Source organism: Sulfurimonas sp., assembly GCF_014859695.1.
GTDB lineage: Bacteria > Campylobacterota > Campylobacteria > Campylobacterales > Sulfurimonadaceae > Sulfurimonas.
The window spans coordinates 1-52,402 of sequence record NZ_JACUTS010000006.1; the positions used below are offsets into that span (position 1 = coordinate 1).

Annotated in this window: 52 protein-coding genes; 34 read left to right on the forward strand and 18 right to left on the reverse strand. The window is 38.9% G+C overall.

Annotated elements, in window-relative coordinates; genetic code table 11:
- Positions 1 to 103: 103 nt before the first annotated feature.
- On the reverse strand, positions 104 to 985 hold the full coding sequence (gene ftsY, locus IBX42_RS02430) for a signal recognition particle-docking protein FtsY (RefSeq protein ID WP_294928269.1): 882 nt from the start codon (positions 983 to 985) through the stop codon (positions 104 to 106).
- Positions 986 to 1,546 carry a TlpA disulfide reductase family protein gene (locus IBX42_RS02435; protein WP_294928272.1) on the reverse strand — a complete coding sequence of 187 codons (561 nt, stop codon included), beginning with the start codon at positions 1,544 to 1,546 and terminating at the stop codon, positions 986 to 988.
- Between the two features lie 54 nt (positions 1,547 to 1,600).
- Between IBX42_RS02435 and IBX42_RS02440 the strand changes: the two genes are divergently transcribed.
- The gene (locus IBX42_RS02440; protein ID WP_294928276.1) at positions 1,601 to 2,218 is read left to right on the forward strand and encodes a 5-formyltetrahydrofolate cyclo-ligase; all 618 of its coding nucleotides are present in this window, start codon (positions 1,601 to 1,603) and stop codon (positions 2,216 to 2,218) included.
- Entirely contained in the window at positions 2,175 to 3,743 is a 1,569-nt protein-coding gene (rny, locus tag IBX42_RS02445; RefSeq protein WP_294928278.1) for a ribonuclease Y, read from the forward strand. Before IBX42_RS02440 ends, rny begins: the two co-directional genes overlap by 44 nt.
- 20 nt (positions 3,744 to 3,763) lie before the next feature.
- Here rny and IBX42_RS02450 read toward each other — a convergent pair whose 3' ends face one another.
- Entirely contained in the window at positions 3,764 to 4,657 is an 894-nt protein-coding gene (locus tag IBX42_RS02450; RefSeq protein WP_294928280.1) for a cation diffusion facilitator family transporter, read from the reverse strand.
- Positions 4,658 to 4,720: 63 nt separating this feature from the next.
- Between IBX42_RS02450 and cmoB the strand changes: the two genes are divergently transcribed.
- Both cmoB and IBX42_RS02460 read left to right on the forward strand, forming a co-directional pair.
- Positions 4,721 to 5,617 (forward strand): tRNA 5-methoxyuridine(34)/uridine 5-oxyacetic acid(34) synthase CmoB, encoded by an 897-nt coding sequence (cmoB, locus tag IBX42_RS02455; RefSeq protein ID WP_294928282.1) that lies wholly within the window; start codon positions 4,721 to 4,723, stop codon positions 5,615 to 5,617.
- Positions 5,614 to 6,114: a hotdog domain-containing protein gene (locus IBX42_RS02460; protein WP_294928285.1), complete on the forward strand. Its 501-nt coding sequence runs from the start codon at positions 5,614 to 5,616 to the stop codon at positions 6,112 to 6,114. The genes cmoB and IBX42_RS02460 overlap by 4 nt, the downstream gene beginning before the upstream one ends.
- 8 nt (positions 6,115 to 6,122) lie before the next feature.
- Here IBX42_RS02460 and IBX42_RS02465 read toward each other — a convergent pair whose 3' ends face one another.
- Entirely contained in the window at positions 6,123 to 6,716 is a 594-nt protein-coding gene (locus IBX42_RS02465) for an MBL fold metallo-hydrolase (RefSeq protein ID WP_294928288.1), read from the reverse strand.
- A gap of 179 nt (positions 6,717 to 6,895) precedes the next feature.
- Between IBX42_RS02465 and IBX42_RS02470 the strand changes: the two genes are divergently transcribed.
- From IBX42_RS02470 to argB, 4 genes are read left to right on the forward strand one after another with little or no spacing between them, the layout of a single operon-like run.
- Positions 6,896 to 7,702 (forward strand): NAD+ synthase, encoded by an 807-nt coding sequence (locus IBX42_RS02470; RefSeq protein WP_294928416.1) that lies wholly within the window; start codon positions 6,896 to 6,898, stop codon positions 7,700 to 7,702.
- 11 nt (positions 7,703 to 7,713) lie between these two features.
- Positions 7,714 to 8,835 (forward strand): DegT/DnrJ/EryC1/StrS family aminotransferase, encoded by a 1,122-nt coding sequence (locus IBX42_RS02475; protein ID WP_294928291.1) that lies wholly within the window; start codon positions 7,714 to 7,716, stop codon positions 8,833 to 8,835.
- Between the two features lie 11 nt (positions 8,836 to 8,846).
- Positions 8,847 to 9,770 carry a tetraacyldisaccharide 4'-kinase gene (locus tag IBX42_RS02480; protein WP_294928294.1) on the forward strand — a complete coding sequence of 308 codons (924 nt, stop codon included), beginning with the start codon at positions 8,847 to 8,849 and terminating at the stop codon, positions 9,768 to 9,770.
- Positions 9,754 to 10,605 carry an acetylglutamate kinase gene (gene argB / locus IBX42_RS02485; protein WP_294928297.1) on the forward strand — a complete coding sequence of 284 codons (852 nt, stop codon included), beginning with the start codon at positions 9,754 to 9,756 and terminating at the stop codon, positions 10,603 to 10,605. Before IBX42_RS02480 ends, argB begins: the two co-directional genes overlap by 17 nt.
- 1 nt (position 10,606) lies before the next feature.
- On the opposite strand, the gene IBX42_RS02490 is transcribed toward argB, so the two are convergent.
- The gene (locus tag IBX42_RS02490; RefSeq protein ID WP_294928299.1) at positions 10,607 to 11,749 is read right to left on the reverse strand and encodes an FAD-dependent oxidoreductase; all 1,143 of its coding nucleotides are present in this window, start codon (positions 11,747 to 11,749) and stop codon (positions 10,607 to 10,609) included.
- Between the two features lie 99 nt (positions 11,750 to 11,848).
- Between IBX42_RS02490 and IBX42_RS02495 the strand changes: the two genes are divergently transcribed.
- The 12 genes from IBX42_RS02495 (at position 11,849) to IBX42_RS02550 (ending at position 22,422) form a co-directional block, all read left to right on the forward strand.
- Positions 11,849 to 12,151, forward strand: a complete 303-nt coding sequence (locus tag IBX42_RS02495) for a DUF2018 family protein (protein WP_294928302.1) — start codon at positions 11,849 to 11,851, stop codon at positions 12,149 to 12,151.
- Between the two features lie 84 nt (positions 12,152 to 12,235).
- Entirely contained in the window at positions 12,236 to 12,577 is a 342-nt protein-coding gene (locus tag IBX42_RS02500) for a hypothetical protein (protein ID WP_294928304.1), read from the forward strand.
- Complete coding sequence (locus IBX42_RS02505) at positions 12,577 to 13,464, forward strand: polyprenyl synthetase family protein (RefSeq protein WP_294928307.1); 888 nt, start codon at positions 12,577 to 12,579, stop codon at positions 13,462 to 13,464. The genes IBX42_RS02500 and IBX42_RS02505 overlap by 1 nt, the downstream gene beginning before the upstream one ends.
- The gene (gene hemA / locus IBX42_RS02510; RefSeq protein WP_294928309.1) at positions 13,464 to 14,762 is read left to right on the forward strand and encodes a glutamyl-tRNA reductase; all 1,299 of its coding nucleotides are present in this window, start codon (positions 13,464 to 13,466) and stop codon (positions 14,760 to 14,762) included. The genes IBX42_RS02505 and hemA overlap by 1 nt, the downstream gene beginning before the upstream one ends.
- On the forward strand, positions 14,763 to 16,070 hold the full coding sequence (proS, locus tag IBX42_RS02515) for a proline--tRNA ligase (RefSeq protein WP_294928312.1): 1,308 nt from the start codon (positions 14,763 to 14,765) through the stop codon (positions 16,068 to 16,070). It begins immediately after the preceding gene.
- Positions 16,070 to 16,498: an FxsA family protein gene (locus IBX42_RS02520; protein WP_294928315.1), complete on the forward strand. Its 429-nt coding sequence runs from the start codon at positions 16,070 to 16,072 to the stop codon at positions 16,496 to 16,498. Before proS ends, IBX42_RS02520 begins: the two co-directional genes overlap by 1 nt.
- Positions 16,461 to 17,282 carry a thioredoxin domain-containing protein gene (locus IBX42_RS02525; RefSeq protein WP_294928318.1) on the forward strand — a complete coding sequence of 274 codons (822 nt, stop codon included), beginning with the start codon at positions 16,461 to 16,463 and terminating at the stop codon, positions 17,280 to 17,282. Before IBX42_RS02520 ends, IBX42_RS02525 begins: the two co-directional genes overlap by 38 nt.
- Positions 17,282 to 18,223 carry a hydroxymethylbilane synthase gene (hemC, locus tag IBX42_RS02530; protein ID WP_294928321.1) on the forward strand — a complete coding sequence of 314 codons (942 nt, stop codon included), beginning with the start codon at positions 17,282 to 17,284 and terminating at the stop codon, positions 18,221 to 18,223. Before IBX42_RS02525 ends, hemC begins: the two co-directional genes overlap by 1 nt.
- 1 nt (position 18,224) lies before the next feature.
- Complete coding sequence (locus tag IBX42_RS02535) at positions 18,225 to 20,039, forward strand: menaquinone biosynthesis decarboxylase (RefSeq protein WP_294928324.1); 1,815 nt, start codon at positions 18,225 to 18,227, stop codon at positions 20,037 to 20,039.
- Positions 20,040 to 20,123: 84 nt separating this feature from the next.
- On the forward strand, positions 20,124 to 20,459 hold the full coding sequence (locus IBX42_RS02540; RefSeq protein ID WP_294928327.1) for a cytochrome C: 336 nt from the start codon (positions 20,124 to 20,126) through the stop codon (positions 20,457 to 20,459).
- Positions 20,460 to 20,575: 116 nt separating this feature from the next.
- Positions 20,576 to 21,955, forward strand: coding sequence for an argininosuccinate lyase (argH, locus tag IBX42_RS02545; RefSeq protein ID WP_294928330.1), 1,380 nt, complete (start codon positions 20,576 to 20,578; stop codon positions 21,953 to 21,955).
- A gap of 2 nt (positions 21,956 to 21,957) precedes the next feature.
- On the forward strand, positions 21,958 to 22,422 hold the full coding sequence (locus IBX42_RS02550; RefSeq protein ID WP_294928333.1) for an OsmC family protein: 465 nt from the start codon (positions 21,958 to 21,960) through the stop codon (positions 22,420 to 22,422).
- Between the two features lie 79 nt (positions 22,423 to 22,501).
- Here IBX42_RS02550 and IBX42_RS02555 read toward each other — a convergent pair whose 3' ends face one another.
- Together IBX42_RS02555 and IBX42_RS02560 are read right to left on the reverse strand one after the other, a co-directional pair.
- Positions 22,502 to 23,686, reverse strand: coding sequence for a murein transglycosylase domain-containing protein (locus IBX42_RS02555; RefSeq protein WP_294928336.1), 1,185 nt, complete (start codon positions 23,684 to 23,686; stop codon positions 22,502 to 22,504).
- Between the two features lie 6 nt (positions 23,687 to 23,692).
- Entirely contained in the window at positions 23,693 to 24,049 is a 357-nt protein-coding gene (locus IBX42_RS02560) for a histidine triad nucleotide-binding protein (RefSeq protein ID WP_294928339.1), read from the reverse strand.
- Positions 24,050 to 24,173: 124 nt separating this feature from the next.
- Between IBX42_RS02560 and pheS the strand changes: the two genes are divergently transcribed.
- The 7 genes from pheS (at position 24,174) to serA (ending at position 33,486) form a co-directional block, all read left to right on the forward strand.
- Entirely contained in the window at positions 24,174 to 25,166 is a 993-nt protein-coding gene (gene pheS / locus IBX42_RS02565; RefSeq protein WP_294928342.1) for a phenylalanine--tRNA ligase subunit alpha, read from the forward strand.
- Positions 25,163 to 27,502, forward strand: a complete 2,340-nt coding sequence (pheT, locus tag IBX42_RS02570) for a phenylalanine--tRNA ligase subunit beta (protein WP_294928345.1) — start codon at positions 25,163 to 25,165, stop codon at positions 27,500 to 27,502. Before pheS ends, pheT begins: the two co-directional genes overlap by 4 nt.
- On the forward strand, positions 27,499 to 28,779 hold the full coding sequence (gene aroA / locus IBX42_RS02575) for a 3-phosphoshikimate 1-carboxyvinyltransferase (RefSeq protein WP_294928348.1): 1,281 nt from the start codon (positions 27,499 to 27,501) through the stop codon (positions 28,777 to 28,779). Before pheT ends, aroA begins: the two co-directional genes overlap by 4 nt.
- The gene (locus tag IBX42_RS02580; RefSeq protein WP_294928351.1) at positions 28,780 to 29,616 is read left to right on the forward strand and encodes a 4-hydroxy-3-methylbut-2-enyl diphosphate reductase; all 837 of its coding nucleotides are present in this window, start codon (positions 28,780 to 28,782) and stop codon (positions 29,614 to 29,616) included.
- Between the two features lie 140 nt (positions 29,617 to 29,756).
- Positions 29,757 to 31,412, forward strand: coding sequence for a 30S ribosomal protein S1 (locus IBX42_RS02585; protein WP_294928354.1), 1,656 nt, complete (start codon positions 29,757 to 29,759; stop codon positions 31,410 to 31,412).
- 5 nt (positions 31,413 to 31,417) lie between these two features.
- Positions 31,418 to 31,897, forward strand: a complete 480-nt coding sequence (locus IBX42_RS02590) for a hypothetical protein (protein WP_294928357.1) — start codon at positions 31,418 to 31,420, stop codon at positions 31,895 to 31,897.
- Positions 31,897 to 33,486, forward strand: a complete 1,590-nt coding sequence (gene serA, locus IBX42_RS02595; protein WP_294928360.1) for a phosphoglycerate dehydrogenase — start codon at positions 31,897 to 31,899, stop codon at positions 33,484 to 33,486. Before IBX42_RS02590 ends, serA begins: the two co-directional genes overlap by 1 nt.
- A 71-nt stretch (positions 33,487 to 33,557) precedes the next feature.
- Here serA and IBX42_RS02600 read toward each other — a convergent pair whose 3' ends face one another.
- The 5 genes from IBX42_RS02600 to IBX42_RS02620 form a co-directional block, all read right to left on the reverse strand.
- Entirely contained in the window at positions 33,558 to 35,249 is a 1,692-nt protein-coding gene (locus IBX42_RS02600; protein ID WP_294928363.1) for an efflux RND transporter permease subunit, read from the reverse strand.
- Positions 35,242 to 36,831 carry an efflux RND transporter permease subunit gene (locus IBX42_RS02605; protein ID WP_294928366.1) on the reverse strand — a complete coding sequence of 530 codons (1,590 nt, stop codon included), beginning with the start codon at positions 36,829 to 36,831 and terminating at the stop codon, positions 35,242 to 35,244. The genes IBX42_RS02600 and IBX42_RS02605 overlap by 8 nt, the downstream gene beginning before the upstream one ends.
- Before the next feature lie 9 nt (positions 36,832 to 36,840).
- Positions 36,841 to 37,629, reverse strand: a complete 789-nt coding sequence (locus IBX42_RS02610) for an efflux RND transporter periplasmic adaptor subunit (RefSeq protein WP_294928369.1) — start codon at positions 37,627 to 37,629, stop codon at positions 36,841 to 36,843.
- Complete coding sequence (locus IBX42_RS02615) at positions 37,626 to 38,990, reverse strand: TolC family protein (RefSeq protein WP_294928372.1); 1,365 nt, start codon at positions 38,988 to 38,990, stop codon at positions 37,626 to 37,628. The genes IBX42_RS02610 and IBX42_RS02615 overlap by 4 nt, the downstream gene beginning before the upstream one ends.
- A gap of 95 nt (positions 38,991 to 39,085) precedes the next feature.
- On the reverse strand, positions 39,086 to 39,802 hold the full coding sequence (locus tag IBX42_RS02620) for an HD domain-containing phosphohydrolase (RefSeq protein ID WP_294928375.1): 717 nt from the start codon (positions 39,800 to 39,802) through the stop codon (positions 39,086 to 39,088).
- 332 nt (positions 39,803 to 40,134) lie between these two features.
- On the opposite strand from IBX42_RS02620, the gene IBX42_RS02625 reads away from it, so the two are divergent.
- From IBX42_RS02625 to IBX42_RS02640, 4 genes are read left to right on the forward strand one after another with little or no spacing between them, the layout of a single operon-like run.
- The gene (locus IBX42_RS02625) at positions 40,135 to 40,455 is read left to right on the forward strand and encodes a hypothetical protein (protein WP_294928378.1); all 321 of its coding nucleotides are present in this window, start codon (positions 40,135 to 40,137) and stop codon (positions 40,453 to 40,455) included.
- Complete coding sequence (locus IBX42_RS02630) at positions 40,455 to 41,072, forward strand: type III pantothenate kinase (RefSeq protein WP_294928381.1); 618 nt, start codon at positions 40,455 to 40,457, stop codon at positions 41,070 to 41,072. The genes IBX42_RS02625 and IBX42_RS02630 overlap by 1 nt, the downstream gene beginning before the upstream one ends.
- The gene (gene hisG, locus IBX42_RS02635; protein WP_294928384.1) at positions 41,066 to 41,695 is read left to right on the forward strand and encodes an ATP phosphoribosyltransferase; all 630 of its coding nucleotides are present in this window, start codon (positions 41,066 to 41,068) and stop codon (positions 41,693 to 41,695) included. The genes IBX42_RS02630 and hisG overlap by 7 nt, the downstream gene beginning before the upstream one ends.
- Positions 41,692 to 42,375, forward strand: coding sequence for a class I SAM-dependent methyltransferase (locus tag IBX42_RS02640; protein WP_294928387.1), 684 nt, complete (start codon positions 41,692 to 41,694; stop codon positions 42,373 to 42,375). The genes hisG and IBX42_RS02640 overlap by 4 nt, the downstream gene beginning before the upstream one ends.
- A 6-nt stretch (positions 42,376 to 42,381) precedes the next feature.
- Here IBX42_RS02640 and IBX42_RS02645 read toward each other — a convergent pair whose 3' ends face one another.
- Complete coding sequence (locus tag IBX42_RS02645) at positions 42,382 to 43,500, reverse strand: hybrid sensor histidine kinase/response regulator (protein ID WP_294928390.1); 1,119 nt, start codon at positions 43,498 to 43,500, stop codon at positions 42,382 to 42,384.
- Between the two features lie 54 nt (positions 43,501 to 43,554).
- Positions 43,555 to 44,682: a metallophosphoesterase gene (locus IBX42_RS02650; RefSeq protein WP_294928393.1), complete on the reverse strand. Its 1,128-nt coding sequence runs from the start codon at positions 44,680 to 44,682 to the stop codon at positions 43,555 to 43,557.
- A 43-nt stretch (positions 44,683 to 44,725) separates the two neighbouring features.
- Between IBX42_RS02650 and IBX42_RS02655 the strand changes: the two genes are divergently transcribed.
- Together IBX42_RS02655 and IBX42_RS02660 are read left to right on the forward strand one after the other, a co-directional pair.
- A complete protein-coding gene (locus tag IBX42_RS02655; RefSeq protein ID WP_294928396.1) occupies positions 44,726 to 45,376 on the forward strand; it encodes a class I SAM-dependent methyltransferase in 651 nt (216 codons plus the stop codon).
- A gap of 47 nt (positions 45,377 to 45,423) precedes the next feature.
- Positions 45,424 to 46,056 carry a YceI family protein gene (locus IBX42_RS02660; protein WP_294928399.1) on the forward strand — a complete coding sequence of 211 codons (633 nt, stop codon included), beginning with the start codon at positions 45,424 to 45,426 and terminating at the stop codon, positions 46,054 to 46,056.
- A 64-nt stretch (positions 46,057 to 46,120) separates the two neighbouring features.
- Here IBX42_RS02660 and pdxA read toward each other — a convergent pair whose 3' ends face one another.
- The 4 genes from pdxA to IBX42_RS02680 all read right to left on the reverse strand — a co-directional run bounded on the left by pdxA (position 46,121) and on the right by IBX42_RS02680 (position 51,213).
- A complete protein-coding gene (gene pdxA, locus IBX42_RS02665) occupies positions 46,121 to 47,092 on the reverse strand; it encodes a 4-hydroxythreonine-4-phosphate dehydrogenase (RefSeq protein WP_294928402.1) in 972 nt (323 codons plus the stop codon).
- A complete protein-coding gene (locus IBX42_RS02670; protein WP_294928404.1) occupies positions 47,089 to 47,871 on the reverse strand; it encodes a pyridoxine 5'-phosphate synthase in 783 nt (260 codons plus the stop codon). Before IBX42_RS02670 ends, pdxA begins: the two co-directional genes overlap by 4 nt.
- Positions 47,872 to 47,999: 128 nt before the next feature.
- Entirely contained in the window at positions 48,000 to 49,934 is a 1,935-nt protein-coding gene (locus IBX42_RS02675; protein ID WP_294928407.1) for a thioredoxin domain-containing protein, read from the reverse strand.
- Between the two features lie 79 nt (positions 49,935 to 50,013).
- Positions 50,014 to 51,213 carry a cation:proton antiporter gene (locus IBX42_RS02680; protein WP_294928410.1) on the reverse strand — a complete coding sequence of 400 codons (1,200 nt, stop codon included), beginning with the start codon at positions 51,211 to 51,213 and terminating at the stop codon, positions 50,014 to 50,016.
- Positions 51,214 to 51,373: 160 nt separating this feature from the next.
- On the opposite strand from IBX42_RS02680, the gene IBX42_RS02685 reads away from it, so the two are divergent.
- Positions 51,374 to 52,402 (forward strand): cache domain-containing protein (locus tag IBX42_RS02685; protein ID WP_294928413.1); only part of this gene is annotated, 1,029 nt, incomplete at its 3' end.

Sequence of the window (52,402 nt, forward strand, 5' to 3'; positions counted from 1 at the left end):
CTAAAAACGCAAGAAATGTTGAAGAGATTGCGGCTGCCGCAGAGCATCTAAATGCTATGACTGATGAGCTACATGCGAAGTTGGAGACGTTTAGAACGTAAGACTAACTCTCATCTTCGATAAAAATGGCATCAAGCAATCCATCGACAAACTCATACTTGTCAAATGGTGTTAAGTTTTCGGGTTGCTCGCCTGTTCCAACGTAAAGAATAGGAAGTTCAAGTGCGTAAGCAATGCTGAAGATGCTTCCCCCTTTTGCCGTTCCATCAAGCTTTGTGATGATAATGCCGTCAATCCCTACCATCTCGTTAAAGGCTTTTGCCTGAGCGATTGCGGAGTTGCCCTGCGTGCCGTCAATGACAAGAACAGTTCTGTGCGGTGCGCCGCTATGCGCCTTATCGCAAATTTTAGCTATTTTTTTGAGCTCGTTTGCAAGATTTGTCTGCGTATGAAGTCTTCCTGCAGTGTCTATAATGACGTTGTCAAATCCTCTTGATTTTGCAGAGTCTATGGTGTCATAAGCAACTGCAGAGCTGTCGTGCCCCTGCTTGGAAGCGATGATGGGGATGTCGAGTTTTTTTGCCCAAAGGGTTAGCTGCTCTATGGCTGCTGCTCTAAAAGTATCTCCCGCTCCAAGAATGACTTTTTTGCCCTCACTCTTGTAGCGAGCTGCCAGTTTAGAGATTGTAGTTGTTTTTCCTGCACCGTTTACTCCGACAATCAACTCAACAAATGGAGAAGTGAACTTTGGTTCTTCGTATGATGTGTAGGCGAGGGTGGAAAGCAGCTTTGAGCGTAAAATATCACGCGTTACTTTCTCTTGGTATATTTCGCGAAGTATTATCTCTACAAGAGCGTACTCGACGTCGGCTTCGAGTAAAATATCTTCAATCTCATCTTTTGTAAATGATACTTTCTTTTTTGGAACTACCGATTTTAATGCTTCTGCAGTTTTTGAGAGAGATTTTTTTATAAAACCAAACATCTATTTACCCAAAGCATTTCTGAGGTCGCTGTCAATAAACTCCTCCTCTGTAGCGCCGACATAGTAGTTTATAAGCTTTGCATCTTTGTACATTGCCATAGTTGGAATAGGAAATCTCTCTCCAAGCTCTAGCTCTAGTACTAGTTCGTTTACAAGGCGGCGATTCTGGTCTGAGTTGACAAGAAGATATTTTGCGCCGTAAGTAGTTGCAAAATCTAGAAGTTTTGCATCCTCAATCTTATCCTCAACAGTTATGCCTATAATGACTAAACTATCTTTGTATTTCTCTTGAAGTGAGCTTAGATGAGAAGCGGCTGAGCGACATGGAGGGCACCATGTGGCAAATATATCAAAAATAACTATTTTGCCATCTGCACCCTCTAGCTTAAATCCTTTGCCCTCTTTTTTAACGATATACTGTTTTTTATCAAGCCCTGTTAAGACATACTCTTTTGCGGCAATCATCTCATTTGCACTGCTTTTTTTATCTTCGTTGCTTGAACAGCCTTGAAAAAGTATTGCCGATATAACCGAAAGAACTAAAATATTTTTTTTAAACATTTGCTTACCTTGTTTTTAGTAAAATGAGCGAAATTATAGCCATAAAGATTTTATATGCCTCTTACAAAAGCAATTTTTAGACGAAATTGTCTACAAAAAATTAAAAGCAGTCCGCTGCATAATCAATTTTACAAAAATGCCAAAATAGATGCTAAGCTCCTTAGGGAACTTAAAAGATTTAAAAACAAAAGAATACTTTTTTATACTTCACTCCCTTTTGAGGCAAATACTTTTAAATCAATTCAAAAGTTGAGAAAAAAATGTGATATTTTTGTTCCATTTATGGAAGGCGAAAGTTTTAAGATGGTACCATTTAGGTTACCGCTGAAAAAGAAAAAATTTGGTATTTATGAAGCGGGAAAAAGTTTAAGAGATATTAAAAAAGTTGATGTAGCTATAGTGCCCATTGTTGGCGTAGACGGAAATTTACAAAGAGTTGGTTTTGGAAAAGGGATGTATGATCGTTTCTTTGAAAAGTTAAAAAAGAGACCGTACACGATTTTTATACAATCAGAATTTTGTTACACAAAAGAGTTCATTTGTGATGCATACGACATTACATGTGATGTAATTATTACGCCAAATATTAATGTGCAAAATAAAAATATAGCTATAAAGAGGAATCAAAATGCTAAACGAGATACTAATTGGAGGCTCAATCGCTTCTGTTAGTGGACTTTTAGGTTTTTTCATTTCTAAAAAAATAACGAGTGCTAATTTTGATATATATGTCGAAAAAGCAAAAGCTCAAGCAAGTGCGATAGAAAATGAAGCGCAGTTGCTTCTTTATAAAGCAAATATAAAATCTCAAGAGATAGAGCTAGAGGCTACAAAGTTGTATGAAAATGCAAAAGAGAGAGCCAAAGCTGATCTTGCACAAAGAGAAGATGAGATTGTTAGAAAAGAGCAGAGTTTTAAACGCTATAAACAAAATGAAGAGAGAAGACTTCAAGATGAAGTATCTCTCTTAAAAGCAAGACAAGTTGATTTAAAAAGAAATGAAAAATCCCTAGGCTCACTAAAAAAGAGATACGAACAGAAGATAGACGAGGCGCTAAATGCTATAGAACACTGTGCAGGAATGACAAAAGATGAGGCAAAAGCCGTTTTGCTTGAAAAAGTTGAAGAGAAGTCGCGAGCAGATATAGCGCATATTGTAAGACGTTATGAAAATGAGGCAAAAACCGAGGCTAAAAAGAGAGCAAACTACATTTTGGCTCAGGCTACAAGTAGATATGCGGGCGAATTTGCCGCAGAGAGGCTTACAAATATTGTCCATCTCTCCGACGATGAGCTAAAAGGGCGCATCATAGGCAAAGAGGGCAGAAATATTAAAACCCTAGAAACTCTTTTGGGAGTTGATATTATTATCGATGATACCCCAAATGCGATTATGCTCAGCAGTTTTAATCTATATAGACGTGCTATTGCTACAAAAACTATAGAGCTTCTCATAGAGGATGGGCGTATTCAGCCTGCTCGTATTGAAGAGATTTACGCCAAAGTGTGCGATGAATTTGAGTCTGAGGTTTTAAGCGAGGGCGAGGAGATATTGGCTGATTTGGATATCGGCGTAATGCATCCTGAGCTTATAAAACTTATCGGAAAGCTTCGTTATCGTGCAAGTTACGGACAAAATGCACTTGCGCATACGCTTGAAGTTGCACATCTTGCAGGAATAATGACGGCTGAGATGGGCGGAGACGTGAAGCTTGCAAAAAGAGCAGGGCTTCTGCATGACATAGGCAAAGCTCTTACACACGAGAACAACGGAAACCATGTCGACTTGGGTGCGGCTATTTGCAATCGCTATAACGAGCATAGCGTAGTTATAAATGCTATTTATGCGCACCACGGGCAAGAAGAGATAAACTCTATAGAGTGTGGCGCAGTTTGTGCGGCAGATGCGCTCTCGGCTGCAAGACCTGGTGCCAGACGCGAGGTGCTTGAGAGCTTCTTAAAAAGAGTTACCGAGATAGAGGAGATAGCCTCAGAGCATACGGGTGTAAAACAGGCTTATGCAATCAATGCAGGACGAGAGGTGAGAGTAATTGTTAATGCCTCTTTAGTCAATGACGACGAATCTGTTTTAATGGCAAAAGAGATAGCCAAGGAGATAGAGCAGAAGGTTCAATATCCGGGCGAGATAAAAGTAAATGTCATCAGAGAGAACAGAGCTGTAGAGTTTGCAAAATAAGATATAAAGAGGAGGTCTATCTAATAGACATCCTCGGTAACATTCATCTCTGAATCATCGTATGGGTCCATGTGGATAAGTACATGCACATGTTTATCTTCAAAAAGTGCGCGAAATTTTGCTTCAAGTCTATCTGATATAAGATGCGCATCATAGAGCGATATGCTAACATTAAAGACCACATGAACAGAGATAAACATGTGAGAACCTGACTCTCTGGTTTTGAGGTCATGGTAGCCGTTAATATCGTTTTGGGTATCTAAAACCATTTCAATTTTTGTTAAATCTTCGGGTGAGAGAGCAGCATCCAGGAGCATAAACATCCCCTCTTTTATAATCGGAACCGCAGAGTAGATCATATAAAAGGCAATACCTATACCTAAAACAGGGTCTATAAGATGCTCTCCCGTAATTGAGATAAGTCCAAGCGCAAGCAAGATGGCACCGTTTGAGAAGAGGTCTGTTTTGTAGTGAAGTGCATCTGCTCTTATGACCATATTTTTTGTTTTTTTAGCGACATGGTTTAAAAAAGCGACTAAAAATGCAGTGATTACAAAAGAGGCAACCATAACGGCAATACTTGTTCCTATATACTCCATTGGCTTGTAGTTTACAATTTTTGATATCGCTTCATAGAGAATGAAAAGTGCAGAAAAAGAGATTATAAACCCCTCTATGACAGCGGCAAGAGGTTCGATTTTGCTGCGTCCGAAATGAAATTTATCATCGGGGTCTTTCTCTGAACTATTGAGAGCAAAATAGTTAAAAAGAGATACCGTTAAGTCAAGAAGCGAATCAATCGCCGAGGCTAAAACAGCAATAGAACCACTAAATATACCAACAGTCATCTTCATAAGTACAAGCACCGCCGCCACACTTGTTGAGACAACCGTAGCTTTCTTTTCCAATCTCATCAAACTCCTTATAGCTATCTTTTGATACAATTATAATTAAATTTTTTTAAGATAAAGTATAAGATGAATATAGATGCACTAAGAGAAGAGCGACAAAAGTGGATGAAGTGGAAAAATATAGCGCCGCTTCGTGAAGCTCTAGATGGTTTAGAGGATGGTTCATGGGAGGTAACTCTCGGCGATGCGGTAAAAATAAGCGGCAATTACCCAGACCTACCTGAGATACAGAGAGTGGCACGCATGATGATGCCTTGGAGAAAGGGACCGTTTGAAATATTTGACACATATATTGATTCCGAGTGGAGAAGCAACATCAAGTATAACTTACTGCGCAAACATTTTAATTTAAAAGATAGAAGAGTTGCCGATATAGGGTGCAATAATGGATACTATCTTTTTAGGATGCAGGAGGATGCACCGAAACTTCTTGTAGGCTTTGATCCTTCGCCGCTCTATAAGACGCAGTTTGATTTTATAAATCACTTTGTTAAGGGTAGCATTGTTTATGAGCTTTTGGGCGTAGAGCATTTAGAGTTTTATGAAGAGAAATTTGATACTATCTTTTGTTTAGGGGTTCTTTATCACAGGAGTGATCCGGTTGCTATGTTAAAATCTCTCTACAGAGGGCTTGATAAACAAGGCGAAGTGATACTTGACACTTTTTATATTGAGGGAGATGATGAGATGTGTCTGTGTCCCGAGTCCTCATACTCTAAGATACCAAATATCTATTTTGTACCGACTGTAAAAGCTCTAAAAAACTGGTGCACAAGAGCTGGATTTAGCGGATTTGAAGTCTTGGAAAAAACCGTAACAAACAGCGATGAACAGAGAAAGACCTCATGGATAGAGGGGCAGTCGCTGGAAGATTTTTTAGATAAAGATGAGAGCACAAAGACTGTAGAGGGGTATCCTGCTCCTGCAAGGGTATATGTAAAACTAACTAAGGACAGCAAATGAGCGAGAGAGAAGATAGAGATTTTGACGATAATGAAGAGCTCGAAGTAGAAGATTATAGAGCTAAAGATGATGTACTGCTAAAAACACATGAAGAGGTCAATCATGATCTCTGCGGAGAGATAGAGAAGATGGACATCGGGTATGTTGAATTAAAACTTGTAACCACCCATGATATGATTGCCGACTCAAAGGGCTTAATCCATGGAGGGTTTGTTTTTGGCGCGGCAGATTATGCCGCTATGGCTGCCGTTAATGAAAGAAATGTTGTTTTAGTCGCAAGCAACTGTCAGTTTTTGTCTCCTGTAAAATTTGGCGATATAATAAATTTTACGGCTAAAGTGCGTCATAAGGAGGGTAGAAAAAGAAACGTGCATGTTATCGGCAATGTTTTGGATATTAAAGTTTTTGACGGTGAATTTAAGACCGTTGTGACGGATAGACACGTACTAAAGCTAAAACTGACGGAAGAGGAGGGTGACAACGACGACCACGAATAACAAATCTATTAAAGATTTGCTATCCAGTAGTCGCTGTATTGCTGCTCTTGCTTGATTGTTGTCGTGTTTCCATGTCCCGGGTATATCGTTTTGTCGTAGGAGATTTTTTTAAACTCTTCTAGAGACTCCCTCATCTGTTGCGGCGAGGAGTATGGAAAATCTGTTCGTCCTATGGAGCGTTCAAATATAAAATCACCGCTAAACATCGCATCATTTATCTCTATTGTGGAGCACCCCGGTGTATGTCCTGGAAAATGGCGAAACTTTACTTTTACCCCGTTAAAATCAAACTCCTGATTTGGTTCTACTTCTACGTCAGGTTTTGAAGGCGGCAGATCAGGACTCCATGAACTTCCCAAAAGAAGCATTACATCCTCTTTTGGGGTGTAGAGTGGAACTTTTAATCTCTCTTGCAGCTCTGCATTGCTCCAGACATGGTCGAAATGTCCATGCGTGTTTAAGATGGCAACAGGGTTTGTAACATTTTGCATAACCCACTCGGTAGCGCCAATACCCGGATCAATTATAAAATCCATCTCCTCAACGGTTACTATATAGCAATTCGTTTGGTACTCTCCCATAGCTTTTACTTTTATTTTCATATGTATACTCCTACTAATTAATCTCATATAATTTGAACTCGTCCAAATTATATTCAGGCACTAAAGCTTTGCCCATAAGGGCAAGAGGAGTCATTTTGACTCCTTTTTTTATGAAAGTATAACATTGGTAACTAAAATTCGATATAATATTTTTTGTTAAACTGCTTTAAAGGCTGATGATGGGAAAGTATGAGCTTATAACAGAGTATCTACAATATTTTTTGGATGATGAAGTTCGTAAAACAGGCATTCAAAACGTCGTTTTAGGACTCAGCGGAGGCATTGATTCAGCTGTTGTTGCCGTGCTTGCCCAAAAGGTATTTAAAGAGAACCTCTTATGTGTAAAAATGCCTTCTCACTACTCGTCGCAAAGCTCTTTAGATGATGCGGATGAACTTTGTCGTGATTTTAAATTAAATGCCGTAACCGCATCTATTGAGCCGATGCTGAGAGCCTATGAAGAGCTGAACCCCGATATGGATAATCTGCGACGCGGAAACCTCTCGGCAAGACTTAGGATGAGCACTCTTTTTGATATTTCTGCAAAGCAAAAAGCTTTGGTTTTGGGAACTAGCAATAAGAGTGAGTTAATGCTTGGCTACGGAACTATTTACGGTGATTTGGCCAGCGCGCTAAATCCTATAGGCGATCTTTACAAGAGTGAGATATATGAGCTTGCGGAGTATTTGGGTGTAAGTAAAAGCATTATACAAAAAGCACCATCTGCAGATTTGTGGGCTGGGCAGAGCGATGAGGCTGATTTGGGCTATAGCTACGCCGACCTTGATGAAGCGCTAAAATATTATGTTGAAGATAGACTGAGCAAAGAAGAGATTGTGCAAAAGGGTTGTAACGAGAGTATGCTAGATATGATTGTAGAGCGTATTTTTCGTAACCAGTTTAAGAGGAAAATGCCTCTTATTGCCAAGTTGACATCCAGAACAATAAACCATGATTTTAACTATCCAAGAGATATAACACTATGAAGGAACAGAGAATGAAAATTGCATTTTATAGATATGAGAGTAGCAGAGAAGCACACTCAAACGTAAGTGACGTGCTAGATGGAGAAGATATAGACCAAGTTGAAGAGCTTGAGGGTGAATTTGCTTCGTACATAGGTGTTGATTATGCTTTGGCAACATCACATGGGACTTCGGCTCTTCATTTGGCAATGCTTGCAATTGACTTAAAAAGAGGGGACAAAGTAGTCTGTTCCGTAAATGCGCACCCTAACGTTCCGGAAGTTGTGCGTCATTTTGATGCCGAGCCTATTTTTATAGACATTGATTTTGAGAGCTATAATATAAATCTGGATAAGCTAGAGGCATATTTAGAAGAGAACAGCGCAAAAAAACTAAAAGCCGTTATTGTTACGCACGTAGCGGGGCAGTGTGTTGATTTAGACAGACTTTATGCGATGGCAAAGAGGTATGATGTAAAAATCGTAGAAGATGCTTCTGAAGCACTGGGAGTAACCTACAAAGGCGATAAAGTTGGTTCAACAGGAGCTGACATCTCTTGTTTTAACTTCTCTGCTCATCTAAAAAAAGATATTTGCAACGGCGGTATGCTTGTTTCAAATTCTGCAAAGATTATAGAGCGCGCAAAACTGCTTCGCTCACATGCCATGAAAAGAGATAAGGACTCTCTAGAGTATATCTACGATGTGGTTGATATCGGATTTGACTACACTATGAGTCAATTAAGTGCTGCGTATATTAGAGCGCAGATAAAAGAGCAGGACAAGAATCTACAGAGAGTTCAAGAGATAGCTCAGATGTACAATAAGGCTTTTGGAGAAGTAGAGCATGTTATGATTCCAAAACCTCAAAGAGATGACCATCCTTACTCTTTATATATCATTAAGGTAGATAAAAACAGAGACTCTTTTGCGCTTGAGCTTAAAAAACATGGTGTTGAGGTCGGACTTCACTATATCCCTCTTCATTTTTTGACCTACTACAAAAATAAGTACTCGCTTAAGGTAAATAATTTTCCGGTTGCACTCAAAACATATCAGCAGGTTATGTCGCTTCCAATTTATGCAAGTATGCAAGATAAAGAGGTGCAGTACGTTATTGAGAAGATAAAAGTAGTAGCATCGACAAGAGTTTAAAAAGCAAAAAATTGAAAAAAAAGCTAATCTTTTGGGTTGAAGAGTATTTCTACAACCCAAACTCCACTCAAAAAGTTCTCTCTCTTTTACTTCTTCCTTTTAGTTTTATTTACTGTTTTTGTATGTTTTTACGCTTTAAAAGCAAAAAAAGCGAAGATTTGGGCGTAGATGTTATCAGCGTCGGAAACCTAAGTGTCGGCGGAAGCGGCAAAACCCCTTTAGTAACTGCTCTTGCGTCAAGATATGAAGATGCGGCAGTGGTTTTAAGGGGTTATGGGCGTGAGAGCAGCGGTCTTGTAGTGGTAAGCAGTGGCAGTGAGATTTTATGCGACGTAGCCGCAAGCGGTGATGAAGCGATGATATATGCACACAAAATCCCAAGAGCAATCGTTATAGTAAGCGAAGATAGAAAAAAAGGGATACTAAAGGCTAAGGAGATGGGTGCTAAGATTGTTTTTTTAGATGATGCCTACTCAAAACATGAGATAAAAAAGCTTGATATTGTTATAGATGTAGAGAGTAAAAACTCATCATGTCTGCCCTCTGGTCCATTTAGAGAGCGACTTTGGAGTCAAAAAGAGGCTCTTGTCGTAAAAGAGGGAAGAGATTTTAAAAGAGTGGTTGAACTTAAAAATAAAAGTGATAAAATGTCGCTTATAACTGCCATAGCAAGACCTGAGAGGCTTGATAGCTATCTGCCTGAGGTTGTTAGTAAAAACTACTTTGAAGATCATCACTCATTTACAAAAGGTGAAGTTTTTGATATTCTTCAAAGAGACAAAGCTGAGTCGATTTTGGTAACATATAAAGATTTTGTAAAATTAGAGCAGTTTGATTTAAAGCTTTCACTGCTGGATATGCATGTGGAAGTTGATGAAAATATTTTTAAAACAGTAGATAATTATAGGGGACGAAATAGTGCAAAAAAAGATTGAAACAGTTCAGACGCTTCTTGAGGCCTTGCCGTTTATAAAAGAGTTTAACAAAGAGATAGTGGTTATAAAATATGGCGGTTCGGCACAAGAGTCTCCGCAGCTCAAAGAGAGATTTGCGCAAGATGTTCTGCTTATGTATCTAGTCGGTATTAAGCCCGTTATCGTTCATGGCGGCGGCAGACAGATAAATGAGATGCTGGATGCGCTTAGTATCGCTCCTAAATTTATAGACGGTCAGCGTGTAACTTCAAAAGAGGTAATGCGCATCGTCGAGATGGTGTTAAGCGGAGAGATAAACAAAGAGATAGTCTCGCTTCTGAACTCTCACGGGGCAAAAGCGATTGGAATCAGCGGAAAAGATGCGAAGTTTATAAGCGCTCGCGCAAAAGATTTTGCTAAATGGGGACTCACCGGCAATATAACAAACGTAGATGCCGATGTCATCACAAACCTCATTGCAGAAAAGTTTATCCCTGTAATTGCTCCAATAGCAGACGGCGGAGAGATGGGGCACCCCGGTTTTAACATCAACGCGGATTTATGCGCATCCTATGTTGCCAAAGCCATAGGTGCGAATAAGATAATATTTTTAACCGATACCGCTGGAGTGCTCAACAAAGACAAAGAGCTTTTAAGCACTCTAAACAAGGATGAAGTAGAGATTCTTAAGGCAGATGGAACAATCCACGGCGGCATGGTCCCAAAAGTGGATGCATGTCTTGAAGCAGTGGAGGGCGGTGTGCTTAAAGCTCACATCATTGATGGAAGAGTAGAGCACTCTCTTCTTTTGGAACTTTTTACATCCGCAGGTGTCGGAACGCAGATAGTTCTCTAGTTTAGCTCTTTCTAGCCATTTTGTAAAAAAGCTTTTGGGTTGATATCTCTTTGGGTATCGGCTCACCGTGCAGGATATTTTGAGTCAGGATTTTTGCCAGATAAGGACCGTAAACAAAACCTCTTGAACCCAATGCATTTATAACATACATATTTGGATAGTACTCTAACATCTCGGGCGGGATTTTTGTTCCGTTTTTGATACAAGGGTGTTTTTTGAGACTATTTTCATAATCAACCACTTTGCCGATTACCGGAAAGTAGCTTTTTATGGTTGCTCTGGCACCTTTGTATGTTTTTACAACCTCTAAATCCTCAAGTTTTATAAGCTCCTTTGCCTGTTTTAAAAGAGTCTGGGTCTGCATCTCATCGCTATCTTCATAAAAAGCGCACTTATCACAGGTTGTGAGACACTCCATTTTAGCACTATCATGTCTCTCCTGCGTAGCTCCAATGGAGAGAGTACCGTCTTGTTTGTTTGTTGAGACGGAGATTGATTTATGGATATTAAATGGGACTTTAGTCGTTGTTTTTACATCGATTCTAAGTCCAAAGATCGGCGATATCTGCATATAGGGAATCTTTACCAAAGAGTTGCTTACCCCCTGAGCCAAGATGATATTTTTGGCTTTTATATCCTCTAGAGTGTAGATGCCATCTTCAAAACAGAGCTCTTTTATATCTTTTTTGTAAAAATCACACCCTTTGGTTAACTCATGACAGATTTGCACAGGCTCTATAACTGCCGCGTTTTCATAAAAGTAACCCTCGATATCCATAAACTCTTTTGATATCTCATGTAGTTTTTTAGTGTCATAATGCTCACATGTCATGCTGTTTTGGGAGAGTTTGTCTTTATCGAAATTACCGTTTGCAACCCTAAGAACACCCTTTTTATCCACTGCACTTGGCAACAGATTTTGATAAAAATCCAAACAGTATTCAAGTGCATCATTGACTAGAGAGTTGTAAGGATTTGTCTTGCCGGGTAGAGGAGACAAAAATGCCCCTGCAGCACCGCTTGCACCTCCCGCAATCGCCTCTCTGTCTATGAATGCAACGCTTTTGTTCTCTTTGTGCAAAAAATAAGCCATGTTGCATCCAGCACTTCCGGCTCCGATTATTAAGAAGTCATATATTTTCATTTCGGCATTATAGAAAATAAAGCCTTAATGGTTAATTTTCAAGTATATATTGTTTTTGTGATGTTATAATCGTGCAAATATATAACTATAGGGTATAAAATGTATGGACTTTTTGATGATGAAGATGATCTACTAACCGGCTCGCCTAAGAGCAAACTAATGGATGTTATTTTCAATGCAAACAACGATGTAGTAAGATATGAGATTGAAAAATTTATCGACAGGGCTGCTGCCATGGAGATGATGATGAGAGAGCGATGCGGCGATAAATTTAGTGATGACGGCGATGAGGTAGAAAAAGAGATTCGCGCTTACACTCTTTCTAGAAGAGATGAAGTTGATGATTTTGCAAAAAATCTGTATATCGAAATGATGGGTGCAATTTTAACAAAGAGCGAATAGTTGAAAATTATTTTACGGCTATTTACTCTCTTGCTACTTAGTTTTAGTTTCATATTTGCCAATAATTTTGTACAAAGCAGAGAAATGTCACTGAAAAAAGATGAGCAAAAGAAAATTCTTGTAAAATATGACAACAGAGAGAAAGTTTTTAAATTTAGATGGACGCTCTATAAAAACGGCGGATTGGTAGTTTTTAGATCATACGACAAAGTTGTTGCTCAAAATGTACTCTACTCAAGGCATAAAAACCAAAGTTTCAGAGTTGAGTTAAAGCCAAGAGGCACCGATTTTTATAAAGTGCCTTACATGTTAGTAAAATTTAAAGAGTTTGATCAAAAGTCACAAGAAGCAAAATTCGAAATATTTTTATCGGATGATAGAGGGCAGATAGTGCTTGAAGATTTAAAAACGCTTAAAGAGGGATGATGCAAAGAGTTGAGAGCGAAATAGCAAGATTGATTAGGGAGATAGAGTATGACGAAGTAACACGTCTTTTTAGTACGCTTTCAGGCGGTAAAAGACTCCGCGCAAAATTGATTTTAAAGATAGCCGATACAAATGAAAGAGCTCCTCTTTTAGCAGCTATTGTTGAGCTTATCCACGCTGCGAGCCTGCTTCATGATGATGTAATAGATGAAGCAACCCTAAGACGCGGAGCTGCTTCTGTGAATGCAACTGAGGGAAGTAAAAATGCCGTGATGCTAGGAGATATTTTATACTCCAAGGCTTTTAGTGAGCTGGTCTCGTTTGATAGAGATATTGCCAAGATAATTGCTTCAAGTGTTACCGCCTTAAGCAAGGGTGAGATGATGGATGTTAAAATGGCTGAGAGTTTTAATGATGATGAAGAGAAATATCTTGAGATGCTATACCTTAAAACAGCCACCCTTATTGAAGCTGCAGCTCAAGGGGCTGCCATTTTAGAAGGCAAAGACCCAATCTCTCACGCACTTTATGGAAGAAATCTAGGGCTCTCTTTTCAGATAATAGACGACATACTCGACATCACAAGCGACGAAACAACTCTTGGAAAACCTGCAATGAATGATTTTGTAGAAGGTAAATGCACACTGCCGTATATTTATCTTTACAGAGTCATGCATAACGACGAGAAAGAGAAGCTAAAAAATCTTCATGCTAAAGTTTTAAGCGAAGATGAGAGCGCATGGATCAGAGAGAGGATGCAAGAGCACAAAGCAATTGAAAAATCTTTTGAGTTGGCGCAAAAATTATCAGACGAGGCGATGAATGCGATGAGAGATGACGAACAGCTCATAAATATTTTACAGAATATGATAAAAAGAAGTTATTGATGCACTATTTAAATATAAGTTTTTCACATAAAAACTCAACAATGGAAGTTAGAGAGAAACTCTCTTACAAAGATGAACAGGCAAAAAGGGGATGTTTGACTAAGTTAAACGCTAGTCCCGCAATAAACGAGTCGATTTTAATCTCTACGTGTAATCGTATGGAAGTATTTTGCAGCTGCAGCGATGTAGAAGTCGCAACTCGGCATATTTTTGAGATGCTGACGGCAAGATCCGGCATCTCAATCGATGAGCTTGAGGGAAGGGCGAGCATATTTGATGACAGCAGCGCCATTCATCATATATTTTCCGTTGCATCATCTCTTGACTCCATGGTTGTCGGCGAGACGCAAATCGCGGGACAGCTAAAAGATGCTTTTAGATTCTCATACGACAAGTGTTTTTGCGGTCAAAAGCTAGCTCGTGCAATGCACCATGCTTTTAAATGTGCGGCAAAAGTTAGAAATGCAACCGATATATCTTCAAAACCGGTTTCAATAGCGAGCGTAGCAGTTGCAAAACTAAAGTCTGTTTTAGAGAGTGTTGAGGGTAAAAAAGCTTTAGTTATCGGAGTCGGAGAGATGTCTGAGATTACAGCTAAACATCTTATCTCCAGCGGTGCCGATGTCTATATTATGAACAGAACAGCTAGCAAGGCTAAAAAATTGGCAGAGGAGTGCGGTGCTAAAACTTTGGATATGTGCGAACTTCCAAAAGCAGTAAATGAGTTTGAGATTCTTTTTACCGCGACTTCAGCCTCAGAACCTATAATAACAGATGAGATTATTGAGACGCGTGATTTTGACAGATTTTGGTTTGATATGGCGCTTCCGCGTGACATCAATTACCATAAAGGCGAGCGAATAAACCTCTATGTAATCGATGATTTGAAGAATATTGTAGATGAAAATATGTCTCTTCGTGAAGATAGCGCAAGAAAGGCTCACACCATTGTGGGCAGAAGTACCGTAGAGTTTTTTGAGTGGTTAAACACCTTAAATATTGAGCCTATGATTAAAGAGATATATGAAAAAGCTTTTGAAGCCGTAAGATTAGAGACGCAAAGAGTTATAAAAAAAGGGTTTGTTCCAAAAGAGTATGAGGCGCAAATTACCAAGATGAGCGAGCAGACGATGAAGAGATTCCTTCATGAAATGACCTCAAAAATGCGCAGTATTTCAGAAGAGTCAAAAGCGGACATGGTAACGAGTGCTCTACAGTTTTTAATACAAAAAGATAAGAAAGATATGCCGGATAAATATAAATGTGAGCATGCCTTAAACATTATAGAAGGAAAATAATTGAGAAGAAGCAGAGCGTTTGTCCCGACAACAAAAGAGGCACCATCCGATGCAACACTGCCAAGCCATAAATTTTTACTCAGAGGCGGTTTTATAAACAGCCAAGGTGCCGGACTTTATAATTTTATGCCTTTGGGCAAGATTGTGTTAGAAAAAATCAGAGCAATTGTGAAAGAGGAGTTGGACCTTGCAGGGTCTCAAGAGGTACAGCTGAGCTTTGTAACGCCAATCGGGCTATGGGAGCGAAGCGGCAGATCTGAAACTATGGGAAAAGAGATGCTCCGTATAAAAGACAGACATGCAAGTGAGTTTGTGCTTAGTCCCACAAATGAAGAAGCTATGGTTGAGATGGTAAAAAACAGAGTTACTAGCTACAAAGACCTTCCTCTGAATCTCTACCAGATTAACACCAAATTTCGTGATGAAGCAAGACCAAGATACGGGCTTATGCGCGGTCGTGAATTTTTAATGAAAGACGGATACTCTTTTCACTCATCTGTAGAGGATATGATTAGAGAATTCGATCTTATGGAAGCGACTTATAAAAAAATCTTTACAAGGCTCGGGCTTGATTTTAGAGTAGTTGCGGCTGATAGCGGGGCAATCGGCGGAGAGGGCAGCAAAGAGTTTCATGTTTTGGCAAATAGCGGCGAAGACACCCTTGTTGTATGTGAAGCTTGTGACTATGGTGCAAATATAGAGACTATCTATGAGAGCGAAGAGGAGATCGATGCTCTTAAGGCGAAATCTTATGAGGAGATTCAAGAGCTAAGTATTGAAAAACGCTGCTCTTGCGGATCTGAACTCCATTTCAAAAAGGGGATTGAAGTTGGGCATATCTTTCAGCTTGGCACCAAATACTCATCGGCTCTAGAAGCACACTTTAATGATGAAAACGGCAGAGCAAAACCTTTTGAGATGGCAACATTCGGCATAGGCGTAAGCAGACTTGTGGCAGCCGTTATTGAGCAAAATCATGATGAAGAGGGGTGTGTCTGGACAAAATCAACTGCTCCATACATGCTAAATATCTTAGTCTCAAACATAAAAGATGATGCTCAAAACTCTCTTGGCGAAGAGCTTTACAACAGACTAAAGGGCGCAGGCATAGAGGTTACAATAGATGATAGAAAAGAGAGATTCGGTTTTAAGATGAAAGATGCAGAGCTTATAGGTTTTCCATACACCGTCATAGTAGGAAAAGAGCTTGAGAACGGCATAGTTGAGATATTTGATAGAAAAACAAAAGAGAACACTCCTGTAAACGCGGATGAAGTTTATGAAAAAATAACGGAACTTCTTAAGTAATGATATATTTTATAGTTTATCTCTTTTTGGAAGTAATTATCTCGGTAAACATATCATCTGCCATCGGCGGATTGGCAACATTCTTTGAGATACTCATCAGCGCATCTGTAGGTTTGATGATATTGGCAAATTTCAAAGCAACGCTTAGAGAAAATTTTATGGCTGTGTCATACAGCTGTATTGATTTAGAGCAGTTTCAAAGACTTAACCTCTTTACTATTTTTGGAGCGATTTTGCTTATAGTTCCCGGTTTTTTAACGGATATAGTAGGGGCTTTGCTACAGTTTAGTATATTTACGACTATGCTTGTTAATCGTTATAATGTAAAATCAGAGAGATGTAAAAAAGAAGAAGAATACAACAGTTTAAAAAAGGATAATGATGTCATTGATGTTGAAATTATTAGCGACAATACTAATAACAAGTAGTTTTGCATACGCGCAAGATTTAAATCAAAAAATAGAGACTTTTATAGAGAATAGTTTTGATAATAATCCAAACGTAAAATCTATGAATGTTAGAATTTTGAGTAAAAATAGAGTCCAAGGACATGAAAATTGGAGCGCGTATATCGTCGAGTTGGATGCTATTTTAAAAAAAGATGGGCGACAGGTAGTTCAAAAGATGCTCTGGTTCTCAGATGGAGAGGTTATAACAAAAGAGCTCTTTGATATAAAAAGTGCCAAAGAGATGGGTGATTTTGTCTCTATTCCTTTTAAAGAGGAGTATTACAAAAGAGAGAACCTGATCTCAGGAAATACAAATGCAAAATACAGAGTTGCAATTTTCTCAGATCCGCTATGTCCGTTTTGCAAATCTTACGTTCCCGAAGCAATCAATCATATGAAAAAAGAGCCTAATAAATATGCCCTATATTATTATCACTTCCCACTAGAGACGCTTCACCCGGCTGCAGTTGAGTTGGTCAAGGCGGCTATTGCGCTTGAGTTAAAGGGGAGAAAAAACGTAGTCCTTGATCTCTACAAAGTCAAGGTAGATCCAAAAGAGAGATCTCATGAGAAGATTTTAGCAGAGTTCAACAAGGCTATGAACTCAAACATCAAGCCGTTTGAACTTCTCTCAAAAGAGGTTACGGCTCATTTTAAGAGTGATATGGAGATAGCAGATATGATGATGGTCAACGGTACTCCAATGGTCTTCTTTGACGGAAAACTAGATAAAACAAAAATGAAATATAAAGAGGCAAAATAATGGAAAAATTGGTAATAGCGACAAGGGGTTCACAGCTCGCACTTTGGCAGTCAAATCATATAAAGGCTATTTTAGAGGAGCAAAATCCCGGTTTAGAGGTTGAGCTTAATATTATAGTGACGACTGGAGACAGGATTCAAGACAGAGCACTTTCAAAAATAGGGGGCAAGGGTCTGTTTTTAAAAGAGCTTGAGGAGGCGATGCTAAGAGGCGAGGCGCAAATTGCTGTTCACTCACTTAAAGATGTTCCGACTGTAATGCCTGATGGGCTTCTTTTGGCAGCAATTACAGAGAGAGAGGATTGCAGAGATGCACTTCTTTCCCAAAAGTACGCAAACATCGATTCGCTTCCACGGGGTGCTGTAGTTGGAACATCTTCTCTTCGCCGCCGTATGCAGATAGAGAAACTTCGTCCTGATTTAACCATCAAAGATTTAAGAGGCAATGTAGACACAAGAATAAGAAAGCTAAAAGATGGAGAGTTTGATGCTATTATTTTAGCGGCAGCGGGTATAAACAGACTCTCACTACTTGATGCAGTTCAACATGTCTACCCAATTTCATTAGATGAGATGATTCCATCTATGGGGCAGGGAGCGCTAGGAATTGAAGCGGTAAATGATGCGGAGGTTTTAAAAATAGTTGCCGGACTTGAAGATGAGTACAGCAGAATAGAGACAACTATTGAGAGATCTTTTGTTGATGTTCTTGAGGGCGGATGTCAGGTGCCAATCGGTGTAAATGCATCTGTTTTAGAGGATGGAAACGTAAGCATTAGAGCAGTTTTGGGTCTTCCTGATGGAACAGAGATGCTTAGTGATTCAAAAATAACTTCTAAAAAAGATTACCAAAGCGTAGGCAGAGAGATGGCGGCAGAGTTTATAGCAAAAGGTGCTAAAGAGCTGCTTGCACGTGCTGAAGCCATGATGGAAAACAAATAGAATGAAGAGAACCATCGAGCTTCTTAGACAAAATGAAGAACTAAGAGTTATTAAGGAAGAGCTTGATATATATCTTGAAATACCTCACTTGGCTTATGCGGAAGTTAAGAAGAAAGATGGCGGTAAGGCACTACTTTTTACAAACGTAGTCGATAAGAAAAGCGGGAAAAAGTTTCAAGAGAGCATTTTTATGAATGTCTTTGGTTCATACAGACGTTGTGAGCTGCTCTTTGGAAGAAGTATAGAGTCTGTTGCAGATGAGATTACAAAACTGCTTCATATGAAGCCGCCTGAAGGGTTTTTTAATAAACTCTCAATGGCAAGCGAACTTTTTGCTCTTAAAAACATCTTTCCAAAAAAATTAAAAGGCAGCGGCGCATGCCAGCAGGTAAAATATTTAGATAAAGATATAGACCTCTATACTCTTCCGGTTCTCACTACATGGGAGCAAGATGGCGGACCTTTCATTACTATGGGTCAGGTCTATACGCAGAGTTTGGACGGCGAAATGGTAAATCTGGGCATGTATAGACTTCAAGTGTACGATAAAAATCATTTGGGAATGCATTGGCAGATTCATAAAGATTCGTCTCACTTTTTCGACCAGTATCAAAAAGCGGGCAAAAAGATGCCGGTATCTGTTGCAATCGGCGGAGATCCGCTCTACACATGGTGTGCAACAGCTCCTCTTCCATACGGTGTAAATGAGCTGTTGATGTATGGACTTATAAAAAAAGAGAGTGCTAAGCTTGTAAAATCACTCACAACACCTCTATATATTCCCCAAGATGTTGATTATGTCATTGAGGGTTGGGTGGATACTCATGATATGAAAATTGAGGGTCCTTTTGGTGACCATACAGGGTACTATACGCTTAAAGAGTCATATCCCGTTATGGAAGTCAGCGCGATAACTACGAAAAAAGAGCCGGTCTTTTTGGCTACAGTTGTAGGAAAACCGCCTCTTGAAGATAAGTATATGGGCTGGGCAACGGGGAAAATATTTTTCCCTCTCCTAAAAACGACTGCACCCGATCTGCTTGATTATCATATGCCCGAGAATGCAGGTTTTCATAATCTTATTTTAGCGAAGATGAAACCGCTCTATAAGGGGCACGCAAAGCAGTTTATGCACGCTTTTTGGGGTGCAGGACAGATGAGTTTTGTAAAGCATGCTATATTTTTGGACGAAAATGCTCCGACGCTCGAGAACTACGAAGCCGTTGCAACATATATACTTGACAGATTTTCACCCAATTCTCTCTTTATAACAGAGGGAATTTTAGACGCCCTAGATCACTCCTCTCCGGAGACTCTTGTAGGCGGAAAACTCGGAATAGACGCTACGTTGGCAAACAAGGTGGAAGCGCCTCAGCTACTAGGTGATGAAGAGCTGTTCGCCAGAGTCAAGGAGATTGTTCCTGACGCTGTTGCTTTACATCAATTTATGAGAAGAACAAAAAATCCCATAACAGTAATCTCTGTAAATAAAACAGAAAATGCAAAAAACTATTTTGATGCCCTTATAACGCTCAGTATGCATATAAGAGTTGTCGTATTTGTTGATGAAGCAAAAAATGATATATTTAACCCATATATGCTTATTTGGAGAGTTACAAACAATATAGATGCCATGAGAGATATTTTTATCTCTGGATTAATGGTCGGAATTGACGCAACTAATAAGAATCTGCTTGATGGATTTAGTAGAGAGTGGCCTGATGATGTTGAGTGCACAGAGAGTGTCGTAGATGCCCTAAAACAAAAAGGTGTGTGGGATCTAAGCGATAAAATGTATGAAAAGTTTCAATTATAATTATTTAATCTCTTTTTCTGTTATTATAAGGTTAATATAATAAATAGTGATGTAACATAGCTAATCATTATAGGGGTTTGACGTATGAATAAGTTTTTAATGCTCGTCCTTTCGGTAGTTATTTTTACATCGATAAGTGCAAGCGCTGCGATATATAAAGGGCAGAGAGAATTCGTAAGAAATTGCGTCAGTTGCCATAAAGCCGGACAGAGTTATGTTGCAACAAAAAGAAAGATGGAGTGGAAGAGTTATACGAGAGCTAATGGAAAAAGACTTAAAGAGATTCACTTAAACAGCGATAAGGCTAAAAAGTCTCATAAATATTTTGAAAGTAAAAACTTTTCAAAAAATACTAGACATTTAGAAGACTTTTTACTTGAATACGCAAAAGATAGCGGGAACGTACCGGCTTGTAATTAAATATACTTCTAAGAGAGATGTGAAGCATTTGCTTCATCTCTGAAAGAGTCTGCACTTTGTAAAATCACTTAATTTAGCTAAAATACCAAACTTTTTAATCTATTAAGGAAATAATTATGCAAAAATTGTGGTCAGGTCGTTTTTCTGCGGGCGCATCAAATCTTTTAGATCAGTTTAACGCCTCCATCATGTTTGATAGAAAACTTTATCGTGAAGATATTGAAGGCTCTTTGGCCCATGCTGGGATGCTTGCAAAACAGGGCATTTTAACAGCTGATGAGCTTGCTCAAATCAAACAAGGTCTCTCTCAAGTCAAAGATGAGATAGAGTCGGGTGTATTTGAGTGGAAAATATCAGATGAAGATCTTCATATGGGAATTGAGAAGCGTTTAACTGCTATTATCGGCGATACAGGGAAAAAACTCCATACTGCAAGAAGTAGAAATGACCAGATTGCAGTAGATTTTCGCCGCTATGTTCTTCGTAAAAACTTAGAGCTTGTAGATGCCATAAAGTTGCTAATGAAAGAGATATTAGTCGTTGCATCTAAGCACACAGAGACTCTAATACCTGGCATGACGCATCTGCAGCATGCTCAGCCTATCAATTTTGCTTTTCATCTGGGTGCTTATCTCTCAATGTTCAAAAGAGATATAGAGAGATTTGAGAGCTCGTATGCAAGAAATAACGTCTCTCCACTTGGATGTGCGGCACTTGCTGGAACTCCGCATAAAATAGACAGAGATATGACGGCAAAGCTTTTAGGGTTTGAGAGCGTTAGCGTTAACTGCTTAGACACCGTAAGTGACAGAGATTTTGCACTGGAGATTTTGTTCAATATCTCTACTATGATGATGCATATCTCCCGCCTAAGCGAAGAGCTTGTTATGTGGTCAAGCTACGAGTTTAGATTTGTGGAGCTTAGTGATGAGTACTCTACGGGCTCTTCAATAATGCCACAGAAAAAAAATCCTGATGTTCCGGAACTTCTTCGCGGCAAAACCGGTCGTGTTTATGGCTCTTTGATGGGACTCTTGACTGTTATGAAAGCTCTTCCTTTGGCGTACAACAAAGATACGCAAGAGGACAAAGAGGGTGTTTTTGACTCAGTAGAGACGGCAGAGATCTCTTTAGAGATACTAAAAGAGGCTATAAAGACTATGCAGGTAAAAGAGCAAAACATGAGTAGTGCTTGTAAAGTGGGGCACTTAAGTGCTACCGATTTGGCGGACTATTTGGTTCAAAAGTGCAATATTCCTTTTAGAGAGGCACACTTTATTACAGGCAAAGCAGTTGCAAAAAGCGAAGAGTTAAAGATAGACTTGAGCGAAATAGAACTTCACTATCTTCAAGAGATAGATGAGAGAATCAGCGAAGATGTTTTAGAGTTTCTCTCAATAACAAACTCAATGAATGCAAGAACTTCTGCAGGCGGAACATCAACGCAAAGAACTGAAGAACAACTAGAGTATTATAGAAATTTTTTGGAGAAATAGAGATGAAAGTTACAGTATCACATTTAAACGAGATGAAATTTGAGGCTAAAACCCAGAATAGCAGTTTTATAATAGACTGCCCGCAGATAACGCCTGTTGAGTACTTTTTAGCTGGAATCATCTCGTGCAGCGCGACAGACATTGTTTTGTTGCCTAAAAATCAAGGCAAAACAGTTACGAACCTCGTTATAGAGGGGGATGCTATAAGAAACGATGATCATCCAAGAAAGTTCAACACTTTGCATCTCGAGTACAGTTTTAATTCAGACGGTGATGATACGATGGCGGCTCGCTGGGTTATGGCATCTTTAGAGACATACTGCTCTACCATCAACACCATCAGAGACTCTGTAGTTATCTCATACTCCATAACTCATAACGGAAATAAAATCAGAAAGAATGAGAAGATGATATCGGGCGGCGGGAGCAAGATAGATATGGGCGAGATCGAGAGCTGCCCCTCTTAATAGCTGATGTTATGCAATAAAACGAACGTGTCCGTTTTATTGGCAGGGACTGAAGTCCCTACAACCCCATAAACTACGGTTATTGATAAGCTTTATGATAAGAGAGCATTCTTTCTGAGACTTTTTTTAGGTACTCTCTAGGCTCATCATATTTCAAATCTCTAAGCAGTGCATCGTAAACTTTATCCGGCGTCAAAGCATTAATGATTGGAGCAGCTTTGTGTATGTTGTTTGTTTTAGTAAATGCCCATGCGACATTTCCAGCTCCAGTATTATATGCGGCAATAGTGCAATATAAGCGGCTCTGGGGGTCATTTATCTTGCTTAGATATTTATAGTAAAGTATATGCAGGTATGCACTTCCCATGGTAATATTGTTTTTGCTGTCATAGAGATAGCTGCTAGAGAGAAGTTTTTTCTCTTTATATAAAAATAGGTAGCTGTCAATGCCTGCAGTTTTAGGGACTATCTGCATCAAACCGTAAGCCGGTACATGTGATCTTGCTCTTGGATTGTAACTGCTCTCAGAGTGGATAACTGCAAATATAAGAGGTAGTGGAATATTCTGTTTTAACGACTGTTTTTTAACCTCTTCATAGTAAACCCTAGATCTCTTTAACATCGCATCTGAGGGCATTGAGACATTTAGTGTATAGACTCTTGCGCCTTTTACTTTTTCTGAACTGCTTGATCTGATATTCTTATCTTTTGTTTTTTCGTTGACATAGGAGATAAGAGCATCTTTTGAGGGTTCTTTCTCAAATATAACGGTTGAGAGAATAGGTTCTGGTTTGATTTTGGCATCTGCCAATGAAGAGGGCTTTTTTACCTTTGTTAATCTCTGCTCAAGAGGATCGCTCTCATGAGCCTTTTTTGTATCTATCGTAACCACATTAGCAAGAGCTTTTTTTAGTTTTTCATTCGCCTCCTGCTCGGATGAGGCTATAGTTTCAACAACAATCGTCTCATTTTCAAAATCAACGTCTGTTCTGGTTTTTTTATCTTTACTATAAGCTACCCATCGTTTTTTCGTCGACATAATGGGCTCTTCCCAGAATATGCTCAACTCTTTTTTATACTCGTCGTACTCTTTTTGGAGTGACTCCTGATAGGAATTAAACTCATCTTCAAGATCTGTTTTATAGGAGTCAAATTGATTTTTTTGAGCCTCAAAAGTCTCCATCTGCGTGTTTTTAAAATCGTCTGCAATTTGCGCTAAAAGCAGTGAGGACAGAGATAGAGAGATCAGGGTTTTAACGAACATACTGTTTTAAAATTTTCCCATTGGATCTGCGTCGCTTAAGTGTGACCATGCAAGTTTAGCGCCGCCTACTATATGAAAGTGCAGGTGTTTTACCTCTTGTCCTCCATTGTCGCCGACATTTGTTATTACCCTGTAACCGCTTTTATCTATGCCAACTTCTTTTGCAACATCTTGCATGAATTTCGTCATATTTTTCATAGTCTGCGGGCTTACTTCATTAAAACTCTCTACATGTATCTTCGGGATTGCCAGTACATGGACGGGAGCTTTTGGATTTATGTCGTGAAATGCCATAAAATCCTCGTTTTCCAGTATAACATTTGAAGGAATTTCATTGTTTATAATCTTGCAAAATATGCACATCTGTGCCCCTTTTTTTATTTATTGTAACATATAAAAGAGCAAATGAAGCTATATATAAATTATATTTGACTATAATCTACTTCAAAATTTAAGAGGGTATTTCCCTCAAATATGGGTGAGTCTATTGAAAGAGTGGTATGACGCAATAAAAGAAGCACAGAGCGTTGAGCGGATTGAAGAGATCCGCATAGCTGTGTTTGGAAAAAAAGGTGTTTTAGCAGCAGAATTTGCAAAAATGAAAACTGCACCGGACGAAGAGAAATCAAAAATAGCGCAGGAGTTGAACACTCATAAAAATACGCTGATGAATGAACTCGTGCAGAGAAAAACAGTTCTGCAAACATTGGAGTTAGAAGCACTCATGAGAGCAGAAGCAATAGATGTTTCTATGTATAGTTTAAGCTCTGAGTCGGGTGCGCTTCATCTGGTTATGGAGACTATGGATAGAATTGTTGAGTATTTTTCATCTATGAATTTTGCAGTTAAAACAGGAGATATGGTAGAGGATGATTTTAACAATTTTGAAGCGCTAAATCTTCCAAAATATCATCCTGCCCGTGATATGCAAGATACTTTCTATTTCAGAGACGAGATGCTACTTCGCACGCATACATCGCCTGTTCAAATAAGAACGATGATGAGCACTAAACCGCCAATTCGTATGATAGCACCGGGTGCAGTTTTTAGACGCGATTACGATATTACGCATACTCCGATGTTTCATCAGGTAGAGGGGCTTTTAGTCGATGAAGAGGGAAAAGTCTCTTTTGCAAACCTGAAATTTATTTTAGAAGATTTTTTAAAGTATATGTTCGGTGACGTAGATGTTCGTTTTCGTCCTAGTTTTTTTCCCTTCACGGAGCCTTCGGCAGAGGTTGACATTTCGTGTGTTTTTTGTAAGGGAAAAGGGTGCCGAGTCTGTTCTAAAACAGGATGGCTCGAAGTACTTGGATGCGGCATAGTGGATCCGAATGTTTTTGAAGCGGTAAAGTATGAAAATGTAAGCGGATACGCTTTTGGTCTTGGTGTGGAGAGATTTGCAATGCTTATTCATCATATAGGCGATCTTCGTTCACTTTTTGAGGGAGATATTAAGTTACTGGAGCAGTTTCGATGATAGTTACTAGAAGTTGGTTAAACGAGTGGATAGATTTGAGCGGAGTCTCCACACAAGAGCTTATAAAAACATTTAACTCAATAGGTCTTGAAGTAGATAGCGTATCAACGTACGACGTTCCTAAAAAGATAGTATTTGGCAGAGTGTTGGATTGTAAAAAACATCCGGATGCAGATAAACTCAATATCTGTCAGGTTGATTTGGGTTCTAGCGTGCGTCAAATTGTGTGTGGGGCTTCAAATGTCAGAGCAGGTCTTGATGTAGTAGTCGCGACAGTAGGTGCCGTGATGCCGGGCGGGTTGACAATAAAACCCGTCAAGCTTCGCGGAGTAGAATCAGAGGGGATGATCTGTTCGGCTAAAGAGATAGGGCTTGAAGATATTTATGATGGAATAATTGAGCTTGATAGCAGCATCGGAAGTTATACTTTGGGTGAAGAAATTTGTGAGAACCCTATATTTAGCGATGATATAATAGAGATAGAGTTAACTGCAAATCGCGGAGACTGTTTGAGTATAAGAGGTATTGCGAGAGATTTGTGCGCGGCTTATGACAAGTCTCTAAAAGAGGAGAAAACAGATGAGAATGATGATAAAAGGCTAGGAATCGGAAGAATTTTAGCACTATCACATGAGAACAACTTAAATGTAAATCTTCGTTATAAAGCCGTTGATTTAAAAGAGTTGAAACTCCCCTTTGTCGTAAGATTAAGATTGGCGCAGATAGAAAATTCAAGAGAGAGCGATATAGAGTCTCTTATGCACTATGCTACTCATAGCAGCGGCGTTATTTTAAGAGCATACAACCATCAGTTTTTCTGTAATAAAAATGAGACACTTGCAAAAATATCGCTTTGCCAGGATGAGAACGGATATGCCTCTATAATGACAAAAGAGGACAAAAAGGCGTCCACGGTAGGAATAGTCCAAGAAGATGAAGCAAAAGCAACCGATAATGGCGGTATTGTTCTTATTGAGGCAAGTTATATTCCGCCTGATATAATCTCTAAAAAAATGCAAGAGTCAAAGATGATTGCCGGTCCGATGTATTACAGAACATCAAGAGGAAGCGAACCGGATTTGGATGTCGGTCTGTGCTACTGTGTTAGTATACTCGAGTCCAACTCGGCTTCATCTGCTTTTGGCGGTACTATTGAGCTTGGTGATCCGAATGAAGATAAGATTATTAGCGTTAGTAAAAAAGAGATTGATGAGATAATCGGTGCTAATATTGATAAGGCTAAAATTACTAAAATACTTAAAAATCTCGGTTTTGATACAACAAAATCTTCTGCAAATAATTTTGTTGTTTGTGTCCCTAAATTTAGACACGATATAACGAATAAACAAGATATAGTTGAAGAGATTGTTCGTCTTGTAGGGATTGATAATATTCCTTCAAAACCTTTTAGTTTCACTGAGGAGAACAGGCTTAGGGATGACTATTTCACATATAAAAAGAGGCGCGATTATAGACATAAAGCTGCATTTAGCGGCTTTTTTGAGTCGGTTCACTTTGTTTTTGACGAAAAGAGAGTTTTAGAGCAGTATGGATTTGAGACTATCGATGAGAGTAAAGAGCTGCTAAACCCGATTGTCAATACTCTTGACACGCTAAGGTCTACTCTTCTTAGCGGTCTTTTAAAAGCTGCGTCAAACAACTCCAAAAACGGATATTCCTCCGTAAAACTCTTTGAAGTGGGTTCTGTGTTTAACTCTCAAAGAGAAGAGTCTGTGAGGATGGCGGTTCTGTTTTGTGGAGATAGGGAATCGGAATGTTTGTCAAACGCAGGAAAACCGCCTAAAGTGGATTTTGGATTTTTTGTTCAGAAAATCTCTAATATCATAGGAGAGTTTGAACTTAAAGAGTTTAAAACTACACACTCGCTCTCACACCCTTTTCAATCTGCTCGTATTATTATCGCAGGAGAGAGTGTAGGAGAGCTATTTCGTGTTCATCCCGATGTAGAAGAGAGTTATGACCTAGATGCAACTTATATGTGCGAGCTCGATTTCTCAAAGTTGCCAAGCGGACTGAAAACTGCAAAAAACAGCTCAAAGTATCAGGCGTCACATAGAGATTTGAGTTTAGTTATGCCAAAAGAGATGCACTATGAAAAAGTCAAGAGTGTAATAGAAGAAGCCTCTGTTGAGCATCTTGTTCGTTTCTATCCTGTTGACAAATACAGCGATGAATCTTTGGGTCAAAATATGAGTTTGACCATAAGATTTGTTCTGCAACCGATGGATAAAACGCTCGAAGAGGATGATATTACCAAATCTATACAGAGTGTTTTAGATGCGCTAAAAGATAAACTGGGAATTAGTATCAGATGAGCAGTGTAAAAGTTACAAAAGCGTCGCCATTCTCGCTTGCTATATCTGATATAGCGCCTGATAAGTCAATATCGCACAGATCCGCCATGTTTGCAATGCTTGCAGAGGGAACGAGCGAGATAACCAACTTTTTAAGAGCCGAAGATACGCTAAACTCGCTTAATATAGTAAAAAATCTCGGCGCAACAGTGGTTGATGACGGCATAACTATTAAAATAAGTTCTGAGGGTATTAAAGAGAGCAGTGAAATCCTTGACTGCGGTAATTCAGGAACCGGAATGAGACTCTTTTGCGGACTTTTAAGCTCGGCAGAGGGACATTTTGTTTTAAGTGGAGATGAGTACTTAAGACGCCGCCCTATGAAGAGAGTAACTGCTCAGCTTCGTGATATCGGCGCAAAAGTAGACGGAAGAAATAACGGCGATTTGGCACCGCTAAGCATACGCGGTGCGTCACTTAGAGCGTTTGATTATAAGAGCAAAATAGCTTCGGCACAGGTTAAAAGTGCGATGATTTTGGCGGCTCTTAGAGCTGATGGAGAATGCAGTTACAGCGAGCCTGAACTGAGTCGCGACCATACCGAGAGAATGCTAAAAGGGATGGGTGCAGAGATAGAGACAGACGGCTTGACAACCAGAATTAAGCCTATGAAAAAACTCCTCTCTCCTCTGAAAATTAGAGTGCCTGCTGACCCATCAAGCGCATTTTTCTTTGCAGTTGCGGCTGCTATAACGCCCGGTTCCGATGTTCTGCTAGAGGGCGTTACGTTAAATCCTACACGAATAGAGGCGTTTATGGCCTTAGAGAGAATGGGTGCTGATATTTGCTATGAGACGATTGATAACAAGTATGAGCCAATCGGAAATATACGCGTAAAGTATTCTCCTCTTAAAGGTATTGTCGTCGAAGATAATATCTCATGGCTTATTGACGAACTTCCCGCGCTCTCTATAGCTTTTGCATGCGCTGATGGTGTGAGTGTGGTTAAAAATGCCGAGGAGCTTAGAGTAAAAGAGAGTGATAGAATCTCTACCGTGGTTAATGGACTTAGAGCTTGCGGTATTGAAGTGGATGAAGTTCATGACGGCTACAGTGTAAAAGGCGGTGAGTTAAAAGCCTCTACAATAGAGAGCCATGGAGATCATAGAATTGCTATGAGTTTTATTATTGCAGGAATGAAGTGCGGCATGCATGTAACAGATTTAGAGTGCATAAACACCTCTTTTCCAAACTTTTTTGAAATAGTTCAAAAAATAACAAAGGTAGAGTTTTTATAGATGAAAATAGAATTAGCAGAGAGTTACGGATTTTGTTTTGGCGTGAAACGTGCAATTAAAATTGCCGAAGAGAATAAAAACTCTTCAACTTATGGACCGCTTATTCATAACTCAAAAGAGATTGAGAGACTTGAAAAAGATTTTAAAGTAAGTTTAACCGACAATCATAAGAGCTTCTCTCCCGGTGATAAGGCGGTTATCCGCACACACGGCATACCAAAAAATGAGCTCGCAGAGTTAAAAGAGAACAATGTAGATGTTGTAGATGCGACATGCCCTTATGTGACAAAACCGCAGCAGATTTGCCAAGAGATGAGTGAACAAGGGTATGAGATAATTATTTTTGGAGATGAGTCTCATCCCGAGATAAAAGGCGTTAAAAGCTATGCAACATACGGTGCCAGAGTAGTAACATCTCCCCAAGAGCTAGAGGATTTAAAACTAAAAGAGAAGATAGCTTTGGTGGCTCAAACAACAAGAAAAGTTGAAGATTATTTAGAAATTGCCAACTACCTGATTCCGCGTCATAAAGAGGTCAGGGTCTTTAACACTATCTGTAATGCAACATTTGAAAATCAAGAAGCGGTAAGAAAAATCTCAAAAAAAGCTGATGTTATGATAATAATAGGCGGAAAAAATTCATCAAACACAAAGCAGCTTTTTAGTATCTCAAAAGACAACTGCACAGACAGTTATCATATAGAAGATGAAAACGATCTAGATTTTTCATGGTTTGATGGCAAAGAGTTTTGCGGAATAAGTGCGGGAGCCTCTACACCGGACTGGATTATACAAAATGTTGTTAACGCTATAGAGAAGAATCAACAAACAAAATAGAGCTAGAAGATAGCGCCTAATTTCTACATATTTTCATCAGTTAAAATTTCTTTTTATTTTCTTAATTTATATCCAATTAATGCTAAAGTTATCAATAATTGGGTATAATTGCGAAATTTTTATGTAACAGAGGATAGGTAATGGCGTTCGATAACGAATCATTTGAAGAAGAAGAAAATTTTGCGGAGATGTTTGCCGCTAGCGAGAAGCAGCAAGAGACAAGTCGCATTGTAGAAGGTGAGATTGTTGAAATCCAAGCGGATGAAAATAGAGCATTAGTAGGTGTTGGCGATAAACTAGAGGGTATCCTTAGTTTAGACGAAATCAGCGAAAATGGTGAACTTAAGTTTAATGTTGGCGACAAGATTAAAGTAATGGTAACGGGATACTATAACGAGCGTCCTAAAATATCTTACAAAAAGGTACTTGAGCAACAAAAAACATTAGACTTTATTGATGAACACAAAGAAAACTTCGAAGATTTGGTTATTGAAGGTGTTATTACCAAGAAGAATCGCGGCGGCTATGTAGTAGAAGCTGACGGTGTTTCTTTCTTTATGCCTCGTTCATTGGCTGCTTTTAAAGAGACAGACGAGGTTGTAGGTCGTAAGATAAAAGCTCAGGTTGTTAAAATTGATGAAGAGCAAAACTCTATAGTTGTCTCTCGTCGTAAGCTTTTTAACGATGAGCGCAAAAAGAAAAAAGAGATTATTGACAAGTTGATGGAAGATGACTCAATCGTAGAGGGAACTATCAAGAAGATAACAAGCTACGGTATGTTTGTAGATGTTGGCGGTGTAGATGGACTTGTTCACTACAACGAAATCAGCTACAAAGGTCCTGTCAACCCATCTAAACTCTATAAAGAGGGCGATACGGTAGGGGTTAAAGCAATCTCTTATGATAAAGACAAAAGACATCTTTCTCTCTCAATCAAAGCTGTGCATTCTGATCCATGGGAAGAGGTAGAGAGCGAACTAGATGAAGGCGATACGATTACCGTAACTGTTTCAAATATTGAAGCATACGGTGTTTTTGTTGACTTAGGAAATGACATCGAGGGCTTCTTACATATATCTGAAATCTCATGGGACAAAAACGTTAAAAACCCAGGTGACTACCTAACATTAGGGCAAGAGATAGATGTTGAAGTTATTGAGATTAATCCTAAAACTCACAAGCTTCGCGTTTCTTTGAAAAAACTTCTTCCAAAGCCGTTTGACGAATTTGTGAAAAACCACAGAGAGGGAGATGTTGTAACCGGAACTGTTACATCACTGACTGATTTTGGAGCATTTGTGCGTATCGACGGCGTTGAGGGTCTTCTTCATAACCAAGATATTTCATGGGATAAAAACGTTAAGTGTAGGGATGTTTTAAAATCAGGAGATGAAGTTGAAGTTAAAATCGCTAAAATCAGCCCTGAAGACCAAAAAATATCACTAAACAGAAAGGCTCTTTTAGAGAGTCCTATAGATGCATTCGCTAAAACTCACAAGGTAAATAGCGTTGTTACCGGAACTGTTCGCGATATTAAAGATTTCGGAGTTTTTGTATCTCTGGAAGATGGTGTTGATGCACTTATTCGTGATGAAGATCTTGCTCCACTAGAGAAGAGTGAGCTAGAGGTTGGTCAACAGCTAGAAGCAGCGATTGCTGCAATCGACACTCGTCGTGACCGCATCCGTCTATCTGTCAAAAAACTTGATTACATAAAAAACCAAGCAATGCTTGATGAGATCAATGATGATGAATCACACTCTCTTGGTGATTTGATAAAAGACAAATTTAAGTAAATATCGTGCAAAAAATTCTTAAATGGCTAACCCTGCTCATCGCGGTAGGGGTAGCTGTTTTTGTTGTTTTCTTTCTTATTTCAATTAATTCTAATGAAACCACCGTTAACTTAACTCCGCTTGAACACAAAAGTGAAGTTGTTGTAAAAGAACCAAAAAATATATGGCTAGAGAGTTTTTCAAAAACTGAGAAGCTGGGTTATTTTTATCCGGTTAATGAAGTTTTTATCCAAGTTGATTTAAATGAGAAAGTAGCAAATGAAACTATTTATAAACTCTCTGCTCCTATAGCTGATCCTTATCAGCTCTTCTGTTTAAAAGAGGAGTTAAAGCAACATCAGCTAAAATACTATCTTAAAAAAGATAAAAACGGTGCAGAGTTGCTAATTTACTCAAAAGAGAGAACCAAGCTGGACTCTCTCGTAGAAGTTCTAAAAAACTATCAAATTTCAGCCACTGTTGGGCTATACAAAGAGGATACATAATGCAAAAACATACTATAGTTGTTTGTGACCATATTCATGAAGCCGGTTTGGAGATGCTTCGAAATGATGAAAACATAAACTTTATAATGGCGGCTGACGAAGACAAAGTAAAGCTTTTAGATATTATTGAACAGGCTGATGTTGCTATTACAAGAAGTTCAACAGATGTTGACGATAAGTTTATCGCGCATGCTAAAAACATGAAAGCAATTGTGCGCGCTGGTGTTGGTGTTGACAATGTTGATATTCAGGGGTGTTCAAAAGAGGGAATTATAGTTATGAACGTTCCTACTGCAAACACTATTGCCGCAGTAGAGCTAACCATGACGCATATGCTCTCATGTATGAGAATGTTTCCATATTCACACAACCACTTAAAGCAAGAGAGAGTGTGGAAAAGAGAGAAGTGGTACGGGTATGAGCTTAAGGGTAAAAAACTGGGTGTCATCGGATTTGGAAATATCGGAAGCCGTGTAGCAAAGAGGGCGCAAGCTTTTGAGATGGATATTGTAGCTTATGACCCATACATAAACCCCTCTAAAGTTACCGACTTTGATATGACATACACGAAAAACTTTGAAGATATTTTAGCGTGTGACATTATTACTATCCACACGCCTAAAAACAAAGAGACTCTCAACATGATAAGCAGTGCCGAGATTGCAAAGATGAAAGACGGTGTCGTTCTTATCAACTGCGCAAGAGGCGGTCTTTACAATGAAGAGGCACTTTATGCAGGTCTTAAAAGCGGTAAAATCCGTTTTGCCGGTATTGACGTATTTATGAAAGAGCCCGCAACTGACCATCCTCTTCTTGAGCTTGATAATATCACGGTATCTCCTCATCTTGGTGCGAATACTTACGAATCGCAGTACAACATTGGGGTTCAGGCTGCTGCAAACGCAATCGCTGCGGCAAAAGGTATCTCATATCCACATGCCATGAATTTACCTATTGATGAGAGCAAGATACCTCCGTTTGTTAAACCATTCTTAGAGATGGGGCAGAAGATCGGTTTTTTAGAGTCTCAGCTTAACAAATCACAGATTATCTCCATAAAAGTAAGCGGGCAGGGTGAAATCTCAAAATATGTAGATTCACTTGCTACTTTTGTTGCAGTAGGCGCCATGAGTCAAATAAGCGATGACACGATTAACTACGTTAACGCTGATTTTATTGCTAAAGAAAAAGGGATAAAGATAGAATCAGAAGCACTTAATGACTCATCTGTTTATAAAAACCTTATTACAATTAAACTGACTACTGCAGAGGGCGGAACTACGACTATCAGTGCTACAATTTTTGACGATAATGTATTTAGAATCGTTACGATTGATGGTTTTGATATTGAAGTGGCACTCAAAGGCGATATGGTTGTCCTTAAAAACAGAGACGTTCCGGGCGTTATCGGAAATATCGGTTCTACTTTGGCAAAACATAGCGTAAATATTGCAGACTTTTCACTTGCGAGAAATGACAAAAAAGAGGCCCTTGCCGTTATTTTAGTGGATAATATCATAAATGATATTACGCTAAAAGAGCTTTTAGAAATTGACGCTTGTATAAGTGTTCAATATGCAAGAATGTAGAGTATACTTAAATAGTTAGGAAGGGACAAAAAGGTTCCTACAGCCCACACATCGTTAAGATGTGTGAGAAATCACTCCCCTTTATTCAAATCAAAATGTCTCTCTAAGTCGGCTCTGTATAAAAGTATCGGCACAACCATTAGTGAAGCAATAACCGCCGCAACTGTTCCAAATATAAGAGCAACACCAAGACCTCCAAATACCGCATCTCCAGCTAAAAGAGTTGATGCAAGTATTATCGCCGCAGCTGTAAGAAAAATCGGTTTTGCACGTGTTGCGGTCGCATAGGCGATTGCTTGGGCCTTTTGCATGCCACTCTCTTTCATTAGTGAAGCCGTAAAGTCAATCAGAAGCAGAGAGTTTCTTGAACTTATCCCGATAAGCGCTATAAAACCTATAAGGGATGTAGCGGTTAAGAAGAAAGTGTCTGCAGTAAATAGATCCATTATCCAGTGACCGACAATGACCCCTATGATTGAGAGGAATGAACCTAGGAGGATTATGCCGCTAAGCGTATAACTTTTATAGTAGATAACCATAAGCAAAAAGATAAGAACCAAAGCGGCAATAAATGCAGCACCGAGCTCTACAAAGGTGTCTAGTGTTACCTCCATCTCTCCGTCCCAAATCAACTTATAGACGTTTTGAGAGCTTTTGTCAGTCAGTTTAAGGTTGAAGAGACCTGTTTTTTCGATCTCATACCTGTCGCTAAATGTGTCCAAAATAGTATCTCTTGCCTCCATAAGCGGATAAACCTGTGAAACCATGTTAGTTTCAGCCATGACGTTTGTCATCCGGTGCAGATTTTTGCTCATAATCATTGGGTTTGATTTTTTAGGCACAATGGTTACTAACTCCGTAATGGGCGTCATCATCCCCATCTGATTCATAAGTTTCAAAGAGGATAGTTTTGCTTTGATGGCATTAACATCTTTTGATGAGAATTTTTTAAACTCAAGACTAAGCGATAAATAGATAGGAATCTGATCGTTTGCAACATCTGAGTTTTTTACAGCAATCTGCATCCCCTCAAATGCAAGATAGAGTATGTCGTTGAGCTGTTTTACATTGATGCCGGAGAGTGATACTTTTGTGCTGTCCACTTCTACCTCAAAAGTGTCGTAAATCTCATCTTGCATAACTTCAATATCTACAAGACCTTTAGTTTTTTTAAACACCTCTGAGACTCTGTTTGAGAGCTCTCTGATTCCATCTGCATCATCTCCGTATATCTCTGCTACAATAGCCGCCAAAACAGGAGGTCCTGCGGGTGGTTCAACAAAAGTGATGGTTGTTTTGTCATAAATAGTAGAGCAGCTTTTTTGGATGTCGGGTCTCATTCTTTGAACCATAAAGTATGAGGGTTCTTCTCTGTGATGTTTTTCGGAGAGATTTACTACGATTTCTGCCACATTTTCCGAGTTTTTAAAGTGTGAACCTTTGATAAGACCGGCAAAATCAAGAGGTGCGCCCATGCCCAAAAATATCTCAAAATCTTCAACCTCTTTCTCCTGTTTTATAAAACCTGCCACGCACTCAGTTACTCTTCTTGTTTGTTCAATCGAGCTTCCCTCAGGCAGAGTTGTGTAGATAGTAAATGTATCATTGTTTTTTCCCGGAAGCATCTTTGCTAAAACCATTTTGCTAGGGGCTATCATTAAGACCGAGAGAATAAAAGCTATAAGAGTTGCAAAAAGGATCAAGTTCCTTTGAAGGGGGCTCTGTATTCCGTTAAATACCGCATCTTGAAATTTTTTAAACATGCTTCTTCTCCTCAGAGTGAAAATCCGGTTTTTTCAGCATTCTAGTCGCTAAATAGGGTGTAAAGATATATGCAACAAAGAGAGATGCAATAAGCGCCACGGGAACATTCGCAGGAATAGGTTTCATAAACTGTCCCATCATCTGCCCAACAAATGCCATCGGTACCATAGTCATAATAATAGCCAGTGTTGCTATATTTGTCGGCGGTCCGATCTCATCGGTAGCTTTGATCATAATATCATCAATGCTCTCATGTTGGGCCTCTTTTGAGTGAAGGTGTCTGTGAATATTCTCTATTACAATAATGGCCGCATCGACTAAGAGTCCAAGCGAGAGTAAAAACGCAAAGAGCGTTATCCTGTTTATGGTCTGTCCGCTTAAGTAGGCAACAAAAAGCGTTATCGCCAGAATTGCAGGAACCGTAAAGGTTACAATGAGAGACTCCCTCCATCCAAGCACCAAGATAAGCAAGATTGCAATGATTACAATGGATAAAAGAAGGTGGTATACAAGTTCGTTAACCGCTTCGTTTGCTCTTTGTCCGTCGTTTCTAGTAATTACATACCCGATACCGTTCTTGCGAAAAAACTCTTTTGAGTTCTCAAGCTCGCTTTTTACCGCATCTGCAATTATTACCGCATTTGTGCCCTGAAGTTTTGAGACACTGAGTGTTACCTGGTTTAGAAGAGGAGAGAATTCTCCGTTTTCACCCTTTTTGCTAATGGTCGCAGATTTAAAGTTTTGTATATTATGGGAGAGTGTTACTTTTGCAATTTGTCTTAGATATACGGGCGAGTTCATGTAGGTTGCAATGATTATATTGCCTATATCTTCTGCGCTCTCTATTGCATTTTTGACACCAAGCATAATTATCTCATTCTCTTTTGTTCTGTTTTTTACTGCCGGAACACTGTATGCAAGAGATTGGACTCCTTGAACAATCTGTCCCATAGAGATGTTATAGCCTGAGAGTTTATTGAGGTCCACTTCAATATTGAACTGCTGTTTGTCTCCGCCTTTTACCTCCGTAACCGCTACATTTGCCAGTCCGTTGATACGGTGTTGAATCTCTTTGACTCTGTCGTAGAGCTCAGTTTTGCTCATCTGTTTGTCTTTTGAGTAAAAAGCAACCGATACGATTGGTATGTCGACATCTATGTCAAGCGGCTTGATTATAGGATTCATAGCGCCCCGGGGAAACATATCTGCATTTTGCATTATTTTGTCATAGACTTTTAGGTTTGAATCCTCTTTTTTCTCCCCGATATAAAATGCCGCGTTTACAATACCTACGTTATCCATCGCCATTGAGGAGATATTCTCAACCCCTTTGACCTCTTTTAGTTTTCTCTCTAATGGTTTTACTATGACTTTTTGTATCTCCGCCGCACTAGCTCCGGGAAGTGCCACAATGACCGTTGAACCGCTTACAACCATCTGCGGATTCTCTTCGCGAGGCATGATGTTAAGCGATAAATAGCCGATGGCGAGCAAAAAAATACCAAGAACAATAGTGAGAGGATTTCTTAAAAACCCCGCGGCAAGTCGTCCTGCAATATCTGTCGGTTTATAGCTGTTCATACTTTTCCCCTACTCTATAACTATAGTAGCATACATGCCGGGATAGATGGATTTGTAAACATTTTTAAAAGAGATCTTGATTTTAAATGAGTGTGTCATAGGGTTTGAGCTCGGTATGATTGCACTTATGGTACCAATGGTTTTTATGTTTCGTGATGGAATATTTATTACAACTTTTTTCCCCTCTTGTATGAGACTTAAGTTGTCTTCGCTAATCTCTGCAGATATTTTAAGGTTTGAGAGATCAGAGAGCTCAAGCGCAGGCATCCCCGGCATTGCCATCTCCCCAACATTGACATTTTTGCTAACTATTACCCCGTCGTTTGGTGCGGTAATATTTAGGTAGCGGTACTGGTTTTTTACCTCTTCACGTTGCGCTTGCGCTTGAGCCACCTGCTTTTTTGAGATAATTATCATATGTGCAAGGTTATTTTCTGCAAGTGCGAGATTTTCGACCTCAAATTTTGAGACCATATCTTTCTCTAGTAGTCTCCTATGTCTCTCAAGGTTTAGCTTAACGTTCGTGTATTGATTTTGATACATCTGAAGACTGAGCTGTGCTTGTGAGATTGCAAGTTCTACTTGAATAAGAGCCGAATCTATCTCTTTTGAATCAATAGTATAGAGAAGGTCTCCCTTTTTTACTTCATCGCCCTCTGAGACTTTAACGTCTGTAACAAAACCCATAAAACGGCTTGTAATCATCTTTTTGTTATCACTAATTACGGCGCCTGAGAGTGTAATTCCCTCAGCCATAAGTGAGGCTGCTATGCCTAAAAGTAGTAGTAGTTTTTTCATCTATTCTCTCCATTTGCTAATTTTTCAAGTGCGAAAACTCTCTCGTTTCTTTGGTTGATGGTCTGTTGCAGTTGAAGCGTTTTTTGTATCTCTTCAGACTGCTTGATTATGACATCGCTCATGGAAGCGAGCTTTTCTCTATATCTTGCTTCGTAGTTTTTATATATCTCTTGAGCCAGTAAAAGCTCTTTTTTAAGAGAATCAATATCTTTTTCAAGACTCTTTATCTCGGTTATTATCTTTTGTGCTGCAAGTTCAATGCCGCTGTTTGCAAGCTCTAGCTGGTTTTGCATCTTAATATACTCAAGTCTTGACTTCTCGACATTCGCGCTGTCTGAGCCGCCGCTAAAGATGTTCCATGAGAGCCTTGCACCTAAGGTATATGCTTTGTGATCATTCGCCTCACCCAAGAAGGTGTCGTCTGCGGTGGAAACTTCGGCAAATGCTCCAAGTGTAGGGTAGTATGAAGCTTCAGATACCTTTACCATACTCTTTTTGATATCTAGCGCCTTTTTTGCCATCTCTATGTCTAAGTTTTTCTCCACTATCTCCTGCGCAGAAGCATCTACGCTTTTTGTCTCGATGGAGGGGGTTTGGATAGAGGTTACTTTTTGATTAAGCAAAAAACTGATGTAGTGGTAGAGTAACTCTTTGTTTGACTCCATTTGAGAGATAAGCCTTTCAACATTGCCTTTTTTTGACTTTACCTCTAAAAGGTCGGTTCTTTTTGCATACCCCTCTTTTATCATCTCTTTTGTCATATTTTCAAGCGTTTGAATGTTGCCGAGGATGACTTCAAGGTTGGATATCGACTCCTCCAAAAGAGCCATATCGTAAAAACTCTTTTTGGTCTCGTAAATCTTTTGGCTTAAGAGTTTTGACTTCTCAAGTTTTTTTATTTTTATGACCGACTCAGTTATCTCTTCGTAGTTTGAGATCATAAAACCGGTAAATAGAGGCACTTCATACTTTAGTTTGCTTTGGAAGTAGTTTCTTGAGCCGGGGTAGTTTAAGTCATTTGGTGGAGTTGTGTATTGGTCTGGCTGTCCCATATTGTTCATAAACTCATTTGCCCCAAAATCCCCAAAAGTAGCTTCTCGCGAGCTTAGTTTAAACCCAAATACATTTCCTGCATCATCACTTCTTGCAAAATCTTGAATAAAATCAAGTTTACCGTAGTGGTTTGCTGAAGCAGCTTTGGCATCTTGCAATGCACTCTCTATATCTATCTGCGCACTTTTTATCTCTAAATTTTGAGACTTTAATATCTCTAGCGCACTCTCAAGATTTAGTGATTGCGAGGCATTTAAAAGGGAACCGCCGATTGTTGCTATGAACATAAAAGTAAGTATTTTTTTCATACATATCCTTAAATCTGTTTAATTAAGCGGAGATTATAACATATATATATTTTGATTATAATAAAATATATAAAACTTAATAATTATAACTTTTTTTACAAAAGTTTAAGCGCCAAGTGAAGATAAGATTGATTAAATCGATTGACCATGCTTGGATCTCTCATCATCATCTTAAGTGCATCGAATGATGAGTAGTGCGCTCTGTATGGTCTGTTGTTTGTAAGCGCGTCAAATACGTCGCAGATTGATAAAATAGAGGCAAAGTCGCTTATGTCATCTTTTGTAAGTCTATTTGGATATCCCGTGCCATCATAGCATTCATGATGGTGCATAACGGCATCTATTATATAGGGGTCATGGATTTTGTTCTGCTTTAGTATTTCGACGCTATATTGGCTATGTTTTTGTACCAGCGCGGTCTCATTAGGTGACAAACTTCTTTTTTTATATATAATATCTTTGTCTATTCTTTTAATCCCAATGTCATGCAAAAGAGCGGCAGAGCCTAGTTTTAAGAGCTGCTCATCGCTAAATTTTAGTCTATAACCCAGAGTCAAAGCATAGATGGCGACGTGCAGAGAGTGATTTTCAAGCATGTAGTCACTTAGCATATGCGGCATAGTATTTTTTATAAAGGCATCATCATATTTTAAGAGATAAATAATAGCATCAATTATTAGCTCAACGCACCCAATATTTAGTCTATTTTCTTTATTTATCATAAAAATTTCAAAAAGTTGGTTGTTTACTTCATAAAGTAGTTGAAGCCTTTTTTTATGGTCATCTTTATTATATTTTATATAGTGCTTCAAGGTCTCACATGAGAGTATCTGTTTATCTTCATCTTTTTTGTTTATATAGAGGGCATCTTGCTTTTTTAGTTTGTCGTATAAAGCTTGTGTGAGAGCCGTACCTGCTTCAATTATGACAATATAGTCTCTCTCTCTTTTTTTATAAAAATATCAAAAAGTGTAACAGCCCCCACAGCAAGTGCATCAATATCTAGCAGAGTGTATGATTTTGCGTAATTTAGTTTGCTTTTTATAATTTTCATTTTCGAATTATAGCAAAGATTTTTTGGAGTTATACTTTATGGCTAAAGCAATATTTTGATAGAATACATTTTTTAGATAAAGGCGAAGTTATGCAGAGCGTAGTTGATTCTCTTAGAAAAAAAGGGAAGATTTATAAGAAGATGCAAGAGATTGCACCAAGAGATTTGGGTGTTAGAAACAGAATAAAAATATTTAAAGCCACCGATGTCGCCGGCTATTTTTGGGCAATTTTTGCGATAACACAAAAGAGCAAGCTCCTTATAAAAGATGTGCATAAATTTGAGGAGATATACGCAAAATTGGTTCTTTTTTATGGGCATAACTTCAAACACAAAATTATCTTTATAGATGCGCCTATCTGCTCAAAAGCAAAAGAGGCGCTTCTGGCACAAGGCTGGAAGATTCAATAATGCTTCTTTGTGATATAGGAAATACAACTTACCACTTTTTTGAGCAGGGGCACAGTTATAAAAAAGATGCAAAACTTTTTGACCCCTCGTCCATAAAAAAACAGGTCTATTATATCTGCGTAAATAAGCAGGTAAAAGAGCTTTTAGAGCCTCTTAAAAACTGGATTGACCTCTCAGAGTATGTAGATAGAAAAAAGTACTACGAGACGATGGGAATTGACAGAATCATGGCATGTGAGGCGATAGAAGAGGGCGCAGTAGTCGATGCCGGAAGTGCCGTTACGGTAGATGTGGTAAAAGAGGGCAGATTTGAGGGCGGTTTTATCTACCCTGGGCTCAGAGCAATGAGCGAGTGTTACAAAAATATATCGGATGTGCTCGGCTACTCATTTAACTTTGAGCTTGATTTGGATAAAATGCCGAAAAATTCGCGTGATGCGATAAGCTACGGATATCTAAAGCTGCTTCAGGGCGAAGTAGAATCATACAAGATGGATATATATCTCACAGGCGGAGATGCTGCAGTGTTTGCAAAGATATTTCCAGCTTCACATGTAGACGAGACTCTGCTTTTTAAAGGGATGAAAAATATTATGAAAAAGGTCAATATATGTTAACAGTTGCACTTCCAAAAGGACGCATAGCGCAAGAGACGCTAGAGATTTTTGAGACAATATTCGGCGAGAATTTTGCTTTTGATGACAGAAGGTTGATTTTAGAGACGCCCAAGTTTCGTTTTTTGCTTGTTAGAAATCAGGATGTTGCAACATACGTATTTCATCAAGCAGCCGACATAGGTGTCGTTGGACTTGACACATTAGAGGAGCAAGGTTTAGACGTTGTCCGTCTGCTTGATTTAAAGCGCGGTATCTGCAAGGTCTCCATTGGGATGAAAAAGGGCGAGAAGTTTGACTTGAACAAACCTGAGATAAAAGTTGCCTCAAAGATGGTAAATATTACAAAACGTTATTTTGAGGAACGTGCGGTCTCTGTTGACATTATAAAACTCTACGGCTCAATTGAGTTGGCACCGCTTATCGGACTTGCCGACATGATAGTTGATGTGGTAGAGACCGGAACTACTATGAAGCAAAACGGTTTAGAGGTGGTGCAGGATATTATGACCTCTTCTACCTATTTGATTGCAAACAAAAACAGCTACATTGCAAAAAAAGATGAAGTTCTCGATATATACAAAAAGATAAACAGCGTAGTACAAGCGGAACAAAAAGCTAAATGACAAATCTTGACCTTTACGCAAAAGCCGAACATCTCCTAGGCATCGAAGAGGCTACCGAGGCGCTTTATGACCTCTACCGCTCAGAGCTTGATGAGTATAAGATAAAAACACTTCTTGATGTGGGATGCGGACGCGGCGGATTTATGCAGCGTATGATGAGCGATGGAGTAGTCTGCAAGGGAGTTGACCTAAGCCAAGTTATGGTTGATGAGTGCAGAGCTAAAGGTTTGGATGCAGAGTGTATAGATATAGCCGATGAGGGCGGAAAGTATGATGCGGTTGTGGCTATATTTGACGTGCTGAACTTTTTAAATCAAGAAGAACTTTTAAACTTTTTAGATGCAGTTGAGGCAAGACTAAATGATGATGGAGTTTTTATAGCAGATATAAACACTCTGTACGGTTTTAGCGATGTAGCTGAGGGTACTATGAGCAGTGAAAACGAGAAAGAGTTTTTAGTTGTGGATGCCGTCTTTGAGGATGAAAAACTCTATACAAAGTTTACTCTCTTTGAAAAAAACATCAACTCAACATATACAAAACATCAAGATACGATAGTCCAATATTTTCACAAAATCAGAGCTTTTGAGAAGCTCTCTTCTTTAAAGCTTGTAGAGAAACAGACCTTTTCGCTTTATGATACAAAAGATAAAACGCTTCTTATTTTTAAAAAGAGATAGGGTTTATCAATCTATCCATGTTAAAAATTCTATTGTAAAAACTGCACCGTCTTTTCCATTGGAGGCAGTTATAACTCCGCTGTTTTTTTCAACAAGAACTTTTGCCAAATAGAGGCTGACTCCGGAGCTATTTTTTGTACCAAGAGAGGGGAGAAAAATGTCCTCAAAAGATTTGTCCTGTATGCCACCGCCGTTGTCCATTATGGTTATCTTTTTATTCTCAATCTCTATGCGGATTTCTGGATTAAAAATCTCTCTTTGTTTCAAAACTTCTCTTGAGTTGTTTAAAATCGCGAAAATTACCTGTGAAAACTCGTTTACATTACCATATACGGGCTCTTTTTCATGTGAGAGTATATATATCTTTATATCATCAAAATAGAATGTTCCTTCAATAATTGTCAAGATGTCGATAACGGCATCTGCAAGAAAGAACTCTTTGTTATCGGCTGATGGAGTATAGAATTTTTTAAAAGTCTCTATGGTCTCTTCTATAAATTCTATGATATCCTCAGAGCGCTTAATTGATTTAAGGTACTCATCCTTGCTAACAACCGTATCAGATTGAAATTTTTTTTTCATAAGATTGTTGATCGATTCAAGAGACGCCAAGGGCTGCTTCCACTGATAGGCAATATGCATCAAAAGTTCACCCAAAGCGGCTTGCTTTGACTGCTGGAAAATCATCTGCTCATTTATTTTGTTTTTTTGAATCTCTTCTTGAACTCTTGATTCCAGATTTTTTTCATAGGCTCTTAGTTTTAAGTGTGTGTTAACACGTGAGAGAAGTTCATTTGGGTTAAAAGGTTTTATTATGTAGTCCACGCCCCCCGCCTCAAAAGCCATTTGGATGTCTGAGGGTTTATTTTTGGCACTTAAAAATATTACGGGAATATGCGTTGTTTTTGGATTCTCTTTTAGCAGTCTGCATATCTCAAATCCATCTATATTATGAGTCATCGTATCAAGGAGAATAAGATCAATGGCACCATCCTCCGCAAGTTTATCGATGATCTCTGTTTTGTCTTTTAGCGAAATCAGAGTGTACTCTTTTAGTAGATTTGTGAGGGTATTAATGCTATCTGTTTCATCATTAACAACAAGGATAGAGTGCTTATTGTGCATATTAGTCTCCTTTTTCGCCTTGCTAAATAATGCAAGTATTATAGGATAAAATGTTCAATATAAAGCTGAAGGAGTGATAACTATCTCTGTTATCTCTGAACTTGCACCCAGTCTCATTGGCGGTCCCCAAAAACCCGTTCCTTTATTTACATATATCTGCAGGTTTTCATTGTGCCTGTGCAGACCGCTTACATAAGGCTGCTGCAGTTGGACTAAAAACTTAAAAGGGTAGAGCTGCCCGCCGTGAGTATGCCCGCTTAACATCAAATCAACCCCGCCTGTAACTTCATAAATAAATCTCGGTTGATGCGCCAAAAGTAGAGTAGGGGCATCTTTGGTGTTTTTAAGAGCCTTGTGCAAATCCGGCATATATGTTTTTGTTCTATACCCCATTACATCATAAACACCTGCAAGGTTAAAACCTTCTCCCTCCTCTCCTGTATAGACATTTTCATTTTCTAGAACTCTAATACCCAGAGATTTTACAGCGTTTATGATTTTTTCTACGTTATGAAAATATTCATGATTTCCAACGATATAGTATGTTCCAAATTTTGAATTTAATTTTGCAAGTTCCATTAGCGTCTCTTTTGCAGCTGAGACATCTACGTCAATTAAATCGCCTGTTACTACTACAATGTCTGGATTTAGAGCGTTTGCTTTTTGCACAATCTCCTCTATGAAACTTTTATCTATAAGTCCACCAATATGTATATCGCTAAGTTGGATAATCTTGTATGGTTTTTTTAGGTTCTTTATCTCTATGGTAACCTTTTGAACCTCTACAAATTTTGCATTGTAGATAGATTTTAACGTCAAAGTCGCTGCGGCAGCCATAGATGTAACGTCAAGCGATTTTTTTAAAAAATTTCTTCTTTGTTGTGAGATTGGAGCAAAGGAGAGTAAAAGCCTTGAAATATCGTAAACAACAGCGCTCCAAAAAAGCAAAAAGAGTACGCCGATAGGAACGGAGAAGAGAAAATAGAGCCAGCTCGGAGTATTTACATAGTATCTGGCAAGCATATAACATAAAATGCCGATAAGATTAATGATAAGAAATATACGAAGATAGCGTTTGATTTTTTGGCTTATATCAAGTTTTGCTACAAGTCTTTTACTTATGTACATGTTAAGCAGGATGAAGACACCGATAAAAGCAGTAAAAAAGAGGATATAGTTCATGCCAAAAGTATATCTAAATTGAAAAAATGTTATTATTGTTTTTATGAAAAAATGTAAAATATGCGGTAGCGTCACAACTCAAATAATCAAGACAAAAAATCAAAAAAAATACCATAAATGTCCGACATGTAGCTATATTTTTCTTGATGAGATTTTTTATGTTGATGAAGTGCGTGAAAAACAACATTATGATAAACATGACAACAATCTTGAGTCTCTCGGCTATGTTAAGATGTTTGAAGATCTCATAGAAGAGTTTGTCATGCCATATAAAAAAGAGATAAAAAGCGCCTTTGACTTTGGATGCGGAGAGGGTAAGGTTTTGCCTATTTTATTGCAAAGAGAAGGTATAGTTTGTGACGGCTATGACCTATTTTACTTTCCAAAAAAGGTTTATAAAGATAAAAAATATAACCTCGTTGTTTCTACGGAGGTGTTTGAACATTTGCAAAATCCACTTGAAGTTTTACAAGAGCTACTCTTGCATGTAGAAAAAAACGGTTATCTTTTGCTTATGACCGCCTTTCGTCCAGCTGATGACGAAGAGTTTTTAGAGTGGTGGTATATTCGTGACATAACGCATATCGGGTTTTTCAATCTGCAGACATTTGAGTATCTCGCAGCCAAGCTCGGTCTTGTTATAATTAAACATAACTTTAAAAATAAAGTTCTTTTTCAAAAGAGAGAAGTTTAAAAAGAAATAGAGGATATACTCCCTCAAAATAATGTCAAGGATTAAAAATGAAAAACACGATTATCTCAGCACTTATGGTTCTTATTTTAGTATCAGGTGCAAATGCAAGCCAAAAAAGCGGATGTGAGTTGGCTCAAGTGGGTGCTGTTGAGGTTAGTTGGACAGGCTATAAAACAGAGAAAAAGGTAGGTGTAGGCGGAGTTTTTGACAGTGTAACTTACACTCCTGTTGCAAAAAGCGGAGAGAATTTTCGCTCAATCTTAGTAGGTTCATCTGTTGTAATTGATACTTCGAGCGTAAACTCAAAGAATGAGGGGCGTGACGAGAAACTTGCTAAATTTTTCTTTAGCATGATGAGTGATAAAAACATCAAAGCAAAAATCGTAGACATCAAAGCTGATAAGAGAGTAAAAAATGCTCCAAGAACAGGCGTTGTTGATGTAGAGATTGAGATGAACGGAGTTAAAAAAGTTGTTCCTATGAAATACAGCTTTAGTGATAGTATTTTTGAAGCAAAAGGGAGTATTGATATTTTAGACTTTAGCGCAGGCGATGCTCTCTCATCAATAAACAAAGCATGTTTTGACCTTCATGAGGGAAAAACATGGAGCGAAGCAGGGATAGCATTTAAAACTAAGATAGAAGCTATTCTTTGTAATGTAGAACCGTTAAAAGAGTAGTATAGAACATAAAAAAAACATAAAGTGTCAGTTTTTCTCCCATATCCGAAAGATAGGGGTAGCTTTAGGGGGTTGTAGGGACATTTGTCCCTGCCGCTAAAACGGACGAGTTCGTTTTTGTGCGTAACATCAGTATACTGCTCTTAATTGCATTTATATAGCTAAGAGTGTTTGCTTTGCCCATGTAGGCAATGTCAAACGCAGTTCCGTGATCTACCGATGTTCTGATTATTGGTAGGTTAAGTGAGACATTTATACTCTCATCAAAGTAGAGCGCTTTTAGAGGTGCCAGCCCTTGGTCGTGATACATTGCCACAAAGTATCTATACTTCTCTCTGGCATGCGGCGCAAAAGCGGTGTCAGGCACTAAGGGACCCACAAACTGCTCAAAACCTATCTTTTTGTTTGCACTCTTGATAGCCTTTGTAATTTTTAGCTCTTCATCTCCCAACACTCCGTTATCACCCGCATGAGGATTAAGACCAAGAACTGCCACGCTCTCATTTGGTATTGAGTTATGAAGAGTTAAAAAGAACTCTTTTAGCTTTTTATACTGCACTGCAAAAGCCACATCTTTTAGCGGAATATGTTCGGTAAATAGAGCAACAAACATCTTCTCGCACCCAAGCATCATAATGGCATCTCTTTTGAAATAGTCGCGAAGCACATCCGTATGCCCTTTGTAGTGCAGACCAGCTAACATCCACGCCTCTTTGTGAATTGGCATCGTTACAACAGCATCAGCCTCTTTTGCTTCGCAAAGTTTGATGGCGCTCAAAAATGAGTCGTAGGAGTATCTTCCCGCATGTTTGTCAACGCACCCCTCTTTTATATTGAAGCTTCCATCAACCTCATGCAAGAGAAAATCGGAGGGAATATAAACATCCAAAAGCTCGCAAGCCTGATTTAACATGTAGGAGTTTATGCAATAGATGGGAGCGCAGAGTGCGGAGACCTCTTTGTGGGCTTTAAGGGCTATTTCAATGCCGACACCGTTTAAGTCGCCGACACTTATTGCAATGCGCTTTTTGCTCATCTTGAAGTGAGTCTCTTCATCTCTTTTATAGCTTCAGCCAAGCCGCTAAAGACGCTTCTTGCAACAATGCTCTGACCGATGTTTAACTCCGTTATTTCCGCAATCTTCATCATCTCATGAACATTATGGTAGTTTAGTCCATGTCCTGCGGCAACTTCCAGCCCTATCTTTTTGGCATGTTTCGCGACTGCGGTAATCTCAGCGATAGATTTTTCAAGCCTAATTGCGAGCTCGTTTCTAGGAAGTTCAAGCTCTTTTAGTGAGTGGTTTGAGTGAGAGAGTGACGAGTTGAGCATCGCAAATAGATTTGCAAAACTCCCCGTGTGAAGCTCAACCATCTCCGCTCCAAGCTTTTTTGACATTTCAACCGCTTCAATGGTTGGGTCGATAAAGAGCGAAACCGGGATAAGGTAGTCGTGAAGAAGCTCTATCACATAAGCAATCTCATCTTCATAGCCAAAGACGTCAAGCCCGCCTTCCGTTGTGACTTCTTCTCTTTTTTCAGGAACCAAAGTTGCGCGGTGGGGTTTTAAATCTGTTACGATATTTAAGATATCTCTGTTGATGGAGCACTCTAAGTTCACGGGAAGGGCAGAGTGCTTCATAATATTGTAGGCATCGACGTCTTGAATATGACGTCTGTCTTCTCTTAGGTGGATAGTAATCTGATCTGCGCCATTTTGACATGCAGCATAAAGAGCATTCAAAATGTCAGGGTCATTTACACGTCTAGCCTCTCTCAAAACCGCTACATGATCGATGTTTACGCCAAGCTTCATGCTATTCAAATCTTTTTCTACTTTCTGTGAAGAGGGTGTTGATAATCATTTCTCTCACAAGCGGTAAAAACACTCATAGTTCCAAGCGCCAAGATTGCCACTATAATAATATTTTTCATCACAAATCCTTAAAAACTTTTTTTTATTATATCATTGATTTTGTTAATGTCGTCCGTATTTGCAAAGCAGCTTTTGTTGCCGCAAACCATAAAGTTTTCATCCTCAGAAGCCTTTTTTTGGATAAACGGATACTCTAAGAAAGCTAGCTCAAGCGTATTGGCTTCAAGCTTTTTTTGGTTTGATTTTATAACCCTCTCACCCTTTAGATACCTTAGTATCTGGCGCAACATATAGGGATAAATAACTGGTCGTCTTCCTAATTCATAGGAGTTGTACTCCATCGTTTTAAACGCAAAGTGGCTGTATTTATCATCTTCTAGAAGTGTACTGAGCGAGAGCAGAACATCTACCATGATAGAGACCGGACTTGTGTATGTGTTGTCCGAGATTTCAGCTTTTGTCTCAAGCTCTCCTATGCTGAATCTCCATGTTCCTTTGTCGTAAAATCTCTCTAACGCCATATTTGCGAAGTGCTGTGCACGGATAAGATATAACTCATTTTGCGTAGAGTTAAATGCTTCGATAAGTGCTTGAGCTAAAAATGCGTAATCCTCTAGAAATGCCTCCACTTTTGGAGTTTTATGAATAAGCGTAGTGTGATATAGTTTGCCATCAATAAACATAGTCTTAAGAAGCGCATCGAGGCTTTTTATTGCACTTTGTTTATATGTGTTATCAATCTTGCCGAGGTTAAAGAGAGATTTTATCATCATACTTGACCAAGAGGTTTGGATTTTTTTGTCAATAAATGGATACTCTCTGCCTGCTCTTAACCCACGGAGCAGAAATTTTATATTTTCAAAATTTTTGGGTACATCTTCGCCTTTTAATCTGACTATATTTTTTCCCTCAAAATTTCCATCTTCGCTGATACTGAGAAGGTCTAAAATCTCATCAATATCTGTGTATCCGTTGTCTGAGAGCAGTTTATAAACTTCATCGTAGCCGTATATAAAGTATGTTCCCTCTTCGCCCTCACTGTCAGCATCGCTCGCACTGTAAAAGAGCGTGTCTTCGCTCATATGGTTGTGCCAAAAATCCGCAATCTCTTTTGCTACATGTAAGAAACTCTCGTCACTGTATGTGAGGTAGGCGTTTGTATATATTTCGCAGAGTAGGGCGTTGTCGTAGAGCATCTTTTCAAAATGCGGAACGAGCCATTTATCATCAACACTGTAGCGGCAAAATCCGCCGTCAACCAAATCATATATGCCCCCTTTTTTCATGTTTTGCAGCGTATTTAAAATCATCGCTTTTGCCGCTTTATCGCCGTAGAGTTTGTCTATAACCAGAAGTGTTCCAAGCGTGCTTACATGCGGAAATTTCGGAGCGACCGAGAAACCGCCGTAGAGTGTTTCATAGTTGTTTTTTACCTGAAGCATAAAGTTTTTAACAAAATCCTCTTTTAAAACGGTTGCCTCTTTTGGAAGCTCTTTGTGGTTTAAAAAACTCTCAATCTCATCGGCATTTTTAAGCAGCTGCTCATCTTTTGAAGAGACTTTTTCGGCTATAAGTTTGGTTAATTCAATAAACCCCATCCCCTCAACGCTCCCCTCACGAGACTGCGGTGCTATGTAAGTCCCCGCAAAAAAGGGCTTATTCTCAGGCGTGCAGAATATAGAGGTCGGCCAGCCGCCGCTTCTGCGGTTTAGTAGCATGTAGACCTCTTGATAGTGTTTGTCGATGTCAGGACGCTCTTCGCGGTCAACCTTTATGCAGATAAAACTCTCATTTAAGATATCAGCGCACTCTTGATTTTCAAATACCTTCTCCTCCATAACATGACACCAGTGGCATGAGCTGTAACCGATGGAGATAAAGATGGCTTTGTTCTCTTTTTTTGCCTTCTCAAAGGCTTCGTCGCACCACGGATACCAATCTACAGGGTTGTCACAATGTTGTTGTAGGTATGGAGAATCTTCTAGTTTTAATCTATTTGACATGTTCGGTTCTTTATAAATAATTTTTTGTAGAGTAGAGAAATGTTACTAATTTTGCGCTTAAAAAAAATCTTCATACCGCTTAGACACACTCCCCTTTAAAATACTTTTTAAGCAAAAATGGGGGCACAACGGTTGTGATGATGATTACAAAAATAAGCATCGCGTAGATCTCATTTGGCAAAATAGCGTTGACTCTGCCCATCTCTGCAAATATAAGACCCACCTCTCCTCGTGGAACCATAGAGATTCCTATGAGCGCATTGTTTTTGGCACACTTTTGTATGATAAAAAAAGCACCTATAAACTTGCTAAAGAAGGCTATAAAGATAAATGAGAGCCCCATTATCCAAAAAGAGGAGGAGGAAAAGTCGATGATACTAAGATCGACGGAGAGACCGACCATAACAAAAAAGATGGGCGTAAATATCTGGATGATAGGCGTCATGTTTGATTTTACCTCTTTAAGCAGCGGCTCATTTGAGCTTAAAAATGCCCCAAAAGGGAGAAAAAACCTTCTAGATAGAGCAATTCCCGCTGCAAAAGAGCCTAGAATTGCAGGTGCACCGACCAGATGAGAGAGGTATGAAAAAAGAAGAATAAGAGAGATGATGATTGTCGGTATATATCCCGGAACCAAATGACCGGCGTGAAACTTATGAATTGCATACGATATGATTTTTGCAAAAGCGGGTGCTAGGAGTAAAAACGTAACAACCATTCCCGCAACTGAGAGAGTATGCTCAAAATTTGTCTCATGGGAGACAGAGAAATCATAGATAAAAACAAGAAGAATAATCCCTATGACGTCATCAATAACTGCCGCACCTATCACGATTTGGGCAATGTTTGTGTTTTCCATGTGGATATCTTTGAGGACTCTTAGCGTGATGCCTATGCTAGTGGCAGTAAGCGTTCCTCCTATAAAAAGAGAGACGTCAAAAGCGAGTTCAAAGAGGTAGTATGCCGTGAACAATCCAAAACTAAAAGGCAAAATAACACCAAGGATTGCGACTACGAGAGATTTCGCTCCTGCACTTTTGAGGCGCGTAAAATCTGTCTCCAAACCAACCTCAAAAAGAAGTAAAATAATACCGATTTCTGCCAATATTTTTAGGACTTCATTTGGCTCTACAATGCCCAAAACAGAGGAGCCAAGAAGTATTCCGGCAAAAAGTTCGCCAAGAACTGAAGGCACCCCAGCTCTTGCAAAAAGTTCGCCCAATATCCTCGCTGCTATCAGTATAAGAAAGAGTGTTAAAAAAAAGTTATGCACGTCCATGCCAAATTGTACTATATTTATCGGTAAGAGTTTTAATATATAGCTGTTTTTTTATATTTTTTAAACTGTTAAAAGCTTATTGGAACTTATAATTTAAGCAAGTTGTTATATTTTAGTATTATAATAAATAAATATATAAAATTAACCCCAAGCAGTGAGAATGAAATTTAGCAAAAAAATTGTAGTAAGCATCTTGCTGATTCAGATAGTGAGCTCTTTGGTTCATAGTTATTTGAACCATTATCAATACTTGAATGTACTCAAAACAACTATAGAGAAAAAAGAGTGTGACACAAACTATCTTGTTGGAACTATTTTTAACGAGCTAAGGGAAAAATATAGCAACTATGCAAAAGAGCTGCTCTTGGACCCAAAAATCTTAGATGCATTTGCAAACGCAGATCGTCAAAAGTTATATCAGCTGAGTGAACCGATTTACAAAAGCTTAAAGAGAAGCGATAAATATCTTTATATTATGAACTTTTATACAACGGATACGCATGCTTTTTTACGCATGAACAAACCTGAGCAGTTCGGCGGCAACCTTCAAAGTTTTCGTAAGATGATAGTTAGAACCAATGAGACGAAAGAAGCGCAGTACGGGGTAGAATCAGGAAAACACGGACTCTTTTATAGGGTTATGTTTCCTGTCTTTAAAGATGGGGTGCATATAGGTGTATTTGAGTTTGGAGTGGATATAAAATATCTTATGTCGAGATTATCTATTTTAAATTTAAACACTCCTATGCTGCTCATAACCAAAAAAGCAGCAGCGCCGATGTATATGTATGATGAGAATGTAAATGATTACTTCGATGAATTTACAAATGAGTACGTGATACTGAAATTTGATACATCACGTGATAAAGATGTCTCGATTGCCGATGTTGTTGATAAGCAGATTATAGAGAAAAGCAGCTATATAGTAAAAATAGACTTTAGCGATTATCTGCTCTATCGCGGATATGCTCTGCAGGATTATAAAAACTCCCCAATAGGTCATTTCGTCTTTATGGAGAAGATGGATTACTATATGGACACTATTGTCTTTGTTAGACGGGTATCTATCTTGACCACGGCACTTCTTCTAATAGTCATAATTCTTCTGCTCTATAAACTTATAAGCGATTATGCCAGAGAAATTATGATTCAAAAAGATATTTTAGATTATAGAACTCATTATGATTCA

Excerpts from the sequence above, each read along its gene's own strand:
- IBX42_RS02550 (WP_294928333.1), top strand. The coding sequence starts at position 21,958 with ATGAAAGTTACAGTATCACATTTAAACGAGATGAAATTTGAGGCTAAA.
- rny (WP_294928278.1), top strand. The coding sequence starts at position 2,175 with ATGCTAAACGAGATACTAATTGGAGGCTCAATCGCTTCTGTTAGTGGA.
- IBX42_RS02465 (WP_294928288.1), bottom strand. The coding sequence starts at position 6,716 with ATGAAAATAAAAGTAAAAGCTATGGGAGAGTACCAAACGAATTGCTAT.
- IBX42_RS02655 (WP_294928396.1), top strand. The coding sequence starts at position 44,726 with ATGAAAAAATGTAAAATATGCGGTAGCGTCACAACTCAAATAATCAAG.
- IBX42_RS02495 (WP_294928302.1), top strand. The coding sequence starts at position 11,849 with ATGTATGGACTTTTTGATGATGAAGATGATCTACTAACCGGCTCGCCT.
- IBX42_RS02435 (WP_294928272.1), bottom strand. The coding sequence starts at position 1,546 with ATGTTTAAAAAAAATATTTTAGTTCTTTCGGTTATATCGGCAATACTT.
- IBX42_RS02440 (WP_294928276.1), top strand. The coding sequence starts at position 1,601 with ATGCCTCTTACAAAAGCAATTTTTAGACGAAATTGTCTACAAAAAATT.
- argH (WP_294928330.1), top strand. The coding sequence starts at position 20,576 with ATGCAAAAATTGTGGTCAGGTCGTTTTTCTGCGGGCGCATCAAATCTT.
- IBX42_RS02540 (WP_294928327.1), top strand. The coding sequence starts at position 20,124 with ATGAATAAGTTTTTAATGCTCGTCCTTTCGGTAGTTATTTTTACATCG.
- aroA (WP_294928348.1), top strand. The coding sequence starts at position 27,499 with ATGAGCAGTGTAAAAGTTACAAAAGCGTCGCCATTCTCGCTTGCTATA.
- IBX42_RS02680 (WP_294928410.1), bottom strand. The coding sequence starts at position 51,213 with ATGGACGTGCATAACTTTTTTTTAACACTCTTTCTTATACTGATAGCA.
- ftsY (WP_294928269.1), bottom strand. The coding sequence starts at position 985 with ATGTTTGGTTTTATAAAAAAATCTCTCTCAAAAACTGCAGAAGCATTA.
- IBX42_RS02645 (WP_294928390.1), bottom strand. The coding sequence starts at position 43,500 with ATGCACAATAAGCACTCTATCCTTGTTGTTAATGATGAAACAGATAGC.
- IBX42_RS02520 (WP_294928315.1), top strand. The coding sequence starts at position 16,070 with ATGATATATTTTATAGTTTATCTCTTTTTGGAAGTAATTATCTCGGTA.
- IBX42_RS02580 (WP_294928351.1), top strand. The coding sequence starts at position 28,780 with ATGAAAATAGAATTAGCAGAGAGTTACGGATTTTGTTTTGGCGTGAAA.
- IBX42_RS02525 (WP_294928318.1), top strand. The coding sequence starts at position 16,461 with ATGTTGAAATTATTAGCGACAATACTAATAACAAGTAGTTTTGCATAC.
- IBX42_RS02675 (WP_294928407.1), bottom strand. The coding sequence starts at position 49,934 with ATGTCAAATAGATTAAAACTAGAAGATTCTCCATACCTACAACAACAT.
- IBX42_RS02505 (WP_294928307.1), top strand. The coding sequence starts at position 12,577 with ATGCAAAGAGTTGAGAGCGAAATAGCAAGATTGATTAGGGAGATAGAG.
- IBX42_RS02600 (WP_294928363.1), bottom strand. The coding sequence starts at position 35,249 with ATGTTTAAAAAATTTCAAGATGCGGTATTTAACGGAATACAGAGCCCC.
- cmoB (WP_294928282.1), top strand. The coding sequence starts at position 4,721 with ATGAATATAGATGCACTAAGAGAAGAGCGACAAAAGTGGATGAAGTGG.
- hemC (WP_294928321.1), top strand. The coding sequence starts at position 17,282 with ATGGAAAAATTGGTAATAGCGACAAGGGGTTCACAGCTCGCACTTTGG.
- IBX42_RS02630 (WP_294928381.1), top strand. The coding sequence starts at position 40,455 with ATGCTTCTTTGTGATATAGGAAATACAACTTACCACTTTTTTGAGCAG.
- IBX42_RS02615 (WP_294928372.1), bottom strand. The coding sequence starts at position 38,990 with ATGAAAAAAATACTTACTTTTATGTTCATAGCAACAATCGGCGGTTCC.
- IBX42_RS02490 (WP_294928299.1), bottom strand. The coding sequence starts at position 11,749 with ATGAAAATATATGACTTCTTAATAATCGGAGCCGGAAGTGCTGGATGC.
- IBX42_RS02660 (WP_294928399.1), top strand. The coding sequence starts at position 45,424 with ATGAAAAACACGATTATCTCAGCACTTATGGTTCTTATTTTAGTATCA.
- IBX42_RS02560 (WP_294928339.1), bottom strand. The coding sequence starts at position 24,049 with ATGTGCATATTTTGCAAGATTATAAACAATGAAATTCCTTCAAATGTT.
- IBX42_RS02475 (WP_294928291.1), top strand. The coding sequence starts at position 7,714 with ATGAAAATTGCATTTTATAGATATGAGAGTAGCAGAGAAGCACACTCA.
- IBX42_RS02640 (WP_294928387.1), top strand. The coding sequence starts at position 41,692 with ATGACAAATCTTGACCTTTACGCAAAAGCCGAACATCTCCTAGGCATC.
- IBX42_RS02610 (WP_294928369.1), bottom strand. The coding sequence starts at position 37,629 with ATGAAAAAACTACTACTACTTTTAGGCATAGCAGCCTCACTTATGGCT.
- IBX42_RS02605 (WP_294928366.1), bottom strand. The coding sequence starts at position 36,831 with ATGAACAGCTATAAACCGACAGATATTGCAGGACGACTTGCCGCGGGG.
- IBX42_RS02500 (WP_294928304.1), top strand. The coding sequence starts at position 12,236 with ATGTCACTGAAAAAAGATGAGCAAAAGAAAATTCTTGTAAAATATGAC.
- IBX42_RS02470 (WP_294928416.1), top strand. The coding sequence starts at position 6,896 with ATGGGAAAGTATGAGCTTATAACAGAGTATCTACAATATTTTTTGGAT.
- hisG (WP_294928384.1), top strand. The coding sequence starts at position 41,066 with ATGTTAACAGTTGCACTTCCAAAAGGACGCATAGCGCAAGAGACGCTA.
- IBX42_RS02585 (WP_294928354.1), top strand. The coding sequence starts at position 29,757 with ATGGCGTTCGATAACGAATCATTTGAAGAAGAAGAAAATTTTGCGGAG.
- IBX42_RS02625 (WP_294928378.1), top strand. The coding sequence starts at position 40,135 with ATGCAGAGCGTAGTTGATTCTCTTAGAAAAAAAGGGAAGATTTATAAG.
- pheT (WP_294928345.1), top strand. The coding sequence starts at position 25,163 with ATGATAGTTACTAGAAGTTGGTTAAACGAGTGGATAGATTTGAGCGGA.
- serA (WP_294928360.1), top strand. The coding sequence starts at position 31,897 with ATGCAAAAACATACTATAGTTGTTTGTGACCATATTCATGAAGCCGGT.
- pdxA (WP_294928402.1), bottom strand. The coding sequence starts at position 47,092 with ATGAGCAAAAAGCGCATTGCAATAAGTGTCGGCGACTTAAACGGTGTC.
- hemA (WP_294928309.1), top strand. The coding sequence starts at position 13,464 with ATGCACTATTTAAATATAAGTTTTTCACATAAAAACTCAACAATGGAA.
- IBX42_RS02535 (WP_294928324.1), top strand. The coding sequence starts at position 18,225 with ATGAAGAGAACCATCGAGCTTCTTAGACAAAATGAAGAACTAAGAGTT.
- IBX42_RS02650 (WP_294928393.1), bottom strand. The coding sequence starts at position 44,682 with ATGAACTATATCCTCTTTTTTACTGCTTTTATCGGTGTCTTCATCCTG.
- IBX42_RS02555 (WP_294928336.1), bottom strand. The coding sequence starts at position 23,686 with ATGTTCGTTAAAACCCTGATCTCTCTATCTCTGTCCTCACTGCTTTTA.
- IBX42_RS02670 (WP_294928404.1), bottom strand. The coding sequence starts at position 47,871 with ATGAAGCTTGGCGTAAACATCGATCATGTAGCGGTTTTGAGAGAGGCT.
- IBX42_RS02450 (WP_294928280.1), bottom strand. The coding sequence starts at position 4,657 with ATGAGATTGGAAAAGAAAGCTACGGTTGTCTCAACAAGTGTGGCGGCG.
- IBX42_RS02460 (WP_294928285.1), top strand. The coding sequence starts at position 5,614 with ATGAGCGAGAGAGAAGATAGAGATTTTGACGATAATGAAGAGCTCGAA.